Genomic DNA, 57,671 nt, shown 5'->3' on the forward strand with positions numbered 1-57,671 from the left:
GAGTGGAAAGTACGCCAGCATGGCAAAGCAAAGCGGAGGACTTGGAGAAAAATTCACTTAAGCGTTTGCCCAGACTCGCATGAGATTATCTTGAGTGAATTGACATTGAGCAATAAAGCCGATGATTTAGTGGCGAGCCAAATGATCCCCAAGCTGCCAAAGAGCGTAAAGACCACTTATGGAGATGGTGCTTATGATAGACAAGCTTTCTATCGATCGTCTTATGTTCGGGGGATAGATCCTGTAGTGCCTCCAAGAAGAGGAGGAAGGCTAAGCCACGAGACGGACAAACCCTGGATGAAAAAAAGGAATGATAACTTAAAAGTCATTCAAGGCTTGGGAGGAGATGATGAGGCTAGGCAGCTTTGGAAAAAGCTTAGTGGCTATCATAGAAGATCGCTTGCTGAAACGGCAATGTACCGCTTTAAAAGAAGCTTTGGAGGAGATTTTCGCTCTAGGAAGCTAGAATATCAGCGGGTAGAATTATATGCTAAGTCTTTGGCGATGAACAAGATGACAGCACTTGGAATGCCCCAAGGGCAATGGGTACTAACTTGATAAGCTTTTAAACAGACCAACTATTAGGTCATTTACGCAACAAGGCCATAATTTGTCCTAAACAGTACTTGACCTGACAAACACGGATTACCTGGCAGGTACTATTTCTGCCAGTTAATTCATGTTTGTCAGGTCAAGTACTGTTTAGGACAGGGTTGATACGTTAAAAAAAACTTATATACATAAGCCACCTTCTGAAAGATGTCTCTCTAATTAATAAGAGGGATTTCATAAAGTACAGGGTTATATAAGAAGTAGCTTAAAAGCGTATAATCTACTGAACCAAAAACTTAAACTAAAAAGACGCCAAGCGATGGAATCCCCCTTTTGGGGCTTCTAAGGACTGTTTACCGATGGCACCCTTTCTTATTATTAATTCTCTTCTATAGCTGTTCAAGCTTTTATAATTTTTTTACCCTTAGGAAAGGTAAAGGACTTAAGAAGCCATCAGCTTTTTGCTTCTCTAGCCGTTAATGTTTTCTTATAAACGGCTGATAAAGAGATTATTATAGAAAAGGATATAGAGCCCTCTATATCCTTTTCTATGCTTTAGATCATCTTCTTTAAGTCCTTGTAAATTTTAGGTAAGGTATGTTTAATAGAATGTTTACGATGGGTCATGCCCCCCATAGAAGGAAGAAATTTTTCCACTGTGCCTACATAAGGTACATTTTGCTTTGTATATCCTCCAGAAATGCAATACCACACATTTTCTTCCCAATGTTGGTTATCCATATAATGGAGAAGAGCTTGAATATTTCCCTTATTACTTGCATAAAACCTAATGAATGTGTCAACAATTCCTTTCCTATCTTCCCAAAAGCTTCGTAAGCCATCTTGCAAGCTAGAAGAACTATTTACATTTGCCGCCCAATTGTTTTGCCACGAGCACCTTTCGTTCGTCTCATTAAAACTATCGGTCCATAATTTATCAAAAATAGCAAGAAGAGGCCATCCACCATGAGATTTTGCCTGCTTTACAGCGGCACCCGCTTTGAGCAAAAGAAAAACCTTTTCAAAAGTATCCTGTTCTATTCGGCACCAGTTTTGACGAAATATTAAATCTAGCGCCGTGTAGCCATACTCATCCGGATGATCAACAGGCCAACATTGATAACTGATAAGCTCTCGAAGAATTTCAGGTCCTGCATATTGCGTAGCAAAGTGAATAGGAGTATCTCCCTCTTCCGTAAGAGGCGCCAGGATTTTTCTCTCATATAGTTTATAAAGCTGGGAAGGGTGTTTTAAGATAAAATTTTTCCATATTGTTTGTATAGTCGCCGGTTTCTGTACGATTGCTCCCTGTTCAATCAAATGAAGAATAGTGTCACATAGCTTAGAAGTAGCTTCTCCTTTAACTAAGATATCTATTGCTGCTAGTTGGTTAGCATTTATTACATTAATATTACTTATTCTCTGAGAGGATAAATACTTCATTACCTCTAAAGCTTGACGCTCAGCAGCCTTATGAAAGATTGTATTTTTTGAAGCATCTATCCTATTCAAGTCCACCCATTTTTGCTCATGGATAATTCGCAAGCAATCGGCATTGAAATAAGCAAATTTTAATAGTTCATCCCTTTCCTCAGCTGTAAAGGTGATAGGGGCCTTACTACTCGATAAAAGCCAATGAAGGGTGTCACAACCACCCGATTTAAAACAATACCTAATCACCCTATTGGGCATCTTTTGGAATAAGTCAAGGAGATAGGCTTCATCTTCTAAACTTTCAGCTTTATTCCAGATCAGTTTAAGCTGCCCTGATGAAAGGCCTTGTGCTTCTGCTTGCAGAAGCACTTGAATACAAGAAATAACTTCATCTATATCACGATCTTTTCCCTGTACCAGCTGTAAGGGGGTCAAGCCGCTTTTATTAAGAGCATTGACATCCATTTTTTGTTGGATAAAGTACTTTAAAACCTCAACATTAAGAGCTTTGGCAGCCAGATGCAAGCCACCATTATCTTCTTCATCCTTTAATGTAAGATCCAATCCTTCCTTTATTAAAGCTTGGACGACATCTACTGAGCGACTACAGGCAACACTCCATACTTCTTGTAATTGTAAAGGTGAAAGAGTGGTAAGTATACGAGGAGAACTCTTTAATAAAGTGGTTAGCACTGAAGAAGATTGATAGCGCACGGCATATATAATTTTTTGAGGAATAGTGAGCAGGGAAGAAGCCTCTTTAATTGCTTCTTCAATCCCCAGCTCTTGAAACTCAGCTTCTTTTAATCGCAGGCTAGCATCCCCTATTTTTTCTAACCAGTGCTTAATGAAAAAGTTTCCCTCCTTGCCTAACTTAGGGAGGCTACCAGGTAAAGGAACAACCCCGTATCGATTATTTAAAAGCACTTCCGCCACTGAAAAAAGCTGATGATCAATAGCGATGAGGAAACATTCTTGGTCAGGTTTTGCTCCTATTAAAACTAGATGGCTTACAAAATCCTGGTCTTTTAATTTTAAAGCTTCCTTAAGCAGTTGATTAATCCCTTCTTTCTCTATGTGGGCAACAGAATCCATCTTTAAAAGTTCTTCCCTTTTAATCTTATAAAGATCCTCGGAAGAAATTTTTGAAAACTCCTCTTTATCTTTGCCGGCATTTTTTCTAAAGAATCTTCTTAAATCATAGTTTTTACCTTTTAAAACAACTTTAGGCAGCGAACCTGTTTTAGAGGCTAAACGTATAAAGCTTCCATTATCTAAAAAAAATTTAAGGGTCTCTTCTGCAGCTGCGGATAAACCATCTTCTTTAGCCAGCTCCTCGCATAGTTTATATAAAGGTGTCTCTCCCCTACTATCATATGTCTGCAAAACTTTCTGTAGCTTTCCCTTCTCTGCATATTTTTGGCTGATACGCTGGATTAGCTCATAATCACACCATTTAGCAGCAGCATGGAGCATAAAAGTTTCTTTCTTAAATTTAGCTTTTTCTAATCCCAGCTCGATTAAAACACGAAGCAGGGATGAATCTTTATAGCCGAGAGCTATTTTTAAAAGATTAGGAGTGGACCCGGCGTATTTAAATTCATGATCAAGCGATATAGCAGCTTTTATGCCTTCAATGTCATTCATTTCTATCACAGTTTGAATACGTGTCATCATCGAAGGAAGGCTATTAAATAGACATCCCCAGCGATCTGTGTCTGGATGATCCCATAATTTTTGTAAGTTTGGTTGCTCTATTAAATGCCGTTTAAAAGAGTTATGTTGCCATTTTTTTTCATAGGCGATAAAAAGCCCGGCAATGTCCTCTCTACCTATATTAATCGCTATTGTTAAAGGATCATACGTTTCTGTAGGATCAAACTTCCAGGTGCGAATAGCATGCACAAGCAAAGTCATAACTCCTAAACGATTAGCTTTTTCTGCTAAAATGGCTAAAGGAGTTCTTCCCATAGCATTTTTTTTATTTATTCCCGGTGACCCACGGCAATGCGCAAGCATGCTACGCAAGATGTCTAGATCTCCATTGTGGCAAGCTAGGTGAATAATGGACTCATTGTCTATATTGACGGGAGGACTAGACAAAACCCAATTCGTCATCTTTTTTAGGAAGAATAAAGTGGCTTCTTTTTGATTGGATCGGCAGGCATAAAATAAATGCGAATCGCCAAAACGATAATCAGCATGAGGCTTGTAAGCCCATTTTTTGTCTTTTTTAATATTAAGCTTTACGTGAGACTGGCTAAATTCTTTTCCCTCAGGCGTCACATAAAAAGGTTTTGATTGAAGAGGAGCTTCCATGTATAGATCCTTAAATGGTAAATTTTTCTCTTGAGTTCACCTTATACAAAAACTTATTTTTTTAAGAAAATTATTTATTTTTTAAGGTAAACTTTCTTGCTTTACCTAAAGATTTTTGTAGATCTTTACCATTACTCACCTTCTACAATTCCTTGAGGCAATGAAGATAGTGAGCTTAAGCTACCTTCAGCGGCCATGCGTACAATTCTTGGCTGGAATTTTCCTATCACCTCAACTAAGTCTTTCTGTTCTTCCATGACTGCCTCGATAGGTTTATAAGCTTGAGGTGATTCGTCTAATCCCCCACCTATTAAATTTATGCCCTGCTTTAATAAAGAATTGAGATGTTGCTCTAAAGAAATCGTCTTTTTTGCTTTAGTGCGCGCCATTTGCCGGCCACTGCCATGTGAAGCCGAGTTTAATGAATCTGGATTGCCCTTACCTACAACCACATAGCCAGCATCAGCCATCGTTCCTGGAATAATCCCTAACACACCTTTTCCACTAGGTGTTGAACCTTTGCGATGGACGATAGCCTCTTTTTCCTTTCCCTGCACATGAATCTTTTCCCGCCAAGCGAAATTATGGTGATTCTCTACGGTAGCAATGGGAGCTATTCCTAGTGTCTCTGCTATTCTTTGGTGAATAACATGGTGATTGGCAGAAGCAAATTGCCCTGCCAGCTGCATGGCTTCCCAATACTCCCTACCTAGATCATGATCTAAAGGTAACCAAGCTAGATGCCTAACAGAATGGTCCAATTCTTTCAGCTGGGCCATGGCCATTTTAGTATAATAATCAGCTATTTTAAAACCCACTCCTCTTGAGCCGCTGTGTGAGAGCAATGCCAGGTAAGATCCCGCCGCAAGCTTAAAAGGATTTTCTGCCTCAAAAATTTTTAGCTCACCCCATTCTACGAAATGATTTCCTCCCCCGCTCGTACCAATTTGGTAAATAGCCGTTTGCCTTAAAGAACGTGTCAATGAGGTAAGTTCCCACTGGGATTTTTCTAATATTGGGTGATCGATTTTACCTTTGTGAATGCCGGCAGCGCCTGCGCCAAATACAGTATTATCTAATAAAGCCGAATAAAGATGTTTATATTCCACGCTTGTAGGATTTTCTAAAACGTGCGCCGGGAGAGGGTAAATGGTCAGTTTCATCCTACAAGCAATATCTACCCCTACGGCATAGGGAATAACAGAATTTTCTGTAGCCAAAACTCCCCCGATAGGAAGACCATACCCTAGATGCGCATCAGGCATTAAAGCCCCTGCTAGCGCTACAGGTAGACGAGCAGCTCTATCCATCTGCGCTATTGTCTCTGCCTCAATATAATTCTCCCCCCAAACTTTATAAGGAACCGGTAAAGGGTGCAAAAGCAAGCTTCTTCTTATAGAGCCAAATTTATTTTCAATCGTTTGTAAGAAGGCAAGAGCTTTTTGTGGGCTTTCTTTCTTGTATAAAGTCCACGCCTTATCTTTTTCGGGCGAAGTAAATATCTTTTGATTAAGTAATGCTTGGAATTCTCTTGGATTCATAGGCCAACTTTTTATGATTAAAGCGTTTAAAGAGAGGGACATTTAATAAATTAGCAAGCAACTTCAAAGTCTTTCATGCCTCTTAAAAAAATTGGTAAATTGCTTTTCCTCACACTGGAGAGAAAAAATTGATCACCAGCTTAGAGATAAAAATAAAAAAATCTACCCTTTAGGATCTTTAAAACTAAGAAAAAATCCTTTAAAGATAAAAAGGCATTTTCTAAAAAACATGCAAGTTGTTTATTTAAAATTGTTTATTCTTTATAAAGAAATAAAAAGCAATCATACATGTAAAGGCATGATAAAACTTACTCTTTTCTAGTCTAACTTGTAAAAAATTTTATCCAAATCTAAAACCAAGCATATGAACAACTAAGTAGATAACAGAAGAGCAGCTTGCCATTTGACCAAAAGTAATTGAGAAAAATCCTTGTTCCTTTAAGGAAGGTGAAAGGATAGTGAGTCATTTTGTAGAAGCAAAATAAAGCTCTATTCTCTAACATTCATCCAATTGGCCCTTATCTAAAGCATAAAAAAAACCTAGCTTAATTTTTATCATCTCTTTATTTTGCTTACACAAAAGAAACGCTAAGAAGTTAAATTTTTTGGTTTCACCTTTGATAAAACAAATGGTCTTGTTCGTTTTAAAGGTTTTACGTAATCTAAGGTTTTACGTAGCCTATTGCTTGTAAGGAGCTCATCACAAAATTAAAGGTCATCATTTATTTTTAATCTTTATTTTTGGCATTATTTTTGGTACATAAAATATCAGAGATGATTTAAAAAGGTATGGATCCATATGGTCGATCTCAAACAATTCTGTAGCCAGCTTTCAAAAGATCTAGGTCTTGATGAAGATTTACTTCAAGAAGAAGCACCAGGAATTTTTAGTCTGCCTATTGAGGAAGAAGTTTCTATCAAGCTAGGGACGCTAGCTGAAGGCTTTTCTTTACAATGCATTTTATGCGACTGCCCCAAAGAAAATCCTGAAGCCTTTTTGGCTGAAATAATGGATGCAAACTTGTTCGGACAGACCACTAGGAATTGTGTATTAGGCCTAACAGAGGATGGAAATCGATTGACGCTATCGCGTATGATCGATTATAATCTTGATTATAAGAGCTTTAATGAATTTCTTCAAGATTTCTACAATGTAGCTCTATTCTGGCGCGAACAAGCGCTTCATCATTTAAAATAATTCTCAATACGAAGATAAGATATAACAACGGTTAACATATGGTCGCCAAATTAGTTGCAGAAGAGGGTGTTCAAAAAGGTCTTGTACTTTCCTTAGATGAAGGAAACGAATGGGTAATAGGCCGTGATCCAGACGCTTGCCAGCTGCTTATTGAAGATCCTTCTGCTTCACGTAAACATCTACTCTGTCGCCAAACTCCCGAGGGTATTGTAATTGAAGCTTTAAGCCTTGCCCACCCGGTGTATGTTAACGAACAGCCTATCCAAGAGTCCTGGCTACTGCACCATGGAGATAGGGTTCAAATAGGAGAAGGGCTTTATCGTTTTTATGCAGAAGATGAGACTCAATGGCTCGATGAAGAAAAAAAGAATCTTCTTAATGGGCAGGAAGAATTAAATGATTCCGTGCAAGGAAACCTTCCTGAAAGTGTAGAGGATGAACAAACTTTGCCCACATTAGATGACGAGCACTCTTCTCAGCTTTTTGCATCTCATCCTTCTCTCAGTGAAGCCAAAGAAGCAGGAGAAAATTTTCCATCCTCTGCCCTAGATCAAGCACAGCCGCTAGGTAAAGAAGATGAGCAGTCAGATAAGGACAATGCATCTTTTGCTTCTACTACCTTTAATGAAGAAAGCTTTTTCACCCCTTTAGAGGAAAATAGAGAGGCAGCTTCTGAAGAGGAAAAAAAATTCACAGAGGAAGATAAGCCCTCTAAAGATCAATCGCCTGAGGGAAAAGATAAAACCCCGTTACCTCTTGCTGAGGATAAGGGTATTTCCCCACAAGAATTGGAGAGTGACGATGAGTTTTTAGAAAGCTCACCGGAACAAGAAAGAGAGCAAGAAACAATGAATGGTTCTTGGGCAGAAAGGCAAGGTGATTTAGAAATATCTACAGATCCCAAGGAAGATGAAAAGCAGAGGATGAATGATTCTCATTTCTCACAGTTATCCCAAGAAGCAAGCCAATCTGAGGACCAGCAGAATGATGAAGATATTTCTATTTTTGAAGAATCGCTAGAAACGGCTAATTATCCTGAAATTCACTTCGATTTAGCTGAAACAGGCCGTTGGCTGATTAAAGTGGTAGGAGGGCCTAATCATGGGGCCGAGTTTACTCTCCAGCCTTCTTGTACTTACCTCATTGGAACTGATCCTAATAGTTGTGACATAGTTTTCCATGATACTAGTGTTTCACGTCAACATGCTAAGATTACTGTAACGGAAGAAGATACGATAAGTTTAGAAGACTTAGGAAGTCGCAATGGAACGTTTGTAGATGGAAAGCCTTTAACAGGTAGAGAATCTATTCCTACCAATACTTTAATTCTTATGGGCACCTCCTCTTTTGTGGTTTACGACCGGGAAGGTGAAATGCAAACAATTATTGCTCCTTTGCTTCCTTCCATAGTTAAAACTCTAAAAGAAGAGCCTCAAGAATTAACTCCCGCCCCTGCCCCTGCGGCTGAAGGTGAAGCACCTGTCGAAGAAGTTCCCACGGCAGCACCTCCTGTAATCGCTCCACCTCCTAACAAGGTATACCCCCATGAAGCTTTAGGAGCTTTTATTTTAATCGCTATCATTACAGGCTTATTTGTTATCATTGGAATTGGTACCGCAACTTTATTTAAGAGTAAACCTGTGGTCTCCCAACAAGTTATTAATCCCGAACGTGACCTTACAGAAGCATTATCAGCTTTTCCACATGTTAAATACTCTTTTAATCGTAATACAGGGCGCCTACTTCTTGTGGGGCACGTTTTATCAGGATCAGATAAAACACAACTTTTATACAACCTACAAGGCTTCCCTTATCTACGTAGCATTGATGACAGTGGGGTGATTATTGATGAAGGGGTTTGGAGAGAAATTAACCAAATACTTTCCCAAAACTCTAATTGGAAAGGTATTTCCATTCATTCGCCTACCCCTGGTCATTTTGTCATCTCTGGCTACCTAAAATCTAGAAAGCAGGCCGAGCAGCTGTGGGATTATATTGCCTCTAATTTTCCCTACCTCGATCTATTAGAAAAACGCGTGATCGTTGAAGAAGATGCCGTTTCTGCGATAAGTGCGCTTTTACAAAACCAAGGTTTTAAAGATATATCCTCTCAAATGAATGAAGGAGAGGTTATTCTTTCAGGCCATCTTCCTGCTGGAAAAATGAATGATTACAATCAGACCCTCATTAAGATTAAAGAAATTCCAGGTGTACGCTCGATTAAAAATTTTGTGGCTGAGTTAGCACCTGAGCAATCGATGATCAATATAACCGATAGATATGAAATTACAGGCGTTTCCCACCAAGGGGATGTGAACACCAATGTGGTAATCAATGGTCGCATACTTACGCGAGGAGATGTTTTGGATGGAATGACGATAATAAGTATTAAGCCTAACGCTGTCTTCTTAGAAAAAGAAGGAGTTAAGTATCGTATTGAGTATAATCGCTAAAGAGAAAAAAAAGTAATACTTCTCTTTCTTGCAATTATTTCCTATTCCATATTATAATAAACTTAAGGGTGCTGAAATCCCTATATTAATGCTAGTAGTGCGTGAATGAGGTAATAAATGTTTGGTCTTGAAAAGCAGAAAAAGAAAAAAGGCGAAGAGTTTACTTTTGAGCTAGAAAAAGAATTAAAAGCTTTTAATAGCCATCAAGATTATAAGAAAAAAGTTGAAGAAAGAATACAGGATATTAGAAGTTTATTAAGGAAAGGTGAAAATAAAGGCGAATTTGACAAATTGGGAGTACTTTTACATGGGTACACCTCTTTATTAAAAATTATGTCCCGCCTCTCGCCTAAGTAAACTAAATTAAGCGCTCTGCTGGGCGGCAATTTCTAAAAGCAGAGATAGAGGATTGATTCTCTATCAAATTGAGGCCCAGCTGAACGCTTAACAACATGTATGAAGTGAGAAGTGATTCAGAAAGAAGATGAATGCTCATCTTCAGGAAATGAAATTTCCAGTATGAATCTCTGGCACGCTTATACTCCTAAATTAACAGGAGGATAAAATATGTCTTCAAATAGTAACCAATCATTTCCTTCAGCTCCTACTAGCTATAGCGGAGCTAATCGCCAATCGGGATTTGAGGTACAATCGCTTATTGGTATCATTAACAATGCTGTATCTAGCGCTAAAGCTAAACTACTGCAAATTCAAAATAATAGAAGTTCTATTAGTATTGGAGATATGTTTGAAATGCAAATGCTGATGAATCACCTTTCTCAGTTATCAGAAATGACTACTGATATTGTCAGTGCCTCTAATACGGCGATTTCATCAATGGCACGTAATATTAAATCATAAGCTTAAAAAAAAGACTGGATCAAAGTCTGATAAAAACAGGAATGTTCATAAAGAGCAAAAGCAACATTATCTTTGATCCAGGCTAAGTCTAAAAGTTAAGTATCTGCAGGTATCATTGAACGACGGAAAAAAAGGATAGCAGGAACATGACGAAAGAAACGATTGAGGATTTCAAAGAAGATTTTTCTCTCTTCATTGAAGCAGGCTTTATAGCAGTGAAACAGCTTGATGAGATCAGTGCTTCACGTATCTTCCAAGCTGCCCAAACCCTCAATCCTGACAGCACAGCCCCTCAAATTGGCTTAGGCTACATCGCTCTTAATAAATTGGAAGTTAAGCAAGCTACAAAAATTTTTGAAGAAGTGGTTCAAAAAGAACCGGAAAATTATTTAGCACAGACTTTTTTGGGCATAAGCTTCCTATTAACAAAGCCTAAACGTAAAAAAGGGGAAAAGCTTATTCAAGAAGCTATGGATAAAAGCAATGACCCTACAGTTAAAAACTTGGGATTCCTTTCGCTGCAATGGGCACAAAAAGATTTAAATGACTTAAAATCACACTTTTTCAATCACGAAAAAGGTGAAGTAAAAAAATAAAAGTAGAGTAGCTTAACAATCTTAATAATTAGTTAACCTAATGAAATTAAGATAGGAAGTTAAATATTATGACAATAGATAAAATAGACGAAATAAAAAAGATAGGCAGTTCGAAGCTTAGTGCAAACGCAGAAGCAGAAGGACTGGTTGATAAGGATCACTTTGAATCTTTGATGCTTCAGCAAGAGCAACAGCAAAAGCAACAAAAAGAAGCCACGACTGTTGAAAAAATTGAGTCGATCAATAGTAAGCCTACCTTAATGGAGCAAGTGGCCGAGCTTAATAAAAAAGTTGATCAAGTTAAAAAAGTACAGCCAGTAGATATTGTAGCCCAAGCTCAGGATGTCATGTCACGCATGTCTCAAATTCAAGACCAGCTGGCTCTCCCTGGACAAGCTATTAAGCCAGCTTACCGTAATCTTTTAAAGAACAAGCTTACCCATATTAATGATAACTTGCGGATAGCTCTTTCTGCTGCCGGAGTAGAAAATGTTCCCCCTGCTCCTCAAGCCATCTCTCCCAATCCGATTGACCGCTTTTTAGGCTTTCTTACCGATGGGCAAGCCCAACTGAAATCGATTACTAAAGAAGTTCAATACATGCATTTAAATAAAAATAATATAAATGCTGCAGCCATGCTAGCCGTACAAATTAAAGTAGGTTTTATCCAACAAGAGCTAGAATTTTTTAGTAGCGTATTAAATAAAGCCCTAGAATCTACCAAAACAATTATGAACGTCCAAGTCTAGTTTCGAGAAAATGCTTGCAAGTTGATTTGAATCATTAATAAAAGCCTACTATTGCCATCACTTTAAGCATATTGAGAAGATTAAGGAGCACTATTAATAATGAGCTTGGATGATAAATTTGATAAACTCTTAGGAAGTATTGATGAGCTAGAGTTGACTACCGTCAATGGACGCATCACAGAAATAGTGGGAATGCTAATCAAAGCTATTGTTCCTAATGTGAAAATTGGAGAAGTTTGCCTTGTCAAACGTGAAGGTGAACCATTACGCACAGAAGTCGTAGGTTTTACCCGTGAAGAAGTTCTTCTTTCTCCGCTAGGAGAAATGAAAGGGATAGGCCCTTCTTCAGAAGTTATCCCCACTCATATGCCTCTTCATATTAAGGTAGGCCCTAATCTCTTAGGACGCGTATTGAACGGGTTAGGAGAACCTCTAGATGTAGAAACCAAAGGGCCTTTAGAAGTAGATGAGATTTATCCAGTCCTTCAAGCTCCTCCCGATCCCGTTAAAAGGAAAAGAATCGAAGCCCCTTTATCTGTTGGAGTGCGGGCGATAGACGGAGTTTTGACTACCGGCTTAGGACAAAGGGTAGGAATTTTTGCAGCTGCTGGTGGAGGTAAATCAACCTTACTAGGCATGATTGCTCGTAATGCACGTGCGGATGTAAACGTAATCAGCCTTATTGGCGAGAGGGGACGTGAACTACGCGATTTTATCGAAAAAGATTTGGGACCCGAAGGTTTAGCGCGTTCTGTGTTGGTCGTATCCACTTCTGATCAGGCCTCGCAGCTAAGGCTCAATGCTGCCTATGTAGGAACAGCTATCGCCGAATACTTTAGAGATCAAGGTAAATCGGTAATTTTAATGATGGACTCTGTGACTCGCTTTGCGCGTGCCTTGCGTGAGGTTGGTTTAGCTGCTGGAGAACCACCTGCCCGTGCAGGTTACACTCCCTCTGTTTTTTCCACACTGCCTAAGCTGTTAGAACGTGCTGGCAACTCAGATAAAGGCTCTATTACCGCCTTCTATACTATTTTGGTAGCAGGTGATGATATGAATGAACCCGTAGCCGATGAGGTGCGCTCTATTTTAGATGGTCACTTAATTTTATCTGCCGATCTGGCGCGTCAATATCACTATCCTGCTATCGATGTACTTTCTTCTGCCAGCCGGGTTATCATGTCGATTGTTCCTAAAGATCATTTACAATTGGTGGGTAAATTAAAAGAAGTATTAGCTAACTATAAAAAAAATGAGCTTTTAATTAAAATTGGTGAATATAAACGAGGAGCCGATAAAGCAGGTGACTTTGCCATCGATTATATTGATAAAGTTAATAGGTTTTTAAAGCAAGGCGTGGAAGAAAAATGCTCTTTTGAAGAGACCTATCAATTGCTAAAAAATCTTTTCAAATGATAAGGACTATGAGCTCTCATGAATAATATAATATATCCTTTGAAACAGGTTTTAGATATCAAACGGCGACGTGTAGAAGATGCTGAAAAAATTTTAAAAGAGAAAAAAGAGTTATTAGCAAAGGAAGAAGAAAAGTTAAAAAATGTAGAAGCTGTAAGAAACAAGGTTTTGGCCCATCAACAAGACAAATTGCAGCAATTACGTGTTGAAAGTAGCCACCTTACAACCAGCCCTAAAGTCCAGCAAATGAAAATTTATCTAAAAGTAGTGGCAGAAAAACTACAGATAGAAGAAAAAAAAGTTAAGGATCAAAAAGATCAAGTTAAAATGGCTCAAAATAAAGTAGAAGAAGCTAAACAAGAATTGGATCGAAAGCGTTTAGAAGTGGATAAGCTCAAAACTCATCAAGAAGACTGGACAAAAGAAAGAGCTAAAGAATTAGAAATTATAGAAGCACGCGAGCAAGATGAGTTAGGAAGCACGATGTTCTTGGGTAGAATGCAATCCGCAAAAGCTTCAAAATGATAAAAATTAATTTCTGTCTGATGGGCAGTGAAAAAGACAGAAAAGGAGTTAGCTAATATGTATAACTTTAAAATTACAGGCGATCAGAATAAAGATAATGTCACTATTAATCGCGCCTCAAGCTCTAGGCCTTCAGGCTCTTCCTCCCGCGATTTCCAAAAGGTTCTTGGCGAAAAAGAACGTCGTCAAAAAGAGGAAGAAGAAGATTCTAAAAAAGCAAAAACTGTAGACCCCTCTTTTGAAGCAGAAGTTCTTTCTCTTACCGAAGAAATGCCTAGTCCAAAACAACCCTCCCTGTTTGATCTTTCTAAAGAAGTAGTTAAAAAGAAAAGTGAGAGCGAAACTTCTGAAGTAGCTAAAATGGTCTCCTCAGAAGAGCTCCCTATGGAATCTCCTAATGGGCTCTATAAAAACTTAGCATTAAAGGAAAAAGCTTCCCGAGCTAAAACAGGGGAAGGAATGTGGGAAGAATCTCATAAAGATAAGTTAGAAGCTAATGAAGATAAAAAGCCTATACGCTTTTCCCAAGAGGCAGGGGATTTATCTCATGTTAACCCTCTAGCCTTGCATGTAAGCGCTAGCTCTCAGTCTCATAATCAAAATCTAGAGACAAATATGCCTTCTCAAAAACTGACCACGCAACAGCTAATAGATGCTATTGTGAAAGCTATCACTACCATAGATAGCCAAGGTAAGACGGATACCATAGTTACTTTAAAGCATCCCCCTATGTTTGCAGGTGCCAATCTGGTGCTCACCTCCTATGAAAGTGCCAAAGGAGAATTCAATATTCGCTTTGAAAATCTAAGCCAGGGTGCCAAATCATTCATGGATATGCAACAAAATCAACAATCCTTGCTTTCATCCTTAAATGAAAAAGGATATACTGTCCATATGGTAGTAGCTACTACTCAAATTGAAACTCCTCCATTTAATCCTGCAGCACCTCAGCAATCCCCACGTGATGGCCAGCAAGAGGAGCAGCAAAAACGACAAGACAATAGAAAGCAAAAAGAAGATGAAGAAAGTTAAGGACTACCAATTCTTAAGAAAGCTAAAAAGATGATAAATCGCTTGGGCCAGAGCTCCTACCCGACTAAACAAAACCTTTTTTTTCTAAAGGCTTATCTGATGAAGAAGGGGTTAAAATAGACACCCCTATCCTTGATAAAGAAGAGTAGGATTAAATTAAAAATAGTGATAAACATGAAAATGTCAATCTTTTAAAAAGCGCTATCTTATAAGGCTTACAGTTTTAAAAAAGTCTAATACTTACTAGGTATTTTGCTAAGAGAGCTTAAAATTTTTTAAATTGTACTTTTGCATTGACAATCTCGACTCCTTTTATGTCATTATAAAGAGGTATATAACATTTTATGAAGGCGTGCGCGTGACTTCCCCTAAAGCTTCGATGCCATACGATTGGCTTAAACAAATTCCTACCGCTCTTTTGCAACTAGATGAAATCCCGCTCATTGGATCATCCCCTCCTTTTCCATGGGAAGATTTATCTAAAGGGCTAGAAGAGATCTTTCAGATCCCGGATTTTAAAATAGAGCCCACTCCTTTCCAATGGCGTACAAAAGACGAGCTATGCGTGGGGATGGGTCCAGTCATCCCCCTCTCTTGCTCGATTCCCTCTCTAGAAGGTCAATTGACATGGATAATGGCAGCAGAAGATATCTATCGTTTGATATCTCTTCTCCTTAACGAGGATGGTCATGAGCATGATGTACTCGAAGATGAATTCCTGCAAGGCTTTTATTGCTTTGCCGCCTATGAAGTGATACACTTAATCAATAAGCTTCCTTTCGATCAATCTCTTTCTCCACAAATTTTACAAGAAAGTAGTATACCGGTAGAAGACTCCCTTTGCGCAGACATCAAAATTCAACTGCGTGGAAAGACTTTAATAGGACGTATGATTGTCTCGCCTACCTTCCGCCGTTCTTGGAAAGAAAAATATGCCGAACGTTCTCTAGAACTTCCTTTGCATGCATCGTTGGCCGAACAACTGACAATTCCAGTGCATATAGAAGCAGGAAGAACCTCTATCCATCCATCAGAATGGAAAACCGTTAGAAAAGGGGATTTTATTCTTCTGGATTCTTGCACAGTAAAACCTTATGATGATAAAGGTGGACGCATTACCCTTACTGTCAACGGCCTCCCTTTTTTCATTGGAAAAATTAAAGACGGAAATATTAAAATCTTGGACCACCCATTGTATTATCAAGAGGAAGAGACCTTTATGAGTAAAATTCCCTCCGAAGAACAGGATGATTCATCTTTAGATTTTGAGTCAGAATTAGAATTCGATTCTGAAATGGAATCTGATATGGAATCCGATTTTGAGTCAGAAATGGAAGCAGAGTCTGAGCATGAGTCTGAAGAAACATCGAATTTGGCCCTCGACGAGAAACTTAAAGATAGAGAAATAGAAGAAGATCTTACCTCTTCAGAAGAAGAATCTTCGGCTGTGATACCCACAGAAACGTCGGTCAAAATTGATGAGATTCCTTTATCTGTTATCATCGAAGTAGGCCGTCTGCAAATGTCTGTAAAAAAAATGCTTGAACTGCAGCCAGGCAATTTATTGGAGCTAGATGTCCATCCTGAAAACGGTGTCGATCTGGTCGTCAATGGAAGACGTATTGCCAAAGGTGAATTAATTAAGCTAGGTGAAGCCTTAGGCGTAAGAATTCTAGATATTAGCTAAATCACCCTGCACTGCAAAGGAGAAAATTTATTTTGCCTGTATAGCTCTCATAATTATTGAGAAAATAAAAATGTAGGCTTGATTCTATCTTATGACTGCTTCTGAATCTCATCAACGCTCTACCCTACCTACCGCATCCTCGGATAAGGAAAGTTTTCTCTCCCTCCCTCTTCCTAAAAAAATCGGTCCTTACAAGATTGAAGCACTTTTAGAAAAAGGAGGAATGAGCATCCTTTATTTAGGCACGCATCCTGAAACCAATGAGCCTACAACCATCAAAGTTCTTTCTCCTAAATTTGTTTCTAATCCCGAAATTGTTGAACGTTTTCTAAAAGAAGCCGAGATTATAGCCTTGGCAGACCATCCTAACATTGTCAAACTGTATGGGCAAGGTAAATGGGCTGGAGGGCTTTACATCGCCATGGAATTCATTCAAGGTATTTCATTGCGCCAATACATCTTGCAAACCCCTATATCTCTTAGAAGAGCGTTAGAAATTATTATAGATATTTCCTATGCACTTTGTCATCTTCATACCCATGGGGTTATTCACCGAGATTTAAAGCCTGAAAATATCCTAGTGACTGAATCTGATGTCATCAAAGTGATAGACTTTGGCATCGCCCAACTTCTTAAAGAATCTTCTTCTGATCTCTCTAAACAACCAAGAATGATAGGTACACCTATCTATATGAGCCCTGAACAGCAGCAGCATCCCGACTCAGTCTCTTTTCCTTCCGATATATATTCATTGGGTATCATTGCTTATGAACTTATGCTAGGTAAGCTCAGCCAGGGGCATATTCATCTTTCTTTAATGCCCAAAGGCATGCAAAAAATTCTTGTGAAAGCTTTGCAACCAGAAGTTAGGGACCGATACCAAGATATTGTAGATTTTATTGCTGCTGTATCTGGTTATCTAAATTCTGAGAGCTTTGAGAAAGATAAAATTGTTAAAGATTACTTGAGCGAACTATCAGAAAGCTTACGCCGCACTCAAGCAGTTCTAAGTCATGACAAGGCCCCCCAATGGAACGGCGTGCACGTCAAAGTTACAGCCTCTAACACCCATGCTATTGCAGGAGTGTATTACGATTTTCTCGAAATAAATCCAGGCTTGTACGGCATTGCTTTTGCTGAATCTTCCTTAAATTACTCCGATGGTATGGTGGCTTGCTCTATCTTTCGAGGCATGCTAAAAGCTCTTTACAGAAGAGTAACTGATCTTAAAGAATTAGCTGATCTCCTTAACCAACTCGTCATCGAAGATGGTTTAGATAAAAGCCTCAAATTTAATTATTTAGTTATCGATACCCAGCAAAATAAGGTACAATATTTAATTTGTGGCCATAGCTATCTATGGGCTCGACCCCATCACAAAACACCTTTTAAAGTCATTTGTGAAAATCCCCCGCTAGGCGCTGATCCACATTCACAATTCCAAATTCAGCAAGTCGATTGGAAATCTAATGACTCTTATATATTAAGTAATAGTAATCTAGAAATGTCTGAAAAGGAATTGTTGGAGATTTGGCAATCAGCAGAAAAGCTAAGCCCTCCTCTATGGATGGAAATTTTTCTACGAAGAAAAAGGGCTATGCATAAAATTTTATCGGAAAAAACAATTACCTTCATTGCTATACAATCTCTAGCCTAAATTGAGCTAAAGCTTAAAGTTTAACTTATAAAGTTTTTGCGATAATACCTTTTAAAGAAACTACATCTGCATAAACAAAAAAGAAATTAATTTTTTTCCAAGCTCCCTCTACCCACCTTGTGGCATAAATGATCTAATAGCTCGTGCCTTTAAAGCCCAGCCTTATATTACGACTAAGCTAGCATCCAGCGCTCTTTGTGCATTCCAATCTTTGCCATCTTATTTGCCCCCAAAGATTTAGCATATAATTCTTCCCGCTGATAAGATAGCTTCCTAGAGGGTAAATTTCCTCTAAAACTTCTTTTAAAGCGGTACATCGTCAATTCGGCAAGCGATCTCCTATGCTAGTTTATTTCGAAGCTGCCTGACCTCCTTGTCCCCTCCAAAGTCCTGAATGACTTTTAAAGCCTCATTTCTCTTCTTCATCCAAGGCTTGTCCGTTTCTTGGCTTAAACCTTCCTTTGCTTCTTAAAGGCATTAAAGAATTTATACCTTAACATAAGTTGATTGATAGGAAGCTTGGCTATCATAAGCGTTATCTCTATAAGCGGTTTTTAAGCTCTTTGGCAGCTTAAGAATCATCTGGTTGTCCATCAAAATCTGCTTTATTGCTCTTCGTTAACTCGCTCGGAATAATCTCATGCGATCCTTAGCAAATGCTTAAGTGAATCTTTCTCCAAGTCCTCGACTTTGCTTTGCCCTGCTGACGCAATTTCCACTCTCCTTCTTCATAGGCCTTTACCCCAAGGAATCAAAGGCTAAATCTGTTGGACGCTTTAAGGCTTGATTTTTCTATCCAAGCTTTTTAGTGCTCCTGCAGATGCATGTATAACAAGGACAGGCAGTCTTGAAGGCCAGCACAGCAATCAAAGACAAGAAAAATTCTTAGAAGAGCTCGTCGAGCAAATGATAAACGGCTTTAATCATCAACAAGCATAGGATAGCATCAGCGGAATAAATTCTTGGGTGTCTCTTCTCTTAAGCTTTTATATTTCCTCCATCCTTTAATGCCCTCATCTGAAAACCATAAAGTTATGCTTCTTCTTTGCACTCAAGCTGCGTTAGAAGCGAACCTATTACTTATGCGGTAATGAAGCTTTTTTTTTTCATCGCTTGCTTATATTTTTAGTTTAGCAAACTAAATTTTATAGCTCTTAAGCATTAAGGAGCAAACTTAGCACCTACACTTCTTATCATTTACGCAACAACGCCCTTTTCAGTAGCTTTCTGCACCCTAGCATGCTTTGAAAGACTGCCTTCAATTCAAAAAGCATCTAAATAAAAGTGGACTTTCTTTAAATAGCAGACTTTATTTATTTAAACAAAAATTAATTAACTATCAATAAATTGGTAAATAAAACATTAATTTATTTCATAATTATTAAAAACATAAATCTAATTAATAAAAATTTAATTCTGAAAATAAAAATAATTTGTATCTGGATAAAGCTTAAACTTTTAGGAAATTTTGCTTGAAATAAATGAATAAATAAAATATTGATTAAGGGTAAGCTTTTCTTTATAAAGCTTTTTACCTATCTTTAATTAAATGAAGGAGCTTGTATGATTAATTTAGATTCAAAAGAGCTATTAGAAACTGATTTTAATGCCTTAGTAAGGAAAATACTAACTCTAGAAAACCAAACCAAAAATTTTAATGAAAAAGTTGATAACCTTGCTAGAGTTATTTTAATTAAAAATGAAAGCCATGAGCAGCACTTGAAAACGCTGTGCGAACAAAATCAATTATTCATGGAAACCATTGTAAAGTTAAAGAGCGATAATATAATTCTTACGACTGAAAATAAAGACTTAAAGCAAGAAACGCAAAAATGGAAAAATAAAGCCAGCAAAACCCAAGCTGCCATGCAGCTAGCCTTACAGGCAAACGAGCAATTTGAAGAAGCTATCCAAGCTTTAACGACAGACAAGGAAAATCTTTCGCAAGAAAATGGCTCTTTGAAAGAAGATAATGCTAAATTGAGGGAAGCTAACCATGTATTTAAACAAGACAACGCTAATCTTAGATCTGAAAACCAAGTTCTTAAAGATAAGAACAAAGGCCTTACAAGTGAGAACCAGAGTTTGACCACTCAAGTGCAAGCCGCTGAGAATGGATTTCAAACCCTTACAAAAGAAAATGAGCATCTTAGGGACCTTGGAAGAAGATTAAACCAACGAATGGCCTTGCTAACTCAACAGGCACAAGAAGCCCCTACTCTTCCGCCAAAAATATTAAAATTAATGATAGAGGGGGGCTTAAAAGTAAATCCCGATACGCCCCTAACCGAAGCTATTAAACAGATCTTTGAAATTAACGATAATTTAAAGAAAAAAAATAAAGAGTTGCAAGCTACTTTAATACGTATTGAAACTACTTTGGGATTACAAAAAGGGGTAAACTGCGATTCAATTTTAAGAGCCATCAACAAAGCAATCGTTATTCCTAATAAGCTTAAAGTTCTAGGGAACAAGCTGGTTATTGCAAATCTATTAAAGAAAGATTATCAACCTGAGGATGTATTAGAAATATTAAACGGCGTTTTAAATGATTATCTAGATTTTAGAAGGCACCAACCCATGATATGCAAAGAACTAGGTATAAAAGCAACTTCTAATATTGAAACAATTTTAAAGAAAATCCAGGAAAAAAAAGATGAAAGTGGCGTTAGTGCTTACTTTAGCAGGCTGGGAAGATCCACACTCTGCCTACTTTCTTTAGGATTTGCCAAAGTGGTATAAATAGCAAGCAAACAGCTATTTCTACTATTGATTAAGAAGTTAAGCTTACTGGCCCCCTTTTCGGGGGAGTAGAATCTAAAGAACAAACTTAAGCTTCTAAAATTGTAGAACAGGTAACAAGCTTATTAAACATAAAATGAGGTTTAACAATATGGTAGTCAAAGAAGTTCCTTCAGATAATCAAGCCCTCCTTTCTTCTGAACAAACGATACAAATTAATGCAAAAATAGCTCAATTGGAGCAGGATGCAGCCATCCAGAATGTAATCGACCAACTGTTTACAATGGACATTCGACAGATGGAAGATGAACGAATTAGGCTAAGCAACATTGTGCATTTGCAACATGCAGAATTAAGTAAAGAATTCAAGCAAAGGCGCATGGAGGTAGAAGAAGTAACAGCTATATTGGATATCACCCTAGAGAAACTGACGGCCTCAAATGAAAAATCCTCTAAACTTATGCAAGCACAAGTACAGCTTAGAAAAGACTTTAAATTAATAGGGAACCAGCAAGCCGAGCTAAAAAAAGCTTTCAAACTCATCGAACAAGATCACGCCCAAATAGCAAAAGATCACGCCGAAATAGCAAAGGATCAGGTACAAATAGCTGCAGATCAAGCAGAAATAAGAAAAGAGCACCAAAAGATAAGAGGAAATTTAGAGCGCGTAGAAGAGGGTTGCGTAAATCTTAGCAAAAGTTTTGCTAGCTTAAAGATAAGCTTTAAAGAAATAAGTAAACAGCTTGATGCTATGCTAGAAGAACGCCTCCTTCCTCAACAAGATGCAGATCTAAGTGAGAAAGAGATGGAAGAAAAAGCTGCTGTTAAAAGAAATGCGATTACTAAGCAATATATGCAAGATTGGGAGGATGAAATACAACGCGAATATGAGGAAAATAAGGCATTAAATTCACAAAGCCTTCAAGAATTTGCTGAACAGCTGGAAGATTCTAGCTTGAATGCAGAAGAAATAGCTGCAAGGGGAGAAACATCTTTCCTCTCCACCGCCCAGCAAACGCAAGAAAGTGAAGTCTTAAAAAGTCCCGGATGGTTGGGTGCATTAAAGCATAAGATGGGAACATGGAAACATACTGCTTTAAAGGTTACAGAATTTTTTACACGCTCAGCCTGCTTGGCTACTATAGTTTCAGTTAGCTTAACTAGCCTTTTTGCTATAACGGCTACCTTGGTATAATGGCATGAAAAAAGGCAAAGCTTTCTTTGCCTTTTCTCAAACTTTTGATGGAGGCTTAAATTGCTAAACTTTGTCACTCGCCATCCTACTATACTTCTTAAGCTTTCTTTCCTAGGAAAAGCTTTAAAGAATCTTTTCCTGCCTAAAAAATGCGAAGGATAAGAAGAAGCTGTTTTTGTTTCTTCAATAACCTCAAATCCTAAAGTATAAAGGTAATTTAGCCAAATACTTCTCCCTATGGAGAGGATTAAAAACACCCACCTACATTTGTCCGATTCTAGCTTGCAAAGCTTATAAAGACGCTTAAAGCTAACATTACCTTTAGTTTTTGTCTAGGGCTATCCGCCTATTAAGCCTGCTTCTTTTGTCCCTGCCGTGAAAGCCTCTACTTTAAAAAAACCCATTCTTGGACCTCTTGTAATGCTCTTTATAATCCCTTTCGTATGCCTTAGCGTTCTTCCTAATAGTTTCTTTCATAGAAATCTTTACTCATCCACTATCTTTTGCATAAGCATGGAAAAAATTACCTTTCCTCTGATTTTCATGACCTTATAGCTAGTAAAGAGGTTGGTGGATGATCAAATAGCTTAATCAAAAAATTAATTATAAAATTGCATTAAATCAATCGAGACTTTATGATCCTGACTTTTTAGTATGACATAACCCCCTACTCTACATGAAAAAATATTATACCTATCCTAAAGCTTTATCGTTAGCTATCTTCATCTTAACCTCATGCTTTTGTTACACCTATATAAAAGCTGAACACTCTGTGCCGTCAACCCTTCCCTATGGTGGTGATGAAACATTAGATAATAAGGAAATACCAGCCGCTTTACCGCCTCTGGATACTTCTCCCCCAGATTCTTCATCTACTCAAGAGAAAAAGGAATCGCCAGAAATTGGCCGCTTTTTCTATCCTAAACTTTTTACTTATCCCCAACCTCATACCGCTGATACTCTATCTGAACTGGTACAGCCTACCGATTCTCCTAACACAGCCAACCAAGCAGCGTCCGAACTATTGCCTACTCTTCCACAGCCTGCAGAAGCTCAACCTGCTTCTTTACAGCCCCCAACTATTTCTCCACCTCAGCTTTCTACTACTTCTGAATCTTCCTCTTTCCCGCAAGTCCACCCTTCTTTGACAACTTCTTCGAGTTCTACTGACCTTCCTTCTATGCTTAATCCTACTTCCGCAGCAGAACATAAGCCTACGGCTTCCTCGCCAACCATGGATAACTCTGCATCTCATCACTCAATAGATTTTAATGCTCCTATTCCACCTACTTTTACCCCAGATTCCTCATCATCCCAAACACCATCCTTATTTCCATCTTCTTCTGCCCCCTTATTTCAACCCTCAGCGTCTTCCAAGGCCAACCAAGATACTATTCCTACGAACTCTAATATTGGCACCCACTCCTCTTCTCCATCAAATTTTAAACCTCTTGCGGCTAGCCATGCAAATACCAATGAACCCCCTAAAACTATCCTCATTAATTTCAATAATGTCGCTATTACAGAATATATTCGTTTCATCAGCCGCATTTCTAATAAGAATTTTGTATTCGATGAAAACGATTTACAATTCACTGTTACCATAGTCTCAGAAGAACCTACCACTATTGATAATATTATGACAGCTCTCCTGCAAGAGCTGCGTATCCATGGCCTAGAATTGATCGAACAAGAGAACACCATTATTATTCATCGTAATAGTAAAGTGGCCGGTATCTCCAAGGTGGTGACTGAGGATGGAAGCATCGATCAAAGGCAGAATTTTGATATTATAACTAAGGTTTTTAGGCTAAACACGTTAGAAGCAGAACGTGCTGCTGTGATTTTAAAACCCATGATTTCTGCTAACGCTTTAGTGGAAGTACTTAAAGAAACTAATCATCTAATAATCACAGATTTGTCTTCGAATATTAGAGAAATCAGCGCTTTACTTAATAGCTTGGACAGCCCACAAAGTGGACTAGTTATCGGCCAATATGTTGTGCGTTCTCAATCGGCAGACGCACTTATTGCACTGGCAGCACGGATTATCCAACCAATTGCACAAGATCAAAAAATCAACTTCATTTCTCATAAAGCTGCTAATAGTATTTTTATCGTAGGAAGTCCTTATCTCGTAGAACGCACTCTATCTATTTTGAAATATCTTGATCAGACAGGGGCTACAACCCAAATAATTAATCCTAGAGATCTTAATTTTGGTACAAAACAGCAGGCAGGTCAATGGATTTTGGACAAAAATGGCAACTGGCAATTTATTCCTGAAGCAGCTGTTAATGGTAGTGGTCCTCCCAAAGGTAATTGGAAAATTGATGAACAAGGTAACTGGTACTTTGAGCCCGGTGAACCTATTCCTAATGGAAAAGGACCTGATGGTAAGTGGGTTTTAGATAAAGATGGTAACTGGGTTTTTCAGCTCAATCCTGGCAAACCTATTTCACCCCAAAAAGTTCAGCGTAAAGAAAGAATTGATGCTGAACTACCTGTAGGCCACATTGAAAGAACTCAATTTTCTATTTATAAGTTGCAATACCGTAAAGGCGAGCAAATTGCTAAGGCCCTAGCTAGAATTGCTGAAAGCCTCACAGCCTCAGGAGCTGGCACCAATACTGACCTCTTAGCTTCTATTAATAGCGTTCAATGGATTGAATCCTCGAACTCACTTATATTTACAGGAACAAGCGATGCTATTGATAAGATGAGAGAGCTCTTAGGCGATATTGATGTTCCTCTTCGTCAGGTTCTGCTGGAGATGCTTATTTTAGAAACAGACATCACTGACTCCTTAAACTTCTCTACTAATGTAGCTTCCAACTTTGGTGGGGGCAATACTTCTGGTGCGGAAGCTTTCTTATCGGGAGCCTCTACTCTACCGGCGGGAATGGCTTCATCAGGACTTGGTTTAATTCCTAATGCTGCAGCCCAAGCTACAAGTGTAAGCGGTTTTGTACTAGGAGTTATTGGACAGACCATCACTCATAATGGAAAAGAATATGCAACCTTAGGAGGTCTTGTAAAAGCTTTAACCCAAAGGTCTATGTCGCGCATTATCATGAACCCTAAAATTCTTACGGAAGATAACTCACCCGCAGAAGTTTTTGTAGGCCTCAACACGCAGTTTCCCACACAATCTATTGCTAACAACTTAGGTACTATTTTAACACAAAATTTTGAGTTTCGAGATGTCGGCACTAATCTAAAGGTTACCCCTATCATTGGCAGTAATGATATTGTTACTTTAGAGATTCAAGAAGAAGTTAGCTCCATTGTTTCTGGAGGAATTTCGAGCAGCTCAACTGCAACTAGCCAGATAGTGGGACCTACTACTAAAATTAACAGGACGACAACAAAAGTACATGTTCCCAACAAATTTTTCTTAATCTTAAGTGGAATGGTAAGCGATACGGACGAAAGAAACCGTACCCAAGTTCCCTGCCTAGGATCCATTCCTGTGTTAGGAGCAGCTTTTAGTGATAAGCAAGTTAAAAATACAAAGCAAAATTTAATGATTTTTATTCATCCCATCATCTTAGATACTGAAGAAGAAATTGACAACATCACTAGACATCAACAAAATGTCTATCGGGTCAAAAGCCGGCGCCCTAAGGAATGGATTTGTGAAACTGATGAAGCGATGGATTTCTTTAATATTATTAATACAGAAAATTCAGATGGCAGTGAAGATCGTTACTAATCTATTTTTAGGTTCACTATGTCTAGGCTTAGTAGCTTGTTCTTTTAAAGAAGCTGATGAACTTGAACCAAATATTCAATTTGCTACACCTGTGCATGTTGTAGAAAATCTTCCCTCCGCTTTTCCGGATTTAACTCCGGAAGAGCTAAGAGAAGATTGGGCCAAAGAACTTCTTATTGCTAACAAGTTTGCTCGAGAAAATGACCTTTATCGCGCTATTACTAGCTATAAACGTGCTTTGATTCTTATTCCTTCCAATCAACTCCATCGAAAACAGCAGATAGAGTATGATATTATTTTAAGCTATTATTTAGGTGAAAAATATCAAGAGGCCGTAGAGACTTTTGAAGCTAGTAGCTTGACTAATATCTCAACTCAATTTCTAGCTTTTGAGAATCTTCTTCAAATTCTTTATGATGCATATTCAAGAGCGGGCCAGCTAGCTAAAGCTGAAAAAGTTTTTGCTCTCCTCGAAAAAGTTCGCCCTAAAGTCGCAGAGAATTTTCAACATGCTGAGGATGTACTTCATGCCAACTTCTCGGCTCTTCACAATCCCTGCCTAGGCTCTAATGAGAATTTATCCTATTTCCTAACTACTTATAATCAACATGCGAAGTCTGTAAGACATGCTAAGACACTTAATGCTCTGCTTCCGGGAGCGGGTTATTATTATTTGGGACAAAAGAATACAGCCATTACTGCCTTCTTAGTAAATTCTCTTTTTATCGCTACCGCTTACTACTTCTTTGATCATGGGAATTGGGCCGCAGGAGCCATTGCTACAAGCCTTGAAATGGGATGGTATATAGGAGGAATTAATGGTGCCGGCCTAGGAGCAAAAGAATTTAATGAACATTTATACAAAACAGTGGCTAAAGACTATATGATCAAGAATCATCTTTTTCCTGTATTAACTTTTCAAACTTCCTTCTAAATGCCTATACGTATAATCCTCAACCTCTTCACTCTCTATTCTCTTTTTTTATTCTCTTTTTGCCTTGAGGCAGAGCCTTGGGGGAAAGATGCCGATTTGGCCCGCACTAAGCCCGCTCCTTTGCAAGAGCAGCCTTATTACTGTACCACCCCCCTGATGGGCTCTTTGGCCGAAAGCCTCATTGGCTTTCATCAAACAATAATTACACCGATTGATGGCCCTCGCAGTAACTATTTACCTAGCAGTTCACAATACACACTGGATGCTATGCGCAAGTATGGTTTTTTCGTCGGCTTTAGCATGGGCTGTGATCGGTTAATGCGTGAAAATGATGATCCATGGATTTACCCTAAAGTTACTGACCGACAAGGTTATCTTTTAAAATACAATCCCGTCCCATAATTCTTTAGAAACCTAATCTCTCGCCAGCACTTGCTCAATACCCTTTTTGGCAAAGAGAGCTCTATCTATAAGCTGTTATTCGCACTAAAACATAAAAAATGTTATACTGACTATTTTTTAACTTATCCATTCCCCATTAGTATGCTGAATCGCCTTAATTATGTATTTCCTCTAGTGGTCTGCCTGCCTTTTTTAGAGAAGTATAGAAAAATTAATGCTCGGCTAATTTTTTTATTAAACCTGCGTAATAGGACTAGCTGTCTACTTTCCATAGCTACTACTTCTTCTTTGTTAGGTATTTGATATGCCACTACCTAGTGTTTTTAAACCCTTTCACGAGAAAGGAGAGAAGCTTTTACGAACAGGAAAAGTTAAAGAAGTAGAGTTTTCAGGGGAAACCTATCAAGTTAAAGTAATGGATGAAAAAAATCCTCAAGGCGTGTGGTCCTTCCTTCAATTTGATAAGGTTAACCGTTTAAAGGATGCTTTTTGTTCCTGTGCGGAAAGCGAGGAAGTGGCCGCCTGCCCTCATTTAGCTGCAGCTTATTTATATATTTTTAACAAGAGCCGCCAGCCTCTTCATAAGCGCTTCGAAAAGTCTCTTTGGAATAAGCTGTGCTATCTTTGTGCTGAACAGATGAAATTTGAGGAAGTAAAGTTTAGGCCTTCTTCCAAGGGGATTTATACCATTTATGCCAATCGCCAACAAATTTTTTTAGTCCATAGCACTACAAAAGCTACTGCCGATCAATTAAAACATCTACTTTTTAATCGCTATAAAGAGACGGAGGAAACTTCTTTAAAATTTTCCAATCTATCGCCAGAAGAGATTCGTCGCTGGAAAGAAGGTCGTCCTAGCCCTATGCTAAGCTATGCACTCTCTTTTTGGAATGACTTGGCAAAGTGGCTGATGTCTTTGCAAGAAGCTGAGGAAACCTATCAAATAGATTTTAGTTATACGCCTCAAGGTATCCCTAATTACATCAGTGTAAAATTTCCTACTCTCCATTGCAAATTTTATATTCCCCAAACGCATTTACCTTCGATTATCCCTGCGTTAGCTACCGTTCATTCACCTTTGCGTTTGTATCCATTAAAAGCTGACCCTAATATTAAAATAACTTATGATAAAGCACATGCTTGCTTTCTAATTGACTCGAATAAAATCCCTCCCCCTATTGCCAGGTCCCCCTCTCTTTTTCAAAGCTTTCAATTTGGAAGCTGGTTACTAGTACCTTTTAAAGGATTTTATCCTTTAAATCCTTTAGGCTTGTTAAGCTCTAAAGTGATTAGCCAAGCTCATCTAGCACAAGTACTTGATGAAAATTTAGCTTTCATCAAGGAACATCTACAAGGTTGTGTCATTCATGAGGGGATCTTTAAAGTTTCCTATGCAATTGCTTTTGATGAACAATGGAACCTTCATATTCAGGGTTACGTTCACTGCCCTGGAGATCTTAGCAAACCCATGTCCCAGCTTTTTGATTCATGGGCTTATCTAGAAGAGGAGGGCTTTTACAAGTTAGAAGGCTTGCGATTTAAAGAAGCGAAAACCCTAGTTTCTGCCGAAAAAGTGGGAGAATTTGTCCAGCAGCATCGTACGTGGCTAAACACTCATAAGGGATTTGAAACACACGTCGCGAGCTTAGAGGCATTACTAAACTATAAAATGGACAAAGAAAAAGGATTGCTTTCTTTTCAACGTACAGTAGCTACCCACGAGCAAACTTTGAAAAGCAAGGATTTTGGCCCTTGGATTTACATCGAAACCCAAGGGTTTTATGCTAAAAATACTCTGCCTGTAAGCCTTCCCTTACGCCCTGGGTCTTTCTTAAATCCTGATCAAATTCCTATGTTTATCAGAGATAACCGCGAGGAGCTAAAAGTTGTTCCGGGCTTTTTTAGTGAAAAGCAACCTATTGTCCATGCAGGAATAGTGATAAAATTAGCTAAAGACGAACATATCCTTGTTATTCCTACCTATGATCTATTGCCAGAATACACCCTTGAAGAAGTTTATTTTTTTGACGAATTTACTTATGTAGAGGGGGAAGGCTTTGCTGAACTCCCTTTAACTTGTCGCTTACCCCTCGCTTATCAAAAGGTAGTGGAAATAAAACCTGAGCATCATCTATTTTTTTTAGAGCATGAGCTCAAAAACTTAAAGCCGTTTATAAAGAGCCTTGATCCACGCCTTGAACCTCCCAAAGAGCTTGAGCTTACCGCAAGCGCTATCTCTAAATCAGATTTTAATACACGCGGGTGGTACACGGTTAACTTAGAGTACACCTCCACAGAGGGTGCTGTTCCTATTGCAGAGCTATGGACAGCTTCAAAAAAAAATCAGCGCTTTAAATTTACAGAAGCCGGGTTAATTGATTTTGAAGACAAACGCTATGATTGGTTGAAGCTTCTTGCAAAAAAACGCTTAGATAAACGTCATAATCTCCTCACCCTTTCTACGATTGAACTGATTCGTTTGAATGCCTTAGATCCTATAAAAGAAGGAAAAAAAGAAAAAAATTACAATCACTCCTCTTCTTTCAATCTTCTAAAAGAGCTTATAGAATTTAAAATTCCTGCCGAACCTAATACATTAGGTCTAAGTTGTGACCTAAGGTCCTATCAACAAAAGGGTCTTCATTGGCTATGGTTTCTTTATCAGCAAGGGCTGTCAGGACTACTTTGCGACGATATGGGACTAGGTAAAACCCACCAAGCGATGGCCTTAATCGCATCTATTATCAATCATGGCGAAAAGCAAAAACAAAAGGGTAACAGCTATTTTTTAATCATCTGCCCCACCTCCGTTATTTACCATTGGCAAGATAAGCTTGCGCAGTACTTGCCTAAATTACGTGTTTCTACCTTTTACGGGGCTCATCGCAGCCTGGATGAATTTCAGCAGCATTATGATATTCTCTTAACTTCTTATGGTGTGTGGCGGATTGAACACCAATTGCTTTCTAAGATATCCTTTGAATTAGCAATTTTTGATGAAATTCAAATTGCAAAAAACTATAGGAGCCGCCTTTATGCCACGTTAGCCCACGTTAATGCCCACATGCGCCTTGGGCTCACAGGTACTCCTATAGAAAATCATCTACGTGAGTTAAAATCTTTATTTGATTTAGTTTTACCTACTTATATGCCTGGTGAAAAAGATTACCGCGAGTATTTTGTTAAACCTATCGATAAAAAGCAGGATTTAAAGCGTAAAGCTCTCTTATCACGATTGATAAATCCCTTCGTGCTACGACGGAAAAAAGAAAATGTTCTTAACGATCTACCCGAAAAAACTGAAGAGATCTCCCATTGCGGATTAACAGAATCTCAAGCTATTCTCTACAATAATGTTGTGGAACAATCGAGACAGGTGGTGCTGGATAAACTTACCCAGAGAAGTCAGCCTATCCCTTACCTACATATATTTGCTATTCTTTCATATTTAAAACAAATCTGCGATCATCCGGCCTGCTATTTAAAAACCCCCTCTGAATATAAGCTTTACCAAGCTGGCAAATGGGATCTTTTCATCGAGCTATTGAAAGAAGCCCGTGAAAGCCACCAAAAGGTTGTTGTATTCTCTCAATATCTGAACATGCTGGATATCATTCAAAAATATCTAGAAGAGCGTCACATTGGCTTTGCTGCTATTCGGGGTTCAACGATTAACCGAGGAGAACAGCTTAAGCGCTTTAATGAAGACCCGCAATGCGAGGTTTTTTTAGGTTCTTTGCAAGCTGCAGGATTAGGAGTAGAGCTAACCGCTGCCTCTGTTGTTATCCATTATGATCGCTGGTGGAATGCCGCCCGGGAAAATCAGGCGACAGACCGCGTTCATCGTAGTGGCCAAACTAGAGGAGTTCAAGTTTTCAAATTGGTGACCAAAGGCACTTTTGAAGAAAAAATTGACAGGATGATTACTAGAAAAGGAAAACTCATGGAAGATATTGTAGGAGTGGATGATCATCGGCTTTTAAAACAATTTAACCACGATGAAATTATAGAGCTTCTTCAAAATGTTACTCCTACCTCTTTGCAAGAAAATTAAATTTCTTCTAAAGAAAAATAGAAGAATGGGCTTTTTTAAATGTACAGGTAGTACCCGTAACTTAAAGTTTTCTTGCTTCTTTTAGCTTTCTTCAACATCTTTTACTTTAAAAAAGCCTGAAAAGGCCAGCAAATGAACCCTTGCTCTTCTATCACTCTTGCACAAGTGCCTAGTGAAATCCTAGTTCCTATTTTAAGGGCTTGCCGTAACTTTAGCTAAGCATTACCTTAAGGGCAGTGAAAAAGAAGCCAAAGTCTTTATTAACCCACATTCCGCAGGTTAAAACAATGGTTGGATAATTTTTTTATTATTTTGGTAAATTGACTTAAGTTTTTTTCAAGAAAAAACTAAGCTTGTTCCTCTCAAAGCAAAGAAAGAGAGGATATAAGCGATGGAAGAGTATAGTAGCAAAGATCTTGACCACTTAGGGATTGTTTCTGCCATGTGCGACGAGATCAATTTAGTGAGCATGATAGATCAGCTCATTCCCCCCGATCCCCGAGCTATTATAACAACAGGAGAATGCATCAAATTAATGGTCATCAATGGGTTAGGTTTTACTTCACGTCCGTTATATTTAGAAGCACAATTTTACGCAAGTAAACCTGTGGAACGATTATTAGGAAGAGCGTGTAGATCTGAAAATATATCGGATGATCGTTTAGGTAGAGCTTTAGATTGCTGCTACGAATATGGATGTGATGCTATCTTTTCAGCCATTGCCTTGCAAGCTTGCTCAAAATTTAATGTTAATAAAAAATTTCAGCATTTAGATACGACAAGTATGTCTGTTCAAGGGCAATATTCCTCGGGGGAGCAAGTTCCTATCATTACGTTTGGACATTCAAAAGACTATCGGCCTGATCTTAAAAAATTTATGATTTCTTTAATCTGCAGCCAAGATGGAGATGTTCCTTTATTAGCCCAAGCGCTTGCAGGTAATACCTCGGATAAAAGCCATTTTAGGAAAACTTTAAAAGAGCTTAAATCCCAAATTAAAGATAGATCCAAACCTCATTATTTCGTTGCCGATAGTGCTATGTATACCACTGACACCCTAAAAGATATTTCCAATGGTATGAAATGGGTAACTCGCGTTCCAGAACAAATAGGAGCAGCCTATGAGCTTGTATCTAGTTTTTCTAAAGAGGAAATGGAAAAGCTGTCTGCCGATTACTGGGCCGTTGAATTAGGTTCTATCTATGCAGGAATTCCTCAACGGTGGCTTTTAGTCTATTCTGAACAAGCTTTTATAAGGGAAAAGAAAACCTTAGATAGGCAAATAGAAAAAGAGCTGCAAGCAAAAGTCAAAGAATTAAAGCAACTTGCCTCAAAAGCTTTTGATTGCGAAAAAGATGCTAAAGCAGCCTTGAAAGCTTTTGAAAAAAAGCTTAAATATCATCGTCTAGACAAAATAAATACTATACAAAAACGGATCAAGCAAGAACCTGGCAGGCCTAAAAAAGAGCAAGCTTTATCGATCCAGTATAGAATGGAGGCAGCCTTAGCAAAAGATGAGCAAAAAATTTCCAATAGTTTACAAAGAAAAGGAAAATTTATCCTAGCCACTAATGAGCTGAATGCCGAGCTTCTTTCAAATGAGGATCTGCTAGACAATTATAAAGGCCAGCAATCGGTGGAAAGAGGCTTCCGCTTTCTAAAAGACCCATTATTCATGGCTTCGTCGGTATTCCTTAAAAATGAACAAAGGATTATAGCTTTAGCCATGATCATGTGTCTTTGCTTGCTAGTTTATACCCTTACTCAGCGCCATTTACGTCAACAATTAGAAAAGCTGTCTACCTCTATTCCTAATCAATTAGGAAAACCTACAAAGACGCCTACCATGCGCTGGATTTTCCAAGTTTTTGAAGGTGTACATCTCTTAATCAAACGTACTCCTGAGGGTATAAAAGAGTTAATCCTTAATTTAAATCCTAATATGAAACACATTTTACAAGTTTTAGGGCCTCCTTTTCAGAAATTATATGCTAACGGTAATTAACTTGCGGAATGTGGGTTTTAAAGCTTTTTTAAGAAAAAAAGCGCAGCAGGCCCCTAAAGTTCTTAGAATATTAAGTCAATAAGCTCTCCCTTAAGGGTTTATTAAAAAGCTTAAGCCTTGGATTTCTAGGAAAATTTAGCAGCTATGGCTAGTACTTGCAAGGTACAAAGTAATCCTATCTCAAAAGCAGCTTTAGCAGAAAAACAGGAAACATAAGTGGATTTGATTAACAGTCTAGAGATTAATTTATAAAAACTTTTTAGTTGGTGTCTTAAGAACTTGAATAGCTAATAAACCGGGAGATTGTATGTACAAAAGATATGGCTTTCTTATTGCTTTTTTCTCTCTATCTATGGGTATTTCTTCTACTTTACAAGCTGATGAGCCTCAAAAATTGAAAGACAATTTGCTGATAGCTCAAGGAAAGCATGGGGGTAGGAATGGGCACCATAAAGGTGGACGCCATGATAGGGATGAAAAACATCATGATCATAGGCATGGAGGAGGAAATAATTATTATTACTATGGCGGATTAGGAATTGGGCTGGGCTTTGGAGCCTCCTATCCCTATTACTATGACTATTATAGAGGGCCTTCCTCATCCTATTATTACCCCTCTAGCTATTCGATTTATCTCAATCCAAGCTATCCTGCTCCCTATGAGAGACGTCTTGAAAGCCGTTTTTCCTATTAAAAAGAACGATAATCGTCGTTCTTGGAATTAATAAGAGTAGCAAAAATCAACTAGAAAGCCATCTTAATTTAAAAAGGGCTAAATGAAAAATAGAAGATTAGTTTATCTATTATCCTTCCTTTCTTTTTTTATTCCTTATCCTTCGGAAGCGTATGACCGCATAGGCAAAAATTTAAAAATCTATTCCTACACTCAACCACGGCGCCCAAGGCGCCATGGGCGCCAGCCTACTGCTCGCACTCCTCCTTATGATCCCTCTAAACTTACGCCTCAGCGCTCTTACCGCTATCCCTCTTCTCATCATCCTTAAAAGTTAAGGAAAGCATTTAAAAAAATGCTAATATCTAGCTTTCATTTTATAAACTTAATATAGCTTTCACAGGCTATTTCAAATAGGACAAACATAAAGAGAAAAACCAAAGCTATACGCCCACCCGGAAAAATATACGCTCCTTTAAATCCACGCACATACCGTCCTACCCACACCATTAAGACAGGTAATAAGCCCAACAAAAGAGCACAACCATATCCTCCGGCATAATCTAAGGCTTCTAAAAAAATATGAGGATGGCTATAGGAAATCAATAGAGGGGGAACAAAAATAGCTAAGCAAATAAAGAGTTTATTTGCGCTGTTCTTTTTTAATTGCAATCCATCGGCAAGAAAATCTAGCAATCCTAAAGTCACCCCAAAAAATGAAGTTACTAAAGCAAAAAAAGCGAAAAATTGGCCAATGATATAGACAGCAGGAGTGCCTAAAAAATGCTTAAGCGGAACTACAGCATTTTCTCCTTTTTGTAGGGTCTCTATTAATCCTCCTGAGCCGAAAGTCGGCACAATACCTTGAATTAACCACTGCCAAATCATATAAGTTATCAAGGGAATAAAACTACCTATCAAAATAGCTAAGCGTGTTAAACGTATATCGCTATGCATATATTGCACTAAAGTAGGGATAATTCCTTGGTAGGCAAATGCAGTAAAAGCAATAGGCAAACCTACAACGGCTAGGGACCAGTCTTGATAGAATAGATGTTGGGAGTTTACATGGGGAGCTCCTAGCATCACAAAAGCAGCATAAAACATAGCTAATCCACCCATGAGCATGATATTTAAATGGCTAATTACTTGAGCGCCAGCATAAACAAAAGGGCTAAATAAAAGCACGAACAGCAAAGAGCCATAATGAGCAGGAACAATATTGACTAAGAGCTGAGAAACCAGATTTCCACACCCTACTATATAAGCTAAATTGAGGCAGTAAAATAAAAATAGATAAATGATCCATGCTGCCCATTTGCCTAAACTTCCCAAAGTAGTGTAGGCCATAGTCACAATATTAGCTTCCCCCTTCATCCAAGTAGAAACTTCAAGGAATAATAAGCCAGTACAGGCCATGAAAACCCAACAAAAAAAATAAGTAAGTAAAGAGGGAACGAAGCCGCCTAAGCTTGTGGCTACGGGTAGAGCAAGCATTCCCCCTCCGATAGAGGTTCCTGCTACTAATAAGGCGCCTTTAAGTAAACTTGCAGTATTGTTCATGGGCTCATCTTCTTAAATAAGTTAAATTAGGTGCGAGTATAGAGAGGAACTTTCAAAAATTCAAGATAGAAGCCATAAAAGCAATAATTCCTAAGAAATATACAATTGAATGAAATTTTATATTTTTAGAAGGTATTTCATATGAACTCTAGGAAAATTTTTTTCATTTGACGGATTGAAAGCATAGCGGAGGCTATAAAAAAAGTTAATGTTAAATAACGAAGCGCTATATGTAGATACTAGCTTGTGTAGCTTGTCGCCTTCTAGCCTTCCCTGCCCCAATTTTTCTTTAGAAACTCTAAAGCATTCCTTTCTTGCCCGGACGTTGCCCCCAGCTTTGGCCCTATCGCATAGAAGGGCCTCACCAGGACAATAAGCTAGATCGCAAGTGCCTTTTATGCTCCGCTTTACAAAAAGCTAATGTAACCACCGGTTATCTTAACTTTATTTTTCGTCGGTCTCTTTTACGATACTGTTCACCTTTTATCTTTTTTCCTTTGATAAACTCTATTCCTTTAGCGTTAAAATCAACAACCCAGCTAGAGAAAATAAAGAAAACAAGCCTGGCATATTCTATCTATTTTTCCTCCTTAAAACCTAAAGAGTACTCTATTAATCTCTTAATAAGGAAAATGCTTTTTTTGCTTTCCTTCGCTATAGATCTTAAAAATACATTTTTTCTTAGGTTATCTTATCCCCCCTTAAGATCTTTGCATACGCTAGGATCTTCCATTGGCTACTCGCCTCATAAGAGGTGATTAAATTGGCTAATAAAGTAGCTAGATTAATATTTAACCCTCCTTAAGCTCTTTTTCCTACTCCTCATTAAGCAACTTTTTCTCTCCTTTAAAGCGTGGAAGCTTAAGGGGAATTGATCATCTTTAGACCTCTTTTAACCTTCTTCTTTCGAAGAGCATTTTCTCTCTCCTCAAGCAATTGGCATGAAAATTGCACTACCTAGAGCGAATCACTAAAAATCTAATTCCATATAAGAAAAAGGAGCGTCTGATGAATAATCCTATAGGTCCTAATTCTTCTTCATCTTCTGAGTTTTTACAGATAAAGAACTTAAAAAGGGCTAGAGAAGATGAAGAGAAAGGAGAAGAGAAACAATTAAACAAAAGAGTAACTACACTTTTTGTAAATCGAGTTAAGGAAGAAATTGAAGCAAATCCGCAGTTTAAAGCTCATCTTTATACTTACCTGAGAATGGAAGAAGGGGATAAAGATTCTTTGGCAATTTTTCATTTTGCTAAAGAAATTTTTTCTTTGCAACTCAGACCTGCAGGTCCTTTAGATAGCAACCCTGCCACTAACCGTCAAGTTGTCCTCAATGTCCATGAACTCATTCCTAGCTTAACCAGGACGGCCAGGCAAGAGGATTGGCTTAAATTTTCTCATCTTCAACAGCTGATAAAGGAGATGGATAGGTATAATAATGGACAAGAGGGCACCCCAGCTAGTGAATTATCCTCTGCCGTGAAGATGCATGCTGAAGCACGGTTACTACTTTTTTTTCATCTATCGGTAACTTTCTTTCAATCGCGAAGTCACATTGAAACCCATGGAGCAAAATTTCAACTCCATCAGGGTTCTGAGAGGCATGGTACAGAGGCTTGCCATCATTCATTGTTTCCAGAAATTAAGGACAATTACTTAGAAAAATTAAAGCGAGAAGTCCTTGTAGCTGCGCGCCAAGAAAGAGAGGAAAAAGAAAATATTTCTTCTCCTTTAATCTTAAAATTATTGGCTCTTGGCATCCCTGGAGAAGATCTTCAAGAAACTTTAAAGCAAATTATAGATAAGAAGGTAGGAGCAGAGGAAGCCGTTAACAAATTATGGAGCAAATTTTTTCCCGAGCCTCTTTCCCGTTCCTTATTCAATGAACAAAGTAAATTTTACTATTTAAATAATCATACCATAATAGCTCCCGCTACCCTTAACAGAGTAGATGATATCATTGAAAGAAATGTTCGTAATTTTGCCAGAGAACAATTACGACTGGTTTCATCAGGAACAAGCTTGACGCCGATAGCGGCTACAGTGCATGTAGGTAGAGAAATTGAAAGAGAATTGGTTCAAAGCTTAATGCAGACCGATGAAAAACTCAACACGCTTAAAGATTTAGAACAAAGCATGCAAGCATTTAATAAGCTCCTTTGGGATAATAATCTCTACTTAACAACTAAAGCGGGAGCTTCTCTGGACGAAAAGTTTAAGAATCTTGAAAACATAAATAATTTTTTAGCTCTACTTATCCCTGAGTTATTAGATAGCATTTCTACCTTAAATGATTCTCACTCTCTTCCCCTTGTCATTCCTAATTTAGAAGACATGAAAGGATTGCTTGCAAGTTTTCCGCAGGATTTCCAAGCATTCAGAAATAAATATGAAGTCTATCAACAGCAACAAAAAGAAATTTATGGACCGATAGACGAAAAAATTCAGCGTCTTGAAAGCGCCATACATCAGAAAGAAGAGGTCACTAGAAAATTTGTTAACAAGCTGAAGGAATATGAACTTACCACGCAGGAGGATTGGATTCTTTCAATGGACCCAACTTCACCACATTTTCCGGGAATAGAAAAAAAGCATAAAAGCTATCAAAAAATGTCTGAGGAGCTGGGGAAAGTTCGGGAAAAATTAAAAAAAGATAAGGAAAGCCTTTCAGCTTTACAGGAGAAAAGAGCTGCACTAAGAGCTCCAGACGATCGACTCATACAAGCAGAATTTAGAAACCGTTTAGCCTACATATAAACATATTTCGGCTCTTCAATTTCTTCCCCCATTGACCCCTCTTCTTTCGCTAAGCTCGAAGAATCTAGACATTTTATAGATGAGCAGCTTCAATCAACTTCTCAACTTACCGAGAAGCTTAGCCAAGAAATAATGCAAGGAAAATATTCCTCTTATCGCTCTTATGAACAGTTGCAATCTATTTTAATTAGCCAAACGCTTCAGGTAAACAAATAGCTTTCCTAAGCATCGGGAGGAGCGACTAAAACAGGCTCCTTTCCTTGTAAATGAGCAAAGTCCCATAGATGCAGCCATCCATGTTCATCACAAAAGAGTAGTTTGCGGCCATCGTAGCTAGCATGGATAGTATTAGAATCTACCAATGGATATTCTCTAGGCGGCAAAGGCCAGAATGCTCCGCAACACTCTATAATAGGAGTATGTTGATAAAGTTTGAAGCATTTGAATTCAGGATGAAAAGTAGAGGCAAGGAAATAGTTTTCATCTAAGGCAAGAAAACGCACAGGCGCTAAGCAGCCTAGATTTGATTGAGTTAAAAAATTTCCATCATCAAAATTATAAGTTAAAACAAAACCTATACTTAGTCCTACTGCTAAGCGCTTGCCATCATAACTACAGGTTGTTAGAACTGACTTCGTGTCCCAACGTTTTTCCATAGGTCGAGGTTCCAAGGTAAATTCTACCTTTTTTTTCCCATTAGAAGCATCCCATACATGGCCTCTTCTGTGTAAATCATTTTCACATAAAACAATGACGCGCTCTTCATCAAACTGGCAGAGTTCTTGATTAAGAGGAATTTTAAAAGTGCCTTCCAATGCTATCAAGTTCATAGAAAAAGAGTTTTCTATATCCTTAATAAAGTGAAGGCTACCATCTAGACAGTGGATTAAAGCTTGATTATTTCGGCAGAGGATAAAACTGATCGGTGCACAGGTGCTTTTATGGTAGCTTAAGCCTGTGCGTACATCCACAATTTTAAATTGCGTTTGATGAGGATTAACTAAAAATAAATGGTTTTGAGCCAAGTAAGCATTTTCAAAGTTTCCAAGGTAACAGAGAGAAGTTTGGGGAAAAGCCTCATTAACTTTCCAACGATAGAGCTGCCCCTCTTGCGTCACTTGAATAATATGGCCTTCTTGATAATGAATCAGGCGAGAACTTTCCTCTTTTACATTCTCATATACTAGCTGACAACTTTTTTCGCCCAGATGATAGATTTGCGCTGTACCTGCTGTAGCTTTTATAAAAGCGAATTGTTTTTCTCTTTTAAGTGCAAGAATTTTTCCTGAAAAATTAGGTAATTTGTAAATAGTCTGTTTGCATTCATTTTTTGAATGCTCGCCTTTCGTTAGCCTCATCGTTTGCGCCATCTGCACTCTTTTCTTATAGATTTTTCGCCAGTTTTTCCCTGGAGAAGAAGAATAGCTAAGGTTTTTCCAGCGTCGTTGGCAAATAGGCCGCCATAAAGAAGGATCTTGGGTCATTCGCTGCCAATGTTTATTAACAAGGGCTGCCATCGGTAAATCTTTTTCATCTAGAAGACTAAGAATCTTTAATTGCACTTCTTCAGGTATTCTTATATGAGGAATTAAAGAAAGCGGGGTCACGTTATTTACCATAACTTTAAATTTGTTTTTATTTATTATAAAATACTAGCGATTTAATAGTTAAAGTTCAATAGAACATTTCAAACATTAAATAATCTAGACCCATCAAAAAAATTTGAATATTCGCCTTTCGTTAGCCTCATCGTTTTTGACATCCGCACTCTTTTCTTACAGATTTTTCGCCAGTTTTTTCCTGGGAAAGAAGAGTGGCTAAGGTTTTTCCAGCGTCGTTGGCAAATAGGCCGCCATAAAGAAAGATCTTGGGTCATTCGCTGCCAATGTTTATTAACAAGGGCTGCCATCGTTAATTCTTTTTCATCTAGAAAGCTAAAAATTTTTAATTGCACTTCTTCAGGTATTCTTATATTAGGAATTAAAGAAAATAGGTCATATTATTTACCATAAATTAAAATTTTTTGATTTATTGTAAAGATATAGTCTTTCATTTTCTAAAATTCAATAGCCTACTTTAAATATCAACTGATTCATGCCCAATCCATTGCTTTTTTGAAGGAAAATTGTTTATATTAATGAACGATTATTTTAGCCACACTTTGCCAAAATTTGCTTTATAAGTTCTGACCGATTAATCGATTTTTATAGTAGGCAGCTTAGCCAAGCGCGAAAAAAACAAAAAAACATTCTGGCTTTGCAATTTCTTTATCCCTTGATCCTTCTTCTTCCACTAGGTTTGAAGAATCCAGGCATTTTATAGCCAATCAAATTCAAGCAACTTCGCGCAACTCACCGAGCTAATCAAAAAAGTTTATCAGGGAGATTACATTCATAAGCTTAAAGAACCGTTTAGAAGCTTATTTAATGATTTAAATGATAATAAGCAAACAGACAGCGAGGAACTGTCCGCATGGGTGTTAAATACAGTTAGACATAAAGCCACAGGATATTGCAAATTTGGAAAGACTTTACTAAATTGGGAAGGAAACATATTGAATGATTTTAATAAGAGAGTAAGGGGTGTGGAAGGAGTTAACAAAAAAATTAAGCTTATTAAAAGAAAAGCCTATGGTTTTGGGAATTCTGAAAAATTTGGAATAAAAACAATAAATTCTTTTTTTATTAAATTTTTTTACTATAAAAGCTTTCGAAGAGCCAAGAAAATTAAATTTTAAGATGTAAAAATAATTTAATACTAGCTTAAATAGGCTTCAAGAAGGTAGCCACAAAGGCTTTCGATTATTCAACAGTAACCGATTTAGCTAGATTACGGGGCTGATCAATATCTGTCCCTCTTTCTCGTGCAATATAATAAGCTAGTAATTGATTAACTACAGTAACCGGAATGCTCGCTAGTTCATCCATCGTAGGGGGTATGCGTATAATATCATCCGCTACTCCTTTCAAGCTATCTTCCCCTTCTTCAGCAATAGCTATGATAGGGCCTTTACGCGCCTTTACTTCCATCAAATTGCTCAATAGCTTACCGTAGGTAGTTTTATTAGGACAAAGAGCTACGGTAGGACAATGGCTATTAATTAAAGCAATAGGTCCGTGCTTTATTTCTCCTGCTGGATAACCGTTGGCATTAATGTAGGAAATTTCTTTCAGCTTAAGAGCTCCTTCTAAAGCTGTAGGATACATATAGCGCCGCCCCAGAAAGAAAAAATTTTCATACTGAGCATATTTTTTAGCGACGTTTTCTATATAATAAGCATTATCCAATACTAACTGAATTTGCTCGGGTAAAACCCGTAAAGCTTTTAAAAATTCTTGCCCCTCATTTTTTCCTAGATGCCGCATCCTAGCCATCCTTAAGGTCAATAAAGCAAGTACAACTAATTGACTTGTGAAGGCTTTAGTGGAACACACACCAATTTCAGGACCGCACTTTAAAAAAAGAGTTGCATCTGCCTCTCTTGCCAATGTGGAACCTGCGACATTACAGAGTGCGATTACTTTTCCACCTTTAGCTTTAATCTCTCTGACGGCTGCTATAGTATCTGCTGTTTCTCCAGATTGGCTGATGGCAATTACTAAAGTATGGGGAAGAATTATAGGATTTTTATAACGAAATTCAGACGAAATTTCCACTTCAACAGGGATACGTGCTTTTTCCTCGATCATGTAAGAAGCCGCATAACCAGCATTCCATGAGGTGCCACAGCCTAAAATTAAAATGCGCTGGGCGGCTAAAAGTTCTGTCAGATCCAGCTCTAACTCCGCAAAAACTGCTGTGCCATATTCCTCGGAAAAACGTCCTTCCAGGGCGTTGAAGATGGCCTGAGGCTGCTCGTTAATTTCCTTAAGAGTATAATGTTCAAAATGGCCTTTATGAGCATCACTAGCTGTTACAGGCAAGCGTTCAATCTTTTTTTCAACCTCATCTCCTGCAGAATTGTATATCCTTACCTCTTTATGGCTAACCACCGCGATTTCAGAGTTAGTTAGATAAACCACATCCTGAGTAAAATTTAAAAAAGCATTAGAGTCTGAAGAAATAAAAACTTCATTGTTACCTATACCCATCACTAGAGGACATTCTTGAGCGATAGCAATGATTTGATGGGGATGATCTTTATGAATAATTGCAAGAGCAAAAGCTCCTTTTAGCAAATGTGAGGCTTGCTGAACAGCCTGTAGAAAATCCCCTTGGTAAAAGCTACCAATTAGATGAGCAACCACTTCGGTATCTGTCTCAGAAACAAAGCGAGCCCCTTTTTTAATCAAATCTTGCTTTAAGCTCTCATGATTTTCAATAATTCCATTATGCACAACAGCCAAGGAATGTGACGTATCAAAATGGGGATGAGCATTAATCTTGCTAGGCACTCCATGGGTAGCCCAACGTGTTTGCGCAATCGCAGCGTCTGCTAAACAAAAATTACAAGCTTGCAGCTCTTTCTCCAGAGCCGATATTTTGCCTAGTTCTTTGCAAGATGCAATCCGTCCCTCTTTGATACCCGCAACGCCCGCGGAGTCATAGCCACGGTATTCAATTTTCTTTAGTCCCTCTAAAGCTATTTCAAGCGAGTTTCTAAAACCTATATAAGCAAATATTCCGCACATAAATCATTCCTTTGAAGTCGGCTAAGAAAATCCTATTTCATCTTTAATGCTGTTGCTGATCGTAAGCGCCATTTGCTGCACTTGTTTTAACTTAGGACCTTCTACCATTACTCGGCAAATATTTTCTGTGCCTGAATAGCGTACTAATACGCGACCTGCATCACCCAGCATTTTTTCCACATTAGCGATAGTTTCTTGCACATTTTTAAGATCATTTAAAGGAGGTTTGGACTGAATACTTACATTAATGCAAGATTGAGGATAACGTTGCACAATTAAAGCTAAATCCGACAGCTTAGAATCGGTCTCTATCATGATACGCAAAACTTGTAGGGCACAAACTAGTCCATCACCAGTCGTATTATGGTCTAAGAAGATCATATGCCCACTTTGCTCCCCACCTAGATTAGCCTCATGCTTCAACATATCTTGAAGGACATAACGATCTCCTACCTGCGAGCAAACTACTTCTATTTGTTCAGCTTTCATAGCCTTGATAAAGCCAAAATTTGACATCACAGTCGCTATCACTTTGTTATTCTTGAGAAGCCCTTGTTTTTTTAAGTCCCGTGCACAAATTGCTAATATAGTATCTCCATCTACAATCTGCGCATTCTCATCCACCATAATCACGCGATCTGCATCCCCGTCTAAGGCTATGCCTACATCTGCCCGATGATCGATCACAGCTTTTTGCACAGTTTCAGGATGTAAAGAGCCACAACCATCATTAATATTTAGACCATTCGGGCTATTACCATACACAAATACCTGGGCATCAAGCTCTCTAAATACTAAAGGTGCCACTTTATAACCTGCACCATTCGCACAATCTAAAGCAATTTTTAAATTTTTAAGAGATGAGCGACGAGGAAAGGTGGCTTTTACAAATTCTATATACCGTCCATCTGCATCGTTAATTTTGCTATTTTTTCCTATATCAAACTCAAGAGGGAGGCTATCTTCAAAACTATTCGTAGTAATCAATTCTTCCATTTCAGCTTCCCAAGCATCAGGTAATTTAAAGCCTTCGGAAGAGAAAAACTTAATTCCATTGTCATAATAAGAATTATGAGAAGCTGAAATAACAATGCCAGCATCTGCACGGTAAGCTCTTGTAATAAAAGCTACCCCTGGAGTAGGGAGAGGCCCTACCATCAAGGTATCTACTCCCATGGAGCACAAACCAGCTATTAAAGCATTTTCAAACATGTAGCAAGATAGACGCGTATCTTTGCCAATAACTACCCTATGTTTACCATTGTGACGTCGAAAAATCTTGCCTGCTGCTCGGCCCAAAGCTAAGGCAATCTCTACTGTCATAGGAGTATAATTTGCACGTCCCCGCACCCCGTCTGTTCCAAAGACTTTCGTCCTTTTCTTTGTCATCAACCTCTCCCTAAAACTATAAATTAATCAAAAATCTAGACGGCAATCAAGAAAAATGATAGGTGAGTATATACATTTTTCCATTTATCCTACACTTTCTTTGTAATAAAAAGCATGGTAGAGAGAAAAACTGATTTTGAAAATGAGCAGTAAAGGGTTTCAATTCATTTTAGAGTTTTATTAAACGATAAGGTTTGAAGTTGACTTTTGCTGAGGTCTGGCTTAAAATATCATATCATTGAGGGGATGATTTTCTTTGCAAAAGCTTTTTATCACCTTAAGATCTTGCATAAAAGGGCTTGACAAATGAAACAAACTCGACAATCTATTATCTACAAACAGCTGATTAAGGAGAGCTAAAGCCTTTGCAAGCTAAAATTTTTCATGCGACAGATCATGAGATCGAGCATCACTTGATTGATAAAGATGCCCTTTATGTAATCAACCGATTGAAAGAAGCTGGCTTTAAAGCTTATTTAGTAGGTGGGGGTGTCCGTGACCTTCTTATCAAGAAAACCCCTAAAGATTTCGATATCTCTACCTCGGCCAAGCCCGAGCAAATTAAACAGCTTTTCGGCAGAAGCTGCCTTTTGATTGGCCGCCGTTTTCGATTGGCGCATGTACGGTTTGGACCTAAAATCTTAGAGGTAGCCACTTTTCGTTCAGGAGAAAATGATAGTGATCTAATCATTCAAGATAACGTATGGGGCACCCCCGAAGAAGATGTCTTACGCCGCGATTTTACTATTAACGGCTTGTTTTATGATCCTAGTAATCATAGCGTGATTGATTATGTGGGTGGATGGGAAGATATTCATAAAAGAGTTTTAAGGACGATTGGAGAGCCTTCTACCCGTTTCAAGCAGGACCCTGTGCGCATGATCCGCTTATTGAAATTTCAAGCTCGCTACAACTTTACCGTCGTTCCCGAAGTACAAACTGCTCTACTTGCATGCAAAAAGGAGTTAATTAAAAGCTCACCTGCCAGGATTTTGGAAGAGATCTTTCGCATGCTAGAATCAGGTTACTCCTCGCCCTTCTTTCACCTGATGACCCAAGCTGGCCTATTAGAACTTATTTTTCCCTGCCTAGCTCATTTTATTCAAAGTCATCAAGGAAACGAGATTTACCGCTATTTGACAACTGCTGACCAAATCAATCTTTACAGCAAAAAGACTCTAGATCGCTCTCTTTTAACCAGCAATATACTTTTCCCCATCTTAGAACAAGAAATTAAAACCCACTATCTTGACAAAGGGCGTCACCCTCATATGGGCGAGATCATGATGCTTACATCCTCTCTCATTAAGGGATTTGTTACTTCCTCGTTTTCTCATTTTCCTCGCCGTCATAGCGCCGTAATGAATTTTATCCTATCCACGCAATACCGTCTCACACCTTTTTCTGGCAAGCGACATTTACGCACAAAACTAGTTCACAATAAAGAATTTGAAGCTTCACTTATTTTTCTAAAAATTCGTGCTAGCATACAACCCCACCTACAAGAGGCGTATATATACTGGCGAGACCAATACAAAAATGCAAGCCGCCCTCCGCAGGTTAATCGTTATTCACATCCCCCAAAAAAGAGGCGATACGAGCGCCCTCCTCGAACGCAAAAAAAAGATATCAAAGCTTGGGAAAATGAGGAATAGAAGGCATGAAGCGCCAAGAGGTTATAGCTTCTCCTACGAGTTTGCCCATTTATATGCAAGGAGAACCTCTTGCTGCCGGTCCTTTACCCGCTTTCTTTTATTTTGCTCTTTCAGCGAAAGAGAGTCTTTATCAAGAGCCTTACAATCAGCCTGTACTTTTTCTAGAAAAATTTCCTATACGCTGTTATTCGTTTACGCTTCCTTTTCATGGGGAAGGATATGATCCTAATCAGGCGCTAGCCCTATGGACACAGCAATTGGTCACTCATTCGCATTCTTTTCCTCATTTCCTCCAAAGCTGTATAAAAAATATAGATTATCTTATTCAACAAGGTTTTGTAGATGAAGAGAAGATAGCTGTAGGGGGGCTCTCGCGTGGAGGGTTTGTAGCCACCCATTTAGCTGCCCGGGAACCGCGCCTCAAATATGTCCTAGGTTTTGCTCCTATGACTAAAATTTCATCTTTAGAAAAAATAAACAGCCTAGAAAAAAGGTGGGATTTACATAGCCTTATCGATCAGCTAGTCAATAAACAATTTCGCTTTTATATTGGCAATCGCGACAACAGAGTTGGCACCTATGCCTGCTTTGATTTTATCCACCAGCTGGCCGAGGCCGCTTACCAGCAAGGACACCGCTCTCCTGCTATAGAACTAATCATTTCCTCTTCTATAGGTTACAAAGGCCACGGAACCTTACCTGCTACCTTTAAAGAGGGAGCTAAGTGGATTAAAAACAAATTAATTTAGCAAAAGTTTTAACTTTATGACTGCATTTTAAACTCTTTTACAGGCTGCCAAGCATGAAGAGAAAGGCAAATTTAAGGCCAGCATTTTCTATTCCTCTTTTGCTTAATCATGCAAGGTTTGCCTAACTTTAGATCCCTATTAAAAAACCTCTTGTCTAGGTAAATCTTAAGATGATATGATACATCCTTATTCATTTAAAGCCTAAGCTATCCATGACCATTCAATACTCAGTCGTTATCCCTCTTAAAAATGAGGAGGACAATATTGTTGAGCTCATTGAAGAGCTTGAGCCCATCATGCTCGATTTAGAAAAACCTTGGGAGCTTATTTGTGTAGATGATGGCTCTACAGATCAAACACTTGCTCTTTTAACTCACTTATTGCATAAAAAAAATTATCTAAAGGTGCTAGTTTTTAAGGAAAACTATGGACAATCTAGCGCCTTTGCTGCAGGTTTTAAAGCTGCCAAAGGAGAATTCGTAATCACCTTAGATGGAGATCGGCAAAATGATCCTGCAGATATTCCTAAACTGGTGGAAGCGATCAACAATTGTGACTTGGTATGTGGAGTACGTATCAATCGTAAAGATCCTTTATCAAAAAAGCTTATCTCCCTAGTAGCTAACTTGATTCGGCGTTCAATTTGCGAGGATGGCATAAGCGATACAGGTTGTTCTTTGAAGATCTATCGCACCTCTGCTTTGCATAAAATCAAAATGTACAATGGCATGCACCGTTTTCTTCCCGCCCTTTTTAAAATTGAAGGATTGGTAGTACAAGAAGTTGCTGTTAACCATCGCGAGCGTATAAAAGGCAAAACCAAATATAATTTTTTTAATCGATCTTTTAATACGATTGCAGATCTTGCGGCTGTACGCTGGATGAAAAAACGTCAGCTAAAATATCAGATTAATAAAGAATTACCATGAGCGAGCAGTGGCGTGAAATCTTTTATCCCCTAGGATTTATAGCCTCCTTAGCTTTTGGGGCACGCTTTATCATTCAATGGCTTAGAAGCGAAATTTGCAGAAAAAGTGTAGTTACACCTCTTTTTTGGAAGCTATCTCTAATGGGAAACCTTCTTTTACTTGTTCATTCCTTTATCCAGATGCAATTTCATGTCGGCATTGTTCAAGTCATAAATGCTGTTATCTCCTGGCGTAATCTTAATCTTATGAAAGAAAGTTCTCAGCGTCCACCCCTAGCAAAGGTTATAGAAATCATGCTAAGCCTTCTAGTGCTAACGACGCTAGCTTTTTATTTTCAACAACTTTACTTAGCCGAGAATAATTCGGCCTGGTTACGTTTACCTAGTCATGCATGGAGTTCTAATAGCTTGCTCATCCATCCTTCTTGGCATATTGTTGGTTTTATAGGCCTCCTTCTATTCAATTGTCGTTTTTGGATACAATGGTGGCAACTTGAAAAGACTCATACAAGTCAACTCAGCGCTCCATTTTGGTGGATTAGCCTCTTAGGAGCTTTTTTTTCAATCGTTTATTTTATTCGGATCTATGACCCGGTTAATATGATAGGCCCCACACTAGGCATTGTTCCTTATATTCGCAATCTCATGCTTCTCTCTAAGAATCCTAGGAACGAAAAACGTGTGGGGGCTTAATGAAAAGTAACGACAATCTCAAGCCACATCTCTTTATTTTTGCGGGAGAGCCTAGTGGAGATTTGCATGGTGCTCACTTAGTGAAAGTTTTTAAGGAGCTATACCCTAGCTGTTGGTTCAGTGGAGTGGCTGGCCCTGCTTTGCGAGAAGAAGGGATTGTCAACATTATGCCTATGGAAAAATTTGCTGTCATGGGTTTCTCGGATGTCATTAAAGCTTTGCCTAGCCTTTATAAACAATTTTATTATATACGCGACTATGTGTTAAACACTCATCCTGAATTAGTAATTTTCATCGATTATCCAGGCTTTAATTTACGTATGGCTAAGGCTCTGCGCAAAGCAGGATATAAAGGTAAGCTCGTCCATTACATCTGCCCTTCTGTATGGGCTTGGGGCAAAAAGCGTATCCAACATATGGCTAAGACATTAGATATGCTATTAACCATTTATCCTTTTGAAAACGTAAGCTTTAAGCCTACCTCTCTTAAAGTCCAGTATGTGGGCAATCCCCTCCAAGAGTATATTTCCCAATACCTTTACGCCCCTTCTTGGAAAAGTCAATTTTGTTCACCCGAGCATTTGTTGATTTCCATCTTTCCCGGCAGCCGGGAAGCTGAAATCAAAAGTAATCTTTCCAAACAATTAGATGCGGCTCTCCTTTTTCAACAAGAAAATCCTTCCACAACTTTTGGCATCTCTTGTTCTAACGCATCCCTTAAGCCGCTTATTGAAAAAATCCTCAAGAAGCATCGCTTGCTTCATACCTTTATTGTGGATAAAGCCCACACCTACGATTTGATGCGTAATAGTCATAGTGCCATAGCCAAATCTGGGACAGTTACCCTTGAATTAGCACTGCATTGCTGTCCTACAGTGGTTGTTTATCAGCTTTCTAATCTTAATTGGCTAATTGCTAAATTTATAATTAAATTGAATTTACCTTACTACTGCATTGTTAATATACTCAGTGGCCAACGTCTATTTCCCGAGCTTATAGCAGAAGGCTTTACCCCTAAGAAGGTCGCAAAAGAGCTAGAAAACATTCATGCAGGCCCTTTAAGAGCGCGTTGCCTAGAAGGCTGCCAGCAAATTATTGAGCTTTTCCAAGGAGCCCCTGCCAGCCAGAATGCCGCGCATGCCATCCATTCTTTATTATCATGAAAGCTATTAAACGTTATTTTTCTCATTATTTAGTCCCTCGTGTACTTGCTTATGCTGGCAAAACTTTTTTAAAACTCTTACTGATGACTTGTCGCATTCAATTGGAAGGGCTGGAAGAATTTTGTAAACATGCTAAGCAGGGAAATTGTATTCTTATGCTTTGGCATAATCGCTTGATGTTGGTAGCGACTATTTTCCAAACCTATACTCCACAATTTAATTATACGGCCTTCATTAGCCAAAGTCGTGACGGAGAACCCTTAGCATTATTCGCGAATAGTTTTAAAAATGGACGTACTATCCGTGTTAAGCACAATGCCAAGCATGCAGCTTTGAAGGAAATGATCAACAGATTAAAAAATAGTTCAGATATAGTTTTAATTACTCCGGATGGCCCTCGCGGGCCACGTTATCAAGTCAAGCCCGGTCTTGCTTTAGCAGCTAAACAGACAGCTGCTACCGTATTTCCTTTCAGCTGGTCAGCTAACCGCTTATGGCAATTAAAAAGTTGGGATAAAATGATGCTTCCTCAACCTTTTTCCAAAATTTATATGACGATTGGCTCCCCTATCTCCTATCCTGCTCACATTAATCTAGACCATTATTCTCATATGCTCGAAAATGCTCTTATAGATACCGATCAATCAGCTTATCTACAGTTTAGGAATAGGCCTCTATAAATGATGATGAAACATTTTGATTCTTAAGGTGCCAGGCAACTAAAATCTATTGACAACAAGGTCATGATGATTCATAACCATTCATTAAAATAGTTATTTTTTTTAAGAGTAGAAGATTTATGGAAGAGACTAAAGCTATTCAAGTGCCAGCAAGTGAGATTCAAAATATTTTAAAATTTATACAAAATAAATTTTATCGCCTGCCTCTTTACCAGTTTCGCATTAACGCCGGATTTCCTTCCTTAGGTGAAGGAGATATCGAAAAAAGAATTGATTTAAATGAACTTTTGATTAAAGAGCCGGATGTCACTTTCCTTTTAAAGGTGTGTGGAGACTCGATGATCAATGCAGGGATTCATCATAATGATATTATAGTCGTTGATCGAAGCATAGAGCCCTCGGAAGGAAAAATTGTTATCGCTTCTTTAAATGGTGAGTTAACTGTCAAGCGCCTACGTCGAGTAGCGGATAGGCTCACGCTAGTGGCTGAAAACAAAGCTTATGCCCCTATTGAAATCACTGAGGATACGGAATTACGCATCTGGGGAGTGGCAATAAGCGTGATTCACGCTCTTTAGTGGCTACGTTAAAAAGAATAAAGCTTAGCTAAAGACATGAGCGGTAAGATTTTTCAAGCTTTTTTTTAAGCTCTTAATTTCATGACCATTAAGAGCTTTATCAAAAGAAAGCGTTGCCTTATTTTAAACGGGCCAGGCAAATGCTTAATTTAAAGCATCCCTAATTTGCATTAAAAGATTATTTTCAATCATATGGCTTACACCTCTAATGCTATTAAAAAAAGCTTTAGTATTAGAATGTCCATGGCATTTGATGACGAGGCCTTCTACACCACATAAAAGAGCTCCTTGGTATTCGGCATAGTAAAAAAGAGCTTGTAAATACTCTAAAGGCTCATGTAAAGAGCTTAGAGGATAACCATGTTGAGTCTCCCTTAAATATTCAAAAATAAAATCCGCTAGCCCTTCGCTGGTTTTAACAAGAATATTACCTGTAAATCCATCCGTCACTAATACATCTACCTTTCCATAGAAAACTTCTCGCCCTTCTATATTGCCATGAAACTCCATGTAAGGAACACCCTCACTAGAGCGCTGGCAGACATCTTTTAAAAGCTGATAGGCTCTACGAACAACAGAAGTGCCTTTTTTAGATTCAGATCCAATATTCAGCAGCCCAACTTTAGGTGTTTTTATACCGCTCGTGCATTTTTGATAGGCAGCCCCCATGTAAGCATATTTTACCAAATGCTCTGCTTTACAAGAGACATTGCCTCCTACATCCACAATAGCTAAAGAACCATTTTTTGTCGGCAAAACTGCTAATAAGGCAGGTCGTGTGATACCAGGCAATTTGGGCAAAGAAAGAGTAGCACTAGCAACTAAAGCGCCTGTATTACCGGCAGAAACTAGGGCATCTATCTGTTTTTTTTTAAGAAGCTTGATTCCTACAGCAGTCGATGATCTTTTTTTCTGGCGTAGAGCAACCAGAGGATCTTCCCCCATTTCTACAAAATTGGCCACAGGTAAAAAAGTTAAGCGATTAAACTTTTCTGCAGGCAGACTTGCTTTTGCTTTAGCCATATGTTCGTCGATAACGGATTGAGTAGCTAAAGCTATAAGCCTAAGAGAGGGATTTAATTGATTAAGCGCTTGAATAAGAGCATCAAAAATTATCGTTGGCGAGCTATCGCTCCCCATTAAGTCAATCCCGATGCGCAATATTCAAGTTCTCCTTTAAACTAAGCTTTTCGAGCCATAACAACACGCCCATTATATTGTCCACAAGATGGACAAACTACATGCGGCAGCTTAGGAGACTGGCAGTTAGAACAATTAGCTAATTGTTTAGGCTTTTTTGCATGGTGCGCGCGCTTAGAATTTTTGCGGGCATTAGAATGACGGTTACGTGGTACTGCCATGGGGTGTTAACTCCTCATCAAATTATAAAGTTTATAAGTGGGCAAAGGGATGGTACCCTTCATCCTCTGAATTACCGTCGGAAGAATCGCTACCTCGAAAAAATTTATTAAGCTCGCCCCTCTGAGGACATTGGCCGTTATTGCATTCTGCAAAAAAAGGAGCGGTCAACAAAATATTTTCTCTTAGCATCTCCTGAAAGTTGTAAATTCCCGATTTTATTTCTTCTGCCGGCACGGTATGATAAAAATTTTCTAATCTTATCGGTGTTTTTACCGCTTCATTGCAGATTACACACGGGAGAGTAGCAAACGTTTGAATGTCAAAGTGCAAGACCAAATCGTTTTCTGCTAGATAGGCTTCCCCTTCTACAATCACTGGGTCAACAAAGCTTAGCTCTTTTTCATGAATATCTAAAAACTCAGGACTAAGCTTTTCAACAATAGCTTCTGCATGACCATCTCTAAGTTGTTCAATATATATTTTAAATGCTTCGTTCATTCTTAAAATTCTACTCAAAGAGTTGATTTTTATCCAGTAAAAAAGCAAACCTAGCTCCCCTAGACTTGCTAAAGCCTGTCAATTCCACCCGCTTCCGTTTATATTAGCCTAAAAATTACCCTTAAGATTTAATTAATTATTTTTTTAAAAAACTGTAGGAATAATTTCTTATTATCCATTTCCAAGAGAAGCTTGTTAGAATGATCTATCTCGCTCTTTTTTCTAGCTAATAACAGCTTTATCGGCTATGATAGCCCTTTAAATTACGAAAAGTGTAAGGGCTTTTTCAATAGCCTAAATGCTAGGATGTTAATACCATAAAAGTTCAACACATATCCAGGCATTTATTGTCTTTGGTAGATCACTTTGGTAAGCTTATGGCCAGACAAGGATGCCCCTACAGTTTTGCAAAGCTAGCATGTTTTTCATCTATAATCATGAAAGACGCTTAAGATAATGATCTTAGCCTATTGATCTCTAGACATTCCACGTCTTAGCTCCAACACTTTTCGTCCAAAATAGGTAATTACAATGGACGAAATCCTTTTAAATATTGAATCAAAAGAAATCCGCTATGCTCATCTGCGCCACGGCCAGCTACATGACTTGATCGTAGAAAGAAAAAAAGAAAGACAGTTAACAGGCAACATCTACCGGGGCCAAGTTACTAATATTCTTCATAACATTCAATCTGCTTTTATTGATATTAATGAAGGGGAAAACGGTTTTATTCATATCTCTGACATCCTTGAAAACACTAAAAAATTCGAGCAAGTTTATGAGATGGATTTTGATTTAGATTATGACATCAAAACCCTAGATGATAAGCAGCAGCAAAATTTAGATATTGAACAGGTCATGAAAATTGACCAGAATGTTTTAGTGCAAGTGGTCAAAGAGCCTATTGGCTCAAAAGGTGCCCGTTTAACCTCTAACATTTCCATCGCGGGGCGCTATCTAGTCCTGCTTCCCAACTCTATTCACCGGGGTGTTTCTCGTAAAATTGAAGATCGCAATGTACGTGAAAGATTAAAAAAGTTAATTCGTGCTTTTGAAATGCCCAAAGATATGGGTTTAATTTGTCGCACGGCTAGTGCGATTGCCACTCCTGAAATGTTGATTGAAGAAGCTAATGATTTGCTCAACACCTGGAATAATATCATGGAGAACTTTAAAAAATCCAATGAGCCCACGCTTTTATTTGCTGAATCCGATATTATCAAGCGTGCAGTGATCCATGCGGTCGATAAACGGTATGAAAGAATATTGATAGATGATTATAACGTTTATCAAACATGCAAGCGCTTATATAGCCGCTACGCCAATGAACATGCCTTATGCATCGAATATTATCGGGATAAAATTCCGATGTTTGAACGCTTTAATGTAGAGAGAGAAATAGAGAAGACTTTACGCCGTAAAATTTGGTTACCTAGCGGAGGTTATCTCTATTTCGATCGTACCGAGGCCATGCATACGATCGATGTCAATTCCGGCAGAAGCTCTAGTAACAAGACAGACGTAGAAGAATCATTAGTAAGGATCAACTTAGAAGCTACGGAAGAAATTGCGCGTCAATTACGCTTGCGTAACGTGGGAGGATTAGTCATTTGCGATTTTATCGATATGCGTTTACGTAAAAATCAACGCCGAGTTTTAGAACGTCTCAAAGAATTTATGAAAGAGGATTCGGCAAAATGCACAATTTTAGGAATGAGCGAATTTGGTTTAGTTGAGATGACACGCCAACGTAATCGAGGTTCTTTACACCAGACTATTTTCTGCAGCTGTCCTTATTGCGGAGGCAGTGGCCTTGTTAAAACGCACGAAAGCATCTCTATCGAGATTGAGAGAGCCCTTAAAAAAGTAATTGGATGCCACCAGCAGTTTGCTTTAAAACTTATCATTCATCCTGAACTAGAGAAATATCTAAAAGTTATTGACCAACAGTATTTATTTAAGCTGGCCGAAGAATTAAACGCCCACCTTCAAATTGCTACTGATGACAATATGCACATTAACGATTATCATTTCCTATCCACGATCAATAATAAAAAAATAGATGTCTGAGGTTTGGTATGGTCTACATGAAACTGTTGAAAAGCCTAAAAAGCGAGGAAGCCCTTGATTCCAAGCAATATGAAATTCTTGAAGGCTTTTATCTAAGTTTTGCCCAAGCTGTCACTGAAAATAATAAGCCTATGTCAGCTTATGAACCCATTATCACTCAATATCTACAATTTGTCATTCAAGAAAACCAACAACCCTATTCATTTGAGCCTTATCATCGTGCTATTCGCGCTCCCTATGACTACTATCGTCTGGGATTAGAAATGATGCGCCCTCTTATTGTGTTTGCTCATTCTAAAATTCACCACGCTCAACATATTGAAGAAATTGAAACGCATCTAGCTAATCAAGAAAATGTTATATTATTAGCTAATCACCAAATTGAACCTGATCCTCAAGTTATTTGCCTAATGTTAGAAAAAGACCATACTCGTTTGGCAGAGGAAATGATTTTTGTAGCGGGACATCGAGTCATTACAGATCCCTTAGCCATTCCTCTTAGTAAAGGATGTAACTTATTATGTATTTTCTCTAAAAAGCATATTGAGAATCCTCCTGAAAAGAAACAAGCAAAGCTTCTTTATAATCAGCGTGTCATGCATCAAATGAGCCAACTGCTTGCTGAAGGAGGCAAATGTATTTATGTTGCCCCCAGTGGTGGCAGGGACCGTGCCAATATAAATACCGGTCAAGTAGAAATAGCTCCTTTTGATGCTCCTAGTATTGAGATGTTTTGGCTAATGGCTCAGCATTCGGGAAAAAAAACCCATTTTTATCCTTTAAGCTTGTCCACATACGATTTATTACCTCCTCCTCAGAGGGTCGAAAAAGAACTAGGAGAAAGACGCCAAGCAAAATGCGCTCCAGTACACTTATCTTTTGGACAGGAAATAGATATGATTAATTTTCCTGGGAGTCAACATTTAGATAAAAAAGCTAGGCGTATAGCTCGTGCTCAATACATCTGGGAACTTGTTATGCAACAGTATTATCTTGCCAGAAGCTATGCCCCTCCCCACCCTTCACGAACAAGCTCATAGCAAACATCTGATTGATTTCCCTTTATAACTCTAGCAGTGTCCTTCTATCATCTCTAAAGATTTAAAACACTTTTAATACCTTTTAAAGAAACTACGTCTGCATCATCAAAAAAGAAATCAACCTTTTCCCAGGCTGACTCTATCGGTAAAAACAAGCTTTTTACTAAGTATATGATTACATAAAGAGCTGCTCGAAAGCGTATAATTTATTCAAGCTTACGTTCCTTTTCCTCATTTCCCCCGCTAGAGGAAAATGTACTTCTTTGCTTAAATTGAGCAGGTGTATTTATTAAAGTGTAATACAGCCCTTTGGCTTTATCCATAGGCCCCTTTATAAGCAAACCTAGACGGCGTTTATTGCCTTTGCCTATACACGCATGCGCAAAGCTTAGCAGCTCATCATATGTGAGTGCTTTAAGCGCTTGAATGCGTTTATCTATCCAATCAAAACGCCCCTCATATTTGAAGGCTAAGCTATGTAAAAGAGCCCCCATGGATTCCATATTATGGGGAGGTTTCTCAAGCTCTTCTAAAAGCGAATTTTTAATGATATCAAAATTCTTGGGAGTTAAATAATTTTTATCCAATCCTTGTATAAAACTTTCAATAAACAGTTCAAAGCGCGCTAAAAGATCGCGAGGAGCATGAGTGTTAGATTGTACAGCAAATGCTAGAAACAGCTTACGCTCAATCTCTTCGGCTGCACTGGAGACAAGATAACCTGTCTGCTGCCGCGTGCGTAGCTCAGCAAAAAAGGGCTCCTTCATTGCTTTCATCAATATCTGCTGGGCAGCACGTTCTTTAAATGTAAAGCTAGGATTTTGGATAGCTAATAAGGCAGCACTACCTTGGACGGGAATTTTTATTTCCAAAAGAAAAGGGCCTTCCGTTGAAGATAAATCAATTATTTCAGCATGTTTGTGCATTGGCTTGGGATAAGGCGCGCTATCTAAAATTTTGATTAACTTATCTGCATATTCTTTAGCCTGATTTTCGGTGACATTTCCGTAAATCAATCCTTCAACAAAAGACTGCCTAAATAGCGACTGAATATCTTCCTGAAACTTAGCAAAGGAGAGCTTACGTATAGCATTTATTTTCTGCTGTTCTGTAGCATATCTTTTATAGATCGTTTGTTGAAAGAGCTCTTTAGCTCTTTTTAAAGGAGCTTTTTTTGTAAAGTTTTGATAGCGCCTTAGCACTGACTGTTTAAATATTTTAAATGCTTGTTCTGAAAGCTTTAGCTCTTTTAAGTGTTTAAGAATTCCTTCAAATAAAAGAAAAGCATGGTCGTTATAACCATTGATCTTAAAGGCCAGACCATAATCGCTACGTGCTACATTAAAATTTAAGCCTGCCGTGGTGGCCGAATAGCTAAATTTGCTAAGATTTTCTTCGACCGCTTTGACATAAATATCGGCCAGCACAATTTTATCAGCATCCCCTATATCTACTTCAGGAGTTTTAATGTTAAAATTTAAATAAAGTTGAGGAATGAGGAAATGCTGATCTTTTGCATAGTAAATCGTACCATGTTCTGAGTCTTCAATGAGTTGCGGGCAAGGCAGGCGGGGAAGTTTTGTCGCTTTGCTAGGCAAGGCATGAAGCAAATCCAAAGATCGAGGTAAAAAAGGATTAGGAGGAGGCAAAGCAATCTCGACAATAGGGGTAGCAGATGCCCATTCTTGCATTTTAAAGGGATCTACGGTTTGCATTGCATAAGCAACTTGTAGCCACTCTTCTTGATGGGTAGGTTCTACTCCTGTCAGGGAAGGGGGTGCTTGAATCAAAAAACGGCAGTTGGAGGGAGTCAAATAGTCCAAGAGCTTCTGAACATCTGCCTGGCTAAATTTTTGAATCACTTTAGTTTGCTCTGGATAAGTGGCTATATTTTCTCTAACTAAAAGGTCGGCATTTTTCATAGCCGTTGTAAATACATCTTCGCGTTGTTGATATTCATAGTCGAGTAAGTTAATTTGCCTGACCTCATCAAAGATATAGCGAGGAAAAGGCTTCTCTTTCATTAACGCTAGAGTTTGAAAACAACGTAAGATTACTTGATCAACAGATTGAACTCCTTTATCGGTAAGATCCATTTGCACAAACAAAACTAAATTTTTTTCCCCTAAATTAAAAGTGCTGCATCCTAAATTTTCTGCTAATTTTTCCCGTCTC

The 57,671-nt window shown here is 38.4% G+C and carries 42 protein-coding genes and 1 pseudogene (1 of these 43 running past the window's edge); 31 read left to right on the top strand and 12 right to left on the bottom strand.

Annotated features, from left to right (window positions below; all coding sequences use genetic code 11):
* Window positions 1–558 (top strand): IS5 family transposase (locus NEOC84_RS06175; RefSeq protein ID WP_166156754.1); only part of this gene is annotated, 558 nt, incomplete at its 5' end.
* Window positions 559–1,107: 549 nt separating this feature from the next.
* Here the strand turns inward: NEOC84_RS06175 and NEOC84_RS06180 are convergent.
* Both NEOC84_RS06180 and NEOC84_RS06185 read right to left on the bottom strand, forming a co-directional pair.
* Window positions 1,108–4,305 (bottom strand): ankyrin repeat domain-containing protein, encoded by a 3,198-nt coding sequence (locus NEOC84_RS06180; RefSeq protein ID WP_166156757.1) that lies wholly within the window; start codon window positions 4,303–4,305, stop codon window positions 1,108–1,110.
* A 131-nt stretch (window positions 4,306–4,436) separates the two neighbouring features.
* On the bottom strand, window positions 4,437–5,846 hold the full coding sequence (locus tag NEOC84_RS06185) for an RtcB family protein (protein ID WP_166156760.1): 1,410 nt from the start codon (window positions 5,844–5,846) through the stop codon (window positions 4,437–4,439).
* Between the two features lie 799 nt (window positions 5,847–6,645).
* Between NEOC84_RS06185 and NEOC84_RS06190 the strand changes: the two genes are divergently transcribed.
* The 11 genes from NEOC84_RS06190 (at window position 6,646) to NEOC84_RS06240 (ending at window position 18,020) form a co-directional block, all read left to right on the top strand.
* The gene (locus tag NEOC84_RS06190) at window positions 6,646–7,044 is read left to right on the top strand and encodes a type III secretion system chaperone (RefSeq protein ID WP_166156763.1); all 399 of its coding nucleotides are present in this window, start codon (window positions 6,646–6,648) and stop codon (window positions 7,042–7,044) included.
* Window positions 7,045–7,082: 38 nt separating this feature from the next.
* A complete protein-coding gene (sctD, locus tag NEOC84_RS06195) occupies window positions 7,083–9,497 on the top strand; it encodes a type III secretion system inner membrane ring subunit SctD (protein ID WP_166156766.1) in 2,415 nt (804 codons plus the stop codon).
* Window positions 9,498–9,614: 117 nt separating this feature from the next.
* Window positions 9,615–9,854, top strand: coding sequence for a DUF5398 family protein (locus NEOC84_RS06200; protein WP_166156771.1), 240 nt, complete (start codon window positions 9,615–9,617; stop codon window positions 9,852–9,854).
* 210 nt (window positions 9,855–10,064) lie between these two features.
* On the top strand, window positions 10,065–10,358 hold the full coding sequence (locus tag NEOC84_RS06205; protein ID WP_039386809.1) for a DUF5407 family protein: 294 nt from the start codon (window positions 10,065–10,067) through the stop codon (window positions 10,356–10,358).
* A gap of 146 nt (window positions 10,359–10,504) precedes the next feature.
* Window positions 10,505–10,954: a SctF chaperone SctG gene (locus tag NEOC84_RS06210; protein WP_166156774.1), complete on the top strand. Its 450-nt coding sequence runs from the start codon at window positions 10,505–10,507 to the stop codon at window positions 10,952–10,954.
* A gap of 68 nt (window positions 10,955–11,022) precedes the next feature.
* Window positions 11,023–11,703 carry a hypothetical protein gene (locus NEOC84_RS06215; protein ID WP_166156777.1) on the top strand — a complete coding sequence of 227 codons (681 nt, stop codon included), beginning with the start codon at window positions 11,023–11,025 and terminating at the stop codon, window positions 11,701–11,703.
* 99 nt (window positions 11,704–11,802) lie between these two features.
* Window positions 11,803–13,119, top strand: a complete 1,317-nt coding sequence (gene fliI / locus NEOC84_RS06220; RefSeq protein ID WP_166156780.1) for a flagellar protein export ATPase FliI — start codon at window positions 11,803–11,805, stop codon at window positions 13,117–13,119.
* A gap of 18 nt (window positions 13,120–13,137) precedes the next feature.
* A complete protein-coding gene (locus NEOC84_RS06225) occupies window positions 13,138–13,644 on the top strand; it encodes a type III secretion T3S chaperone (RefSeq protein ID WP_166156783.1) in 507 nt (168 codons plus the stop codon).
* A gap of 57 nt (window positions 13,645–13,701) precedes the next feature.
* A complete protein-coding gene (locus NEOC84_RS06230; protein ID WP_166156786.1) occupies window positions 13,702–14,676 on the top strand; it encodes a hypothetical protein in 975 nt (324 codons plus the stop codon).
* Between the two features lie 358 nt (window positions 14,677–15,034).
* Window positions 15,035–16,363 carry a type III secretion system cytoplasmic ring protein SctQ gene (gene sctQ / locus NEOC84_RS09970; protein ID WP_166156789.1) on the top strand — a complete coding sequence of 443 codons (1,329 nt, stop codon included), beginning with the start codon at window positions 15,035–15,037 and terminating at the stop codon, window positions 16,361–16,363.
* 91 nt (window positions 16,364–16,454) lie between these two features.
* Window positions 16,455–18,020, top strand: a complete 1,566-nt coding sequence (locus tag NEOC84_RS06240) for a protein kinase (protein ID WP_166156792.1) — start codon at window positions 16,455–16,457, stop codon at window positions 18,018–18,020.
* Window positions 18,021–18,675: 655 nt separating this feature from the next.
* Here NEOC84_RS06240 and NEOC84_RS09975 read toward each other — a convergent pair.
* A pseudogene (locus NEOC84_RS09975) lies at window positions 18,676–18,773 on the bottom strand (IS5/IS1182 family transposase); the annotation flags it as partial.
* Window positions 18,774–19,583: 810 nt separating this feature from the next.
* Here NEOC84_RS09975 and NEOC84_RS06245 point away from each other — a divergent pair.
* The 9 genes from NEOC84_RS06245 to NEOC84_RS06285 all read left to right on the top strand — a co-directional run bounded on the left by NEOC84_RS06245 (window position 19,584) and on the right by NEOC84_RS06285 (window position 34,071).
* Window positions 19,584–20,762 (top strand): hypothetical protein, encoded by a 1,179-nt coding sequence (locus NEOC84_RS06245; protein ID WP_166156795.1) that lies wholly within the window; start codon window positions 19,584–19,586, stop codon window positions 20,760–20,762.
* 151 nt (window positions 20,763–20,913) lie between these two features.
* Window positions 20,914–21,957: a hypothetical protein gene (locus tag NEOC84_RS06250; protein WP_166156798.1), complete on the top strand. Its 1,044-nt coding sequence runs from the start codon at window positions 20,914–20,916 to the stop codon at window positions 21,955–21,957.
* Window positions 21,958–22,633: 676 nt separating this feature from the next.
* Window positions 22,634–25,672, top strand: coding sequence for a secretin N-terminal domain-containing protein (locus tag NEOC84_RS06255; RefSeq protein ID WP_166156801.1), 3,039 nt, complete (start codon window positions 22,634–22,636; stop codon window positions 25,670–25,672).
* Window positions 25,650–26,606, top strand: coding sequence for a tetratricopeptide repeat protein (locus NEOC84_RS06260; protein ID WP_166156804.1), 957 nt, complete (start codon window positions 25,650–25,652; stop codon window positions 26,604–26,606). The genes NEOC84_RS06255 and NEOC84_RS06260 overlap by 23 nt, the downstream gene beginning before the upstream one ends.
* Window positions 26,607–26,702: 96 nt before the next feature.
* On the top strand, window positions 26,703–27,008 hold the full coding sequence (yidD, locus tag NEOC84_RS06265; protein ID WP_242678217.1) for a membrane protein insertion efficiency factor YidD: 306 nt from the start codon (window positions 26,703–26,705) through the stop codon (window positions 27,006–27,008).
* A gap of 304 nt (window positions 27,009–27,312) precedes the next feature.
* Window positions 27,313–31,062 (top strand): DEAD/DEAH box helicase, encoded by a 3,750-nt coding sequence (locus tag NEOC84_RS06270; protein WP_166156810.1) that lies wholly within the window; start codon window positions 27,313–27,315, stop codon window positions 31,060–31,062.
* 391 nt (window positions 31,063–31,453) lie between these two features.
* Window positions 31,454–33,067 carry an IS1634 family transposase gene (locus tag NEOC84_RS06275; RefSeq protein WP_166156813.1) on the top strand — a complete coding sequence of 538 codons (1,614 nt, stop codon included), beginning with the start codon at window positions 31,454–31,456 and terminating at the stop codon, window positions 33,065–33,067.
* 307 nt (window positions 33,068–33,374) lie between these two features.
* Window positions 33,375–33,761 carry a hypothetical protein gene (locus NEOC84_RS06280; protein WP_166156816.1) on the top strand — a complete coding sequence of 129 codons (387 nt, stop codon included), beginning with the start codon at window positions 33,375–33,377 and terminating at the stop codon, window positions 33,759–33,761.
* An 82-nt stretch (window positions 33,762–33,843) separates the two neighbouring features.
* Window positions 33,844–34,071, top strand: a complete 228-nt coding sequence (locus tag NEOC84_RS06285) for a hypothetical protein (protein WP_166156819.1) — start codon at window positions 33,844–33,846, stop codon at window positions 34,069–34,071.
* 41 nt (window positions 34,072–34,112) lie between these two features.
* Here the strand turns inward: NEOC84_RS06285 and NEOC84_RS06290 are convergent, their stop codons facing one another.
* On the bottom strand, window positions 34,113–35,303 hold the full coding sequence (locus tag NEOC84_RS06290) for an aromatic amino acid transport family protein (RefSeq protein WP_166156821.1): 1,191 nt from the start codon (window positions 35,301–35,303) through the stop codon (window positions 34,113–34,115).
* A gap of 1,008 nt (window positions 35,304–36,311) precedes the next feature.
* On the opposite strand from NEOC84_RS06290, the gene NEOC84_RS06295 reads away from it, so the two are divergent.
* On the top strand, window positions 36,312–38,060 hold the full coding sequence (locus NEOC84_RS06295) for a hypothetical protein (protein WP_166156824.1): 1,749 nt from the start codon (window positions 36,312–36,314) through the stop codon (window positions 38,058–38,060).
* Between the two features lie 221 nt (window positions 38,061–38,281).
* Here NEOC84_RS06295 and NEOC84_RS06300 read toward each other — a convergent pair whose 3' ends face one another.
* The 4 genes from NEOC84_RS06300 to glmM all read right to left on the bottom strand — a co-directional run bounded on the left by NEOC84_RS06300 (window position 38,282) and on the right by glmM (window position 44,080).
* Window positions 38,282–39,667 (bottom strand): F-box-like domain-containing protein, encoded by a 1,386-nt coding sequence (locus NEOC84_RS06300; RefSeq protein ID WP_166156827.1) that lies wholly within the window; start codon window positions 39,665–39,667, stop codon window positions 38,282–38,284.
* 80 nt (window positions 39,668–39,747) lie between these two features.
* The gene (locus NEOC84_RS06305) at window positions 39,748–40,041 is read right to left on the bottom strand and encodes an F-box protein (RefSeq protein WP_347566660.1); all 294 of its coding nucleotides are present in this window, start codon (window positions 40,039–40,041) and stop codon (window positions 39,748–39,750) included.
* A gap of 820 nt (window positions 40,042–40,861) precedes the next feature.
* A complete protein-coding gene (glmS, locus tag NEOC84_RS06315) occupies window positions 40,862–42,691 on the bottom strand; it encodes a glutamine--fructose-6-phosphate transaminase (isomerizing) (RefSeq protein ID WP_166156833.1) in 1,830 nt (609 codons plus the stop codon).
* A gap of 21 nt (window positions 42,692–42,712) precedes the next feature.
* On the bottom strand, window positions 42,713–44,080 hold the full coding sequence (glmM, locus tag NEOC84_RS06320) for a phosphoglucosamine mutase (protein WP_166156836.1): 1,368 nt from the start codon (window positions 44,078–44,080) through the stop codon (window positions 42,713–42,715).
* Between the two features lie 365 nt (window positions 44,081–44,445).
* On the opposite strand from glmM, the gene pcnB reads away from it, so the two are divergent.
* The 7 genes from pcnB to umuD all read left to right on the top strand — a co-directional run bounded on the left by pcnB (window position 44,446) and on the right by umuD (window position 50,526).
* Complete coding sequence (gene pcnB, locus NEOC84_RS06325) at window positions 44,446–45,735, top strand: polynucleotide adenylyltransferase PcnB (protein ID WP_166156840.1); 1,290 nt, start codon at window positions 44,446–44,448, stop codon at window positions 45,733–45,735.
* A gap of 5 nt (window positions 45,736–45,740) precedes the next feature.
* Window positions 45,741–46,484, top strand: a complete 744-nt coding sequence (locus NEOC84_RS06330) for a prolyl oligopeptidase family serine peptidase (RefSeq protein WP_166156843.1) — start codon at window positions 45,741–45,743, stop codon at window positions 46,482–46,484.
* Window positions 46,485–46,696: 212 nt separating this feature from the next.
* Window positions 46,697–47,413, top strand: coding sequence for a glycosyltransferase (locus tag NEOC84_RS06335; RefSeq protein ID WP_166156846.1), 717 nt, complete (start codon window positions 46,697–46,699; stop codon window positions 47,411–47,413).
* Complete coding sequence (locus tag NEOC84_RS06340) at window positions 47,410–48,105, top strand: lipid-A-disaccharide synthase N-terminal domain-containing protein (protein ID WP_166156849.1); 696 nt, start codon at window positions 47,410–47,412, stop codon at window positions 48,103–48,105. Before NEOC84_RS06335 ends, NEOC84_RS06340 begins: the two co-directional genes overlap by 4 nt.
* Window positions 48,105–49,268 (top strand): lipid-A-disaccharide synthase, encoded by a 1,164-nt coding sequence (lpxB, locus tag NEOC84_RS06345; protein WP_166156852.1) that lies wholly within the window; start codon window positions 48,105–48,107, stop codon window positions 49,266–49,268. Before NEOC84_RS06340 ends, lpxB begins: the two co-directional genes overlap by 1 nt.
* A complete protein-coding gene (locus NEOC84_RS06350) occupies window positions 49,265–49,948 on the top strand; it encodes a lysophospholipid acyltransferase family protein (protein ID WP_166156855.1) in 684 nt (227 codons plus the stop codon). The genes lpxB and NEOC84_RS06350 overlap by 4 nt, the downstream gene beginning before the upstream one ends.
* A gap of 119 nt (window positions 49,949–50,067) precedes the next feature.
* The gene (gene umuD / locus NEOC84_RS06355; RefSeq protein WP_166156858.1) at window positions 50,068–50,526 is read left to right on the top strand and encodes a translesion error-prone DNA polymerase V autoproteolytic subunit; all 459 of its coding nucleotides are present in this window, start codon (window positions 50,068–50,070) and stop codon (window positions 50,524–50,526) included.
* A 144-nt stretch (window positions 50,527–50,670) separates the two neighbouring features.
* Here the strand turns inward: umuD and plsX are convergent, their stop codons facing one another.
* Genes plsX through NEOC84_RS06370 form a run of 3 tightly spaced genes read right to left on the bottom strand, consistent with a single transcriptional unit; the run spans window position 50,671 to window position 52,386 of the window.
* A complete protein-coding gene (gene plsX / locus NEOC84_RS06360) occupies window positions 50,671–51,687 on the bottom strand; it encodes a phosphate acyltransferase PlsX (RefSeq protein WP_166156861.1) in 1,017 nt (338 codons plus the stop codon).
* Window positions 51,688–51,707: 20 nt separating this feature from the next.
* On the bottom strand, window positions 51,708–51,887 hold the full coding sequence (rpmF, locus tag NEOC84_RS06365) for a 50S ribosomal protein L32 (protein ID WP_039386081.1): 180 nt from the start codon (window positions 51,885–51,887) through the stop codon (window positions 51,708–51,710).
* A gap of 31 nt (window positions 51,888–51,918) precedes the next feature.
* Window positions 51,919–52,386, bottom strand: coding sequence for a hypothetical protein (locus NEOC84_RS06370; RefSeq protein WP_166156864.1), 468 nt, complete (start codon window positions 52,384–52,386; stop codon window positions 51,919–51,921).
* Between the two features lie 531 nt (window positions 52,387–52,917).
* Here NEOC84_RS06370 and NEOC84_RS06375 point away from each other — a divergent pair.
* Entirely contained in the window at window positions 52,918–54,456 is a 1,539-nt protein-coding gene (locus NEOC84_RS06375) for an Rne/Rng family ribonuclease (RefSeq protein WP_166156867.1), read from the top strand.
* A 17-nt stretch (window positions 54,457–54,473) separates the two neighbouring features.
* Window positions 54,474–55,496, top strand: coding sequence for a 1-acyl-sn-glycerol-3-phosphate acyltransferase (locus tag NEOC84_RS06380; protein ID WP_242678219.1), 1,023 nt, complete (start codon window positions 54,474–54,476; stop codon window positions 55,494–55,496).
* A 206-nt stretch (window positions 55,497–55,702) separates the two neighbouring features.
* Here the strand turns inward: NEOC84_RS06380 and NEOC84_RS06385 are convergent, their stop codons facing one another.
* A protein-coding gene (locus tag NEOC84_RS06385; RefSeq protein ID WP_166156873.1) for an insulinase family protein crosses the window boundary here: on the bottom strand, window positions 55,703–57,671 show its 3' portion. 992 nt of this gene lie beyond the right edge of the window; only the last 1,969 of its 2,961 coding nucleotides appear in the window; the start codon falls outside the window, past its right edge; it ends in the stop codon at window positions 55,703–55,705.

Source organism: Neochlamydia sp. AcF84 (assembly GCF_011087585.1).
In the GTDB taxonomy this organism is placed as follows: Bacteria; Chlamydiota; Chlamydiia; order Chlamydiales; family Parachlamydiaceae; genus Neochlamydia.

Bases quoted from the DNA above. Each gene is read 5' to 3' on its own strand.
- glmM (WP_166156836.1), bottom strand. From the start codon at position 44,080: ATGACAAAGAAAAGGACGAAAGTCTTTGGAACAGACGGGGTGCGGGGA.
- NEOC84_RS06335 (WP_166156846.1), top strand. From the start codon at position 46,697: ATGACCATTCAATACTCAGTCGTTATCCCTCTTAAAAATGAGGAGGAC.
- lpxB (WP_166156852.1), top strand. From the start codon at position 48,105: ATGAAAAGTAACGACAATCTCAAGCCACATCTCTTTATTTTTGCGGGA.
- NEOC84_RS06255 (WP_166156801.1), top strand. From the start codon at position 22,634: ATGAAAAAATATTATACCTATCCTAAAGCTTTATCGTTAGCTATCTTC.
- NEOC84_RS06250 (WP_166156798.1), top strand. From the start codon at position 20,914: ATGGTAGTCAAAGAAGTTCCTTCAGATAATCAAGCCCTCCTTTCTTCT.
- fliI (WP_166156780.1), top strand. From the start codon at position 11,803: ATGAGCTTGGATGATAAATTTGATAAACTCTTAGGAAGTATTGATGAG.
- NEOC84_RS06215 (WP_166156777.1), top strand. From the start codon at position 11,023: ATGACAATAGATAAAATAGACGAAATAAAAAAGATAGGCAGTTCGAAG.
- NEOC84_RS06180 (WP_166156757.1), bottom strand. From the start codon at position 4,305: ATGGAAGCTCCTCTTCAATCAAAACCTTTTTATGTGACGCCTGAGGGA.
- sctD (WP_166156766.1), top strand. From the start codon at position 7,083: ATGGTCGCCAAATTAGTTGCAGAAGAGGGTGTTCAAAAAGGTCTTGTA.
- NEOC84_RS06330 (WP_166156843.1), top strand. From the start codon at position 45,741: ATGAAGCGCCAAGAGGTTATAGCTTCTCCTACGAGTTTGCCCATTTAT.
- NEOC84_RS06370 (WP_166156864.1), bottom strand. From the start codon at position 52,386: ATGAACGAAGCATTTAAAATATATATTGAACAACTTAGAGATGGTCAT.
- NEOC84_RS06285 (WP_166156819.1), top strand. From the start codon at position 33,844: ATGAAAAATAGAAGATTAGTTTATCTATTATCCTTCCTTTCTTTTTTT.
- NEOC84_RS06210 (WP_166156774.1), top strand. From the start codon at position 10,505: ATGACGAAAGAAACGATTGAGGATTTCAAAGAAGATTTTTCTCTCTTC.
- NEOC84_RS06205 (WP_039386809.1), top strand. From the start codon at position 10,065: ATGTCTTCAAATAGTAACCAATCATTTCCTTCAGCTCCTACTAGCTAT.
- rpmF (WP_039386081.1), bottom strand. From the start codon at position 51,887: ATGGCAGTACCACGTAACCGTCATTCTAATGCCCGCAAAAATTCTAAG.
- NEOC84_RS06375 (WP_166156867.1), top strand. From the start codon at position 52,918: ATGGACGAAATCCTTTTAAATATTGAATCAAAAGAAATCCGCTATGCT.
- NEOC84_RS06340 (WP_166156849.1), top strand. From the start codon at position 47,410: ATGAGCGAGCAGTGGCGTGAAATCTTTTATCCCCTAGGATTTATAGCC.
- glmS (WP_166156833.1), bottom strand. From the start codon at position 42,691: ATGTGCGGAATATTTGCTTATATAGGTTTTAGAAACTCGCTTGAAATA.
- umuD (WP_166156858.1), top strand. From the start codon at position 50,068: ATGGAAGAGACTAAAGCTATTCAAGTGCCAGCAAGTGAGATTCAAAAT.
- NEOC84_RS06280 (WP_166156816.1), top strand. From the start codon at position 33,375: ATGTACAAAAGATATGGCTTTCTTATTGCTTTTTTCTCTCTATCTATG.
- NEOC84_RS06260 (WP_166156804.1), top strand. From the start codon at position 25,650: ATGGCAGTGAAGATCGTTACTAATCTATTTTTAGGTTCACTATGTCTA.
- NEOC84_RS06240 (WP_166156792.1), top strand. From the start codon at position 16,455: ATGACTGCTTCTGAATCTCATCAACGCTCTACCCTACCTACCGCATCC.
- NEOC84_RS06350 (WP_166156855.1), top strand. From the start codon at position 49,265: ATGAAAGCTATTAAACGTTATTTTTCTCATTATTTAGTCCCTCGTGTA.
- NEOC84_RS06190 (WP_166156763.1), top strand. From the start codon at position 6,646: ATGGTCGATCTCAAACAATTCTGTAGCCAGCTTTCAAAAGATCTAGGT.
- NEOC84_RS06225 (WP_166156783.1), top strand. From the start codon at position 13,138: ATGAATAATATAATATATCCTTTGAAACAGGTTTTAGATATCAAACGG.
- NEOC84_RS06290 (WP_166156821.1), bottom strand. From the start codon at position 35,303: ATGAACAATACTGCAAGTTTACTTAAAGGCGCCTTATTAGTAGCAGGA.
- NEOC84_RS06380 (WP_242678219.1), top strand. From the start codon at position 54,474: ATGAAACTGTTGAAAAGCCTAAAAAGCGAGGAAGCCCTTGATTCCAAG.
- NEOC84_RS06275 (WP_166156813.1), top strand. From the start codon at position 31,454: ATGGAAGAGTATAGTAGCAAAGATCTTGACCACTTAGGGATTGTTTCT.
- NEOC84_RS06185 (WP_166156760.1), bottom strand. From the start codon at position 5,846: ATGAATCCAAGAGAATTCCAAGCATTACTTAATCAAAAGATATTTACT.
- NEOC84_RS06230 (WP_166156786.1), top strand. From the start codon at position 13,702: ATGTATAACTTTAAAATTACAGGCGATCAGAATAAAGATAATGTCACT.
- NEOC84_RS06200 (WP_166156771.1), top strand. From the start codon at position 9,615: ATGTTTGGTCTTGAAAAGCAGAAAAAGAAAAAAGGCGAAGAGTTTACT.
- NEOC84_RS06245 (WP_166156795.1), top strand. From the start codon at position 19,584: ATGATTAATTTAGATTCAAAAGAGCTATTAGAAACTGATTTTAATGCC.
- NEOC84_RS06295 (WP_166156824.1), top strand. From the start codon at position 36,312: ATGAATAATCCTATAGGTCCTAATTCTTCTTCATCTTCTGAGTTTTTA.
- NEOC84_RS06270 (WP_166156810.1), top strand. From the start codon at position 27,313: ATGCCACTACCTAGTGTTTTTAAACCCTTTCACGAGAAAGGAGAGAAG.